Origin of the sequence: Duganella aceris (genome assembly GCF_011090165.1) — a bacterium.
In the GTDB taxonomy this organism is placed as follows: Bacteria; Pseudomonadota; Gammaproteobacteria; order Burkholderiales; family Burkholderiaceae_D; genus Rugamonas; species Rugamonas aceris.
This window is the reverse complement of sequence record NZ_JAADJT010000012.1, coordinates 113173-170843: the sequence shown is the minus strand read 5'-3', so window position 1 is coordinate 170843 and position 57671 is coordinate 113173. Positions and strand designations below refer to the sequence as shown.

Sequence of the window (57671 nt, the reverse complement as noted above, 5' to 3'; positions counted from 1 at the left end):
TCTCGCCCGAGCGCTTGACCTTGTCGGCCAATACCGGCCGCTCCTGCGCCCACGCCGAGTCGGCGGCCTCGCGCGACATCAGCTCGTGATCGAGCTTGCCGATGATCTCGCGCACCGGCATGCCGATCGCCTCGGCCATCCTGGCGTTGACGTAGAGGTAGCGCCGGTGCTGGTCCTTCATGTAGACGTGGGCGTCGACGTTGTTGAGCACCGTGTCGAGCAGCACGCCCTGCTTGATGGCGCGCCGGCGCGACGCGTACAACAAGAACACATAGCTATACAACAGCAGCGTGCCGGCGAAGCCGGTCAGCGCGGCGCCCCACGGGAACACCACGTCGAAGCCGGTCAGCAGGTCGGTCTTGCGAACCTGGAACAGCGCCTTCCACAGGCTGCCGTGGAAATCGATCGGCAGCACCGTCTGGAAATAGTCGGCGCGTTCGGCCGCCGTCAGCGGCGTCAACGCCTCCATCGAGCCGTTGTCGTTGTATAGCAGGCGGTCGGTCTTTTCAATCACCAGGCGGCGCTGCTCGACATCGCTGCTGCCGTCCGAGTACAGCGTCAGATGCACCTGGCGCACCGTCATCTCATCGATCGCACCCTGCACCAGACGGGGAATGCTGAAGCCGGCGCCGACCGAGCCGAGATAGGCGGCGCGGCGCTGCGCGGTGTCCAGGAGCGGCATGCCGCGCCGGTACACCGGCAGCCGCACGCCGAGGCCGAAGTGCGGCGTCGGCAGCTTGACCACGATAGGCTGGCCGGAGGCGCTCACCCGGCCGGTGTCGCGCGACGCCGCCAGCACCTTGTCCATCGCCGGATTGACGGCGAGGTCCGCGCCCACCCTGTCTTCCAGGTCGGTCAACGGCTCCATATAAGTGAGCACCGCATAATGATCGCGGCGCCCCGGCGGCTTGATGTCGAAATGCGGATAGCCTTCGGGGCTCAGGCTGCGGTCGGCGCGCACGGCGGCGACAAAGGCGTCGCGCTGCGCATCCGCCACCAGCGGCGCCCAGCTCAACGCCTCGATGGCGGGAAAATAGCGTGGAATATCCAGGCTGGTCACGTACTGATGGAACTGCAGCCGCGTCACCACGTCGCTGGTCTGGAACAGCGCGGCCAGGCCACGCGTCAAGTCGGCATAGGACTTGATGCGCGCCGAAATGCCGTACTGCGTGCTGCGCGCCAGATTCTCAAACCGCCGGCCGGCATCGTCGTCGATCGTCCTGGCCGCCGCGCCGTACAGGATCGCTCCGACGCCCATGGCCAAGGCGCAGCCCGCACTCCAGAACAGCAAGCGCGAACGTCTGACCGCCTTGATGGTGTTCGCCGATTTGAGCATGCGCCTTCACTTTTAAGTCGTTAAGAAACGATAATTCTTGCATCACAGCAGCATACTATTAATGCCGCTCGGGAACCAGAGAAACAATTGGAGAGAATTCAGAATACATAACTTGTCAATTAAAAGGGAACCTTGTTGCATATAGCGCGCTCTAAATGATGAGCCAGTTTTTCGAGGGTCATCATGGGCGCAGATTTCTTTAAAAAAGCGGTGCTGGCAACGGCTTTGCTAGTGCCGGCGGCAAGTGATGCGATGACTGTTGACCATCAGGAGTTCGACGCCACCCTGCAAGCACCGTTTCGCGCCGACGCCGACGGCGGCCGCGAGCTGACATTGCACTTCGCCCAGCAAGCGGGGCGCGTCCGCTGGCGGTTGGAATTGCTGGCGCCGGCCGGCGACACCGTCCTCCGCCGATGGCGCGGCGAGCATCTGCTCGGTGATGCACTGCCTGTGACCGTCAAACTACGCTGGCAACACAGCGCCCGGACGCCGGCCGGCATCTACCGGCTGCGGCTGCGCGCCAGCCTGGACGGCGCGCAGGATATCGAACAGCTGTGGCCGGGGTGGCCGGCGCCGGCACCGGCCACCCCGGCCACGGCGCCAGCGGCGATCGCGGCGGTCGCGGCGCCGCCGGCGACCGCCCCCTACACCATCTATCTGGGCAACCTGCACAGCCAGACCGGCCACAGCGACGGCGGCGGCGCGCTCGGCCAATGCAGCGGCGCGCAGGCGCCGCAAAGCGCGCCGCTGGGACCGACCGACGCCTATGCCTACGCGCTCGCCCGCCACCTCGACTTCCTGATGACCTCCGAGCACAACCACATGTACGACGGCTCGGACGGCACCATGCCCGACGCCGACCCGGCCGCCGCGCGCGCACTGTTCCACAACGGGCGGCACCAGGCCGACACCTGGAATCTGGCCCACGACAATTTCCTCGCGCTGTACGGCCAGGAATGGGGCGTCATCAGCCACGGCGGCCACCTCAACATCCTCAATGGCGGCGAGCTGCTCGGCTGGGAGCGCAACGCGCAGGGCGCGCTGCTGGCCGATGTCGAGACACCGAAAAATGACTATGCCGCGCTCTATACGCTGATGCGCCGGCGCGGCTGGCTGGGCCAGTTCAACCATCCGCAGCAGGGCCAGTTCGCCGTCGACGGCCAGCCGCTGGCCTGGACACCCGACGGCGATGAAGCGATGCTGCTGTGCGAAGTGGTCAACAGCAACGCCTTTTCCAGCAGCACCGACGAGAGCGAACCCCGTCGCAGCAATTTCGAATCCGGCTGCAACGCCCTGCTGGAGGCCGGCTACCACATCGCCTTCAGCAGCAACCAGGACAACCACTGCGCCAACTGGGGCGCTTCCTACAGCAACCGCACCGGCGTGCTGCTGCCCAGTGGCGCACCGCTGACCACCCCCAACTTCCTGGAGGCGCTCAAGGCGCGCCGCGTCTTCGCCACCATGGACAAGCAGGCGCAACTGATCCTGACCGGCAACGGCCACCTCATGGGCGAGCGCTTCAGCAATCGGGGCAGGCTGACGCTGAAGGCCGGCTATGCCAGCAAAAACGGCCGCAGCGCGACGCTCGTCACCCTCTTCCACGGCGTACCGGGGCGAAACGGCCAGGTCGGCGTCCTCGCCAACAAGGCCGAACTGACCACCACGCCCAAGCCGGGCGAGCATTTTTACTACGCCCGGGTGACGCAGGACGATGGAAAAATGCTCTGGAGCGCACCGATTTGGGTCACGCAAATCCCACACTGAGCCGAGGCCAATCGTGCGCTACGGAAAATTTAATTCCGATAATATTTTTTAATACCGAAAGCTAGGAAAGCTTTTACTTAATAGTTAAAATAAAGCGAACCGCCGACTTGCGGCATTGCACAATCCCACAACCCACCGGCCGCCGTGCAGATTCCAAAAGTTCTTCTCGTCAATGACGATCCAGCCAGCCTGTACGCGCTGGAAAGCCTGCTGCTGGACGCGGCCGACCAGAATTTGTACCAGCTGATCAGCGCCGCCTCGGGCAAAGAGGCGCTGCGCCACGTGCTGACGCACGAATTCGCCGTGATCCTGCTCGACGTCAGCATGCCCGGCATGGATGGTTTCGAGACGGCCGAGGCGATCCACTCCCATCCCCGCTCGGCGGGCGTGCCGATCATCTTCATCACCGCCCACTACGCCGATGAAATCAACCGCCTCAAGGGCTATCAGAAAGGCGCGGCCGATTATCTGTTCACGCCCGTGATCCCGCAAATCCTGCAGGCCAAGGTGGCGGTGTTCGTTGAACTGACCAAGCGGAATATCGAGCTGCGCGCCAAAAGCGAAGAGCTGGCGCGGCTGAACCAGGACTTGCGGGTACAGCGCATGCAGGACCTGGAACGCGCCAACGCCGAGATGGAACTGGAGATCAAGGAACGCAAACTCGCCGAGCAGCGCGCGCACGAACTGTCCACGCGCGACGCGCTGACCAACCTGCTCAACCGGCGCGCGCTGATCCAGCAACTGGAGCACGCGGTCGCCACCTCCGACCGCAGCGGCGTCGGTTTCGCGCTGCTGTTCCTCGACCTGGACAAGTTCAAGCAGATCAACGATAACTATGGCCACGAAGCCGGCGACGAACTGCTGCGCCAGGTGTCGGCGCGGCTGACGGCGGCGGTGCGCGTGGCCGACGTGGTGGCGCGGCTGGGCGGCGACGAATTCGTGGTGCTGATCGAAGGCCGCTCCGCCGCCGCCAACGCCGCGCGCGTCGGCCGCAAGATCGAGCTGGCCTGCGCCCTGCCGTTCGACATCGGCAGCCACCGCCTCAAGTCGGCGGCCAGCATCGGCATCGCCATCTATCCGCAGGACGGCGCCAACGCGCAGTCCCTGATGAAGAACGCCGACACCGCGATGTACCACGCCAAGCAGCAGGCGGCGGCGCCGGTGCAGTTTTTCCACGAAGCGCTCAACGTGCGCGAGCGCGAGCGCGAGGAATGGACGCTGGAACTGCGCAAGGCGCTGGCGGCCAACCAGCTGGAGCTGCGTTACCAGCCGCAGATCGACATCGCCACCGGCCGCACCATCGGCGCCGAGGCGCTGCTGTATTGGCGCCATCCCGCGCACGGGCTGCTGGAGGCGCCGCAGTTCCTGCCGCTGGTGCAGGAACGCACCCTGCTCGACCGCCTCGACGCCTGGACCATTGCGCAGAGCTGCGCCCAGGCCGCGCTGTGGCAAAGCGTCGACGGCCGCACCGCCGATGCGGAGCCACTGTGCCTGTGGCTCAACCTGGCCACGCCGCAGCTGAACGCGGACCTGTTGCAAGTGCTGCTGCCAGCCATGCGCAAGCACCGGCTTGCACCGGGCAGCATCGGCATCGAACTGAATGAAAAGCTGCTGCTGGGCGCGGCCGAACCGCTGTCGCAGTTGCTGGCGCAGTTGCAGGCCTCCGGCGTGCGCGCCGCGCTGGACGATTTCGGCAGCGCGCGCTCATCGCTGGCGGCCTGCAAGCGCTGGCAGCTCAATGTCCTGAAGATCGATCGCGGCTTCGTCCACGCCATCGGCAACGACGCCGGCGGCACCGACATCGTCGCCGCCGTGATCCATCTGGCGCGCGCGCTGGACATGCGCGTGGTCGCGCTGGGCGTCGACGACCGCCTGCAGCTGGAAACGCTGCGCGAACTGGGCTGCGACGCCTGCCAGGGCGAGCTGTTTTATCCGCCGCTGCCGGCGTCCGGCCTGATCGAACATACCGCCATCAACGACATCAACGTGAATACCCTCCCAAGCAATGAGGAACAGATAAGCCATGAATAATATGACCGACATCGGCGAACAGCTCGACGCCAAGATATTGCTCGCCACCCTGATGGCGCTGAAAAAAGGCGACTTCTCGGCGCGCATGCCGTCCGACTGGACCGGCATGGCCGGCAAGATCGCCGACACGCTCAACGACATCATCGAGACCAAGGAAAAGATGGTGCACGTGGTCACCGACGTGAGCCGCGTGGTCGGGCGCGAAGGCCGCCTGACGCAGCGCGCGCAAGTGCCCAACATGGCTGGCGGCTGGGCCACCATCATCAGTGCGGTCAACGCGCTGATCGACGATCTGGTGCGGCCAACCACGGAAATGGCCCGCGTCATCGGCGCGGTGGCGAAAGGCGATCTGTCGCAGACCATGGCGCTGGAGGTCGACGGCCATCCGCTGAAGGGCCAGTACCTGCGCGCGGCCACCACCGCCAACACCATGGTGGAGCAGCTGTCCTCGTTCTCGTCCGAAGTGACGCGCGTGGCGCGCGAGGTCGGCACCGAGGGCAAGCTGGGCGGCCAGGCGCAGGTGAAAGGCGTGGCCGGCACCTGGAAGGATTTGACCGACTCGGTGAACTCGATGGCGGGTAACCTGACATCGCAGGTGCGTAACATCGCCGAGGTGACCACCGCCGTGGCCAACGGCGACTTGTCGAAGAAGATCACGGTCGACGTGCGCGGCGAGATTTTGCAACTGAAGGACACCATCAACGTCATGGTGGACCAGCTGCGCTCCTTCGCCTCCGAAGTGACGCGGGTGGCGCGCGAGGTCGGCACCGAGGGCAAGCTGGGCGGACAGGCGTATGTGCCGGGCGTCGGCGGCACCTGGAAAGATTTGACCGACAACGTCAACTTCATGGCGTCCAACTTGACCGGCCAGGTGCGTAACATCGCGGCGGTGACGACGGCGGTGGCGAACGGCGACTTGTCGAAGAAAATCACGGTGGACGTCAAAGGCGAGATTCTTGAGCTGAAAAACACCATCAACGTGATGGTGGACCAATTGTCCTCCTTCGCATCGGAAGTGACGCGGGTGGCGCGCGAGGTCGGCACCGAAGGGAAGCTGGGCGGCCAGGCGCAGGTGAAGGGCGTCGCCGGCACCTGGAAGGACTTGACCGACTCGGTGAACTCGATGGCGGGTAACTTGACCGGCCAGGTGCGCAACATCGCCGACGTGACCACCGCCGTGGCGAACGGCGACTTGTCGAAGAAGATCACGGTCGACGTGAAGGGCGAGATCCTGGAGCTGAAAAACACCATCAACGTGATGGTCGACCAATTGAACTCCTTCGCCTCCGAGGTGACGCGGGTGGCGCGCGAGGTGGGCACCGAAGGGAAGCTGGGCGGCCAGGCCAACGTGCCCGGCGTCGCGGGCACCTGGAAAGACTTGACCGACGGCGTGAACTCGATGGCGGGTAACCTGACCGGCCAGGTGCGCAACATCGCCGACGTGACCACCGCCGTGGCCAACGGCGACCTGTCGAAGAAGATCACGGTCGACGTGAAAGGCGAGATTCTCGAACTGAAAAACACCATCAACGTGATGGTGGACCAATTGTCCTCCTTCGCCTCCGAGGTGACGCGGGTGGCGCGGGAGGTCGGCACCGAGGGCAAGCTGGGCGGCCAGGCCTATGTGCCCGGCGTCGGCGGCACCTGGAAGGACTTGACCGACAACGTTAACTTCATGGCGTCCAACTTGACGGGCCAGGTGCGTAACATCGCGGCGGTGACCACCGCCGTGGCGCGCGGCGACTTGTCGAAGAAAATCACGGTGGACGTCAAGGGCGAGATCCTGGAACTGAAAGACACCATCAACGTGATGGTGGACCAATTGTCCTCCTTCGCATCCGAGGTCACGCGGGTGGCGCGCGAGGTGGGGACCGAGGGTAAGCTGGGCGGCCAGGCCAACGTGTCCGGCGTGGCCGGCACCTGGAAAGACTTGACCGAAAACGTCAACCAGCTGGCGGCGAACCTGACCAACCAGGTGCGCGCGATCGCCGAGGTGGCGACCGCCGTGACGCGCGGCGACTTGTCTCGTTCGATCCAGGTGGAGGCGCGCGGCGAGGTGTCCTACCTGAAGGACAACATCAACGAGATGATCCGCAACCTCAAGGACACCACGCTCAAGAACGCGCAGCAGGATTGGCTGAAGACCAATCTGGCGCGCTTCACCCGCCTGTTGCAGGGCCAGCGCGACTTGCAGGCCGTGACCAAGCTGATTCTGTCCGAGCTGGCGCCGCTGGTGTCGGCGCACCACGGCGTGTTCTATATGATGGACTCGCAGGAATCCGACGCCCGCCTGCGCATGATCGCCAGCTACGGCTACCGTTCCAGCCGCAAGCTGCCGACCTCCTTCCTGCCGGGCGAAGGCCTGGTCGGACAGTGCGCGCTGGAGAAGAACCGCATCTGGCTGACCGACGTGCCGCGCGATTACATCGTGGTCTCGTCCGGCCTGGGCGCGGCGCCGCCGACCAACATTGTGGTACTGCCGATCCTGTTCGAGCAGCAGGTCAAGGCGGTGATCGAAATCGCGTCGCTGGACCGTTTCACCGAGACCCACCTGTCCTTCCTCGATCAGCTGATGGAATCGATCGGCGTGGTGCTGAACACCATCGAGGCGAACAGCCGCACCGAGTCGCTGCTGACGCAATCGCAGTCGCTGGCGCAGGAACTGCAACAGACCAACCAGGAGCTGGCCGAAAAAGCCCGCCTGCTGTCCGAGCAGAATATCGAGGTGGAACGAAAGAACCGCGAAGTGGAGCAGGCCAAGCTGGCGCTGGAAGAGAAAGCCACCCAGCTGGCGCTGTCGTCCAAGTACAAATCCGAATTCCTGGCGAATATGTCGCACGAGCTGCGCACGCCGTTGAATTCGCTGCTGATCCTGGCGCAGCAGCTGGGCGACAACCCGGACGGCAACCTGTCCGGCAAGCAGGTGGAATTCGCCAAGACCATCCACGGCTCCGGCTCCGACTTGCTGACGCTGATTAACGACATCCTGGACCTGTCGAAGATCGAATCCGGCACCGTCACGCTGGACGTGTCCGAGTACCGTTTCCAGAACATGCGCAACTACGTGGACCGTACCTTCCGCCACATGGCCGAAGCCAAGCATCTGGGCTTCTCGGTGGATCTGACGGAAAACCTGCCGGTGGCGATGATGACCGACACCACGCGCCTGCAGCAGGTGCTGAAAAACCTGCTGTCGAACGCGTTCAAGTTCACCACCCACGGCCAGGTGTCGCTGGTCATCAGCCTGGTCACCACCGGCTTCTCCAGCGACCACCCCAACCTGCTGCATGCCGATGCGGTGCTGTCGTTCGCCGTCAGCGACACCGGCGTCGGCATCGCGGCCGACAAGCTGCAACTGATCTTCGAAGCGTTCCAGCAGGCCGACGGCTCGACCGCCCGCAAATACGGCGGCACCGGCCTTGGCCTGTCGATCTCGCGCGAGCTGGCGCGTCTGCTGGGCGGCGAAATTCGCGTCGAATCGGTGGTCGGCAACGGCTCCACCTTCACGCTGTTCCTGCCGTATAACCGCACCGGCTTCGTCAACTACGACATGGGCCGTCAGCCGCAGGTGCGGCTGCCGTCGCCGACGCCGCAGGTGCTGTACACGCCGCCGCTGATCGACCACGACACCGTCAGCAGCACGCTCAGCGAGCTCGATGCCGAGATCGACGAATACAGCAAGAGCGACGACCGGGGCTTGGTGGCGCCGGGCGATCCGTCGGTGCTGATCATCGAGGACGACGAGCGCTTCGCGAAAATCGTGCTGGGCTTCGCGCGCGAGAAGAATTTCAAGGGCATCGTCACCATGCAGGGCGATTCGGCCCTGAGCCTGGCGCGCGACTACCTGCCGTCGGCGATCCTGCTCGACCTCGACCTGCCCGACATCGACGGCTTCACGGTGCTGGACCGTCTGAAACGCGATCCGAGCACGCGCCATATTCCGGTGCACGTGATGTCCAGCCTGCGCGAACGTGAGCGCGCGCTGCGCCTGGGCGCGATCTCCTACCTGAACAAGCCGGTCAACAAGGACGCGCTGCAGGAGGAATTCACACGCATCCAGAAATTCCTGTTGGGCGGCAAACGCAGCCTGCTCGTGGTGGACGACGAACCGGCGCAGCGCGACTCGATCGTGGCGTTGATCGGCGACGCCGACCTGCACATCGTCGCCGTCGACACCGGCCAGGCCGCGCTGGACGCGCTGCGCGAACATCGCTTCGACTGCATGGTGCTGGACCTGACGCTGCCCGACATCAGCGGCTTCGACCTGCTCGACATCATCGGCAAGGACGAATCGCTGCGCGACCTGCCGATCGTGATCAACACCGCCAAGGACTTGAACCGCAAGGAAGTGGCGAAGCTGAAGCGCTACGCCAAGACCATCGTTATCAAGGACGCGCGCTCGCCGGAGCGGCTGCTGGACGAGACGGCGCTGTTCCTGCATCGTTCGCAGGCCAGCCTGCCGGCGGCGCAGCGGCGCATGCTGGAGGAGATCCACGCGGCGGACGGCGGCCTCGCCGGCCGCAAGGTGCTGATCGTCGATGACGACTTGCGCAACATCTTCGCGCTGTCGTCGCTGCTGGAGCGCCAGCAGATGCAGGTCTCGTTCGCCGAGAACGGCCGCGACGGCATCGAGGTGCTGGAGCGCGATCCGACCATCGAGATCGTCCTGATGGACATCATGATGCCGGAGATGGACGGCTACGACACCATGCGCGCGATCCGCCGCATCCCCAAGTTCAAGTCGCTGCCGATCATCACGCTGACGGCCAAGGCGATGAAGGGCGACCGCGACAAATGTATCGCGGCCGGCGCGTCGGACTACATCACCAAGCCGGTGGACGTGGCGCAGCTGCTGTCGCTGATGCGCGTCTGGCTGCATTGATGCCGGCCCCGATGACATCCCTGCTCGCCTCGATCAAGGCGGCGCTGCTCGGTCCGGACAGCGGCGCGGCGACGACCGCGCAGAATGCGTCCGCCGCGACCGGCGCGCAGTCGGAATCGGCCATGTCCGCCGCATCATCCGCGTCGCCGGCTTCAGCATCGGCGGCCGCCGCCAACGGCCGCCGCCACTCGCCGTCGACGGTCGAGGAGCTGGAACTGGAGCTGCTGCTGGAAGCCATCTTCCAATGCCACGGCTACGACTATCGCGGCTACCAGCGCGAGCTGGTCGCACGCCACGTGCGCGCCACCATGCGGCGGCTCGACACACCGACCATCTCGGCGCTGCAAGCGAGCGTGCTGCATGACGCCGAGGCCTGGGACGTGCTGCATCGCGCGCTCTACGTCGACCCGGCGCTGATGTTCGACGACGCCTCGGAAGTGACGCTGTTGCGGATGTCGCTGGGCGCCTGCCTGCACGGCGCCGCGCTGCCGCGCATCTGGCTGGCCGATTGCGCCGGCGCACAGCAAGCCTGGACCCTGGCCATCCTGCTGGACCAGGAACAGCTGATCGCACGCACCGAGATTTACGCCACGCTGGCCAGCGACAGCCTGCTGGCCGAAGCGCGGCAAGCCAGCCTGCCGATGGCGCGTATGACCGAACTGCAGGCGTTCTACGTGCGCAGCGGCGGCATCGGCCAGTTGCTCGATTATTTCGATGTCAGCGCCGACGGCACGCGGGCGGTGCTGGCGCCGCGCCTGAGCGAGCGCATCACCTGGGCGCAGTACAACCTGGTGACCGACGCCTCGTTCAATGAATTCCACATGATCCTCGGCCAGCGCGCGCTGCCGGCGTTCGGCATGGCGTTGCGCCAGCGCGTGCTGCGGCTGTTCGACGACAGCCTGGCGCCGTTCGGCGTGTTGGCGCTGGACCGCGAGCTGGAACCGACGGATCGCGTCGGCTCCCACTACCGTGCGCTGGCCTCGCACCTGCCCTGGTACCAGCGACGCGCCTGACGCGCCCACAGCTGTCAGCGCGCCGGCAGCCCCGCGAAATACTTCTTGCGCAGCGCGGCCACCGTGCCGCCGTCGCGCAGCGCGTCCATCGCGCTGGTGAGCGCATCGGCCACCGCGTCGTCCGTGACTCTTGACGACAAATACAAGCGCACGTAAAGATGGCCGATAGGCATGGGCGTGCCGAGTTGCGCGCGTGGCCGTCCCATCGCGCGCAGCGCGTACAGCAGCGATTCGCGCGACCCGATCGCCGCGTCGACGCGCCGCTCCAGCAGCATCTTGAGCGACTGCTCGATGCTGGTGGTCTCGTGTTTGCGTATTTGCTGGTCCGCCTCGAACGCGGCGTTGTATTCGACGCCGCGAATGTGCGCCACCACCTTGCCGCGCAAATCGGCCAGGCTGGCAAAATGGCTTCCGGCCCGTCCCACCGCCACCACGTCCCCTTCGAACACCAGCGCCACCGGGCGTGCGATCGACACCAGCCGGCTATTGGCGATGGACATCAGCAGATCCGCCTCGCCGGACTGCATCATCGCCATCGCGCGCGGATACGGCACCACCACATTGTCGATCGGGATGCCGCTGCGCGCGGCCAGCGCCTCGGTCAATTCGACCAGCAATCCGCTGGCGCCGCCTTCCGGGGTACGTATGCCATACGGCGCGACGCCGATGGTGACCGCCTTCAACCGCCGTTGCGGCGCCGACGCGGCATGGCCCATGCAGGCCGCCGCCGCGAGCGGCAACCATGTCAGCACCCGCCGCCGATGCATCATCGCAGTCTCCAGGTCAGATGGCCGGCAACGCCGGACCGGATGTCCAGCATAAACCAATCCACCGCCGCTGGAAAGCAGGCTTTAGTCCACCTTTAGGCTAATAAACGACAGCGGCGCTGGGCCGCTCGGCGATGCGGTCGCGCCAGGCCTGGAGGTGGGTCATGCCCTCGGCGCCGGGCCGGAACTTCATCAGCCCGCGCCCGAATTCCAGCGCGCAGAAGGCGGTGATGTCGGCGATGGTGAAGCGCTGGCCGGCGACGAACGGCTGGGTGGCCAGCGTCGCGTCGAGCCAGCGCGCCGTTTCGCGCATCTTCTCGCCCTGCACCACGCCATAGTCGGCGAACTGCGGCTGCTCCAGCGCCGCCAGGCCGGGATGGGTATGTCGCACGCAATTGGCGATGCCAAGGAACAGGTGCAGCTCGACGCGGCGGTCGGCCATCTCGATGAAGGCGCGTTCATCGTAGTCCATGCCCATCAGGTTGTTTTGCGGCGCATGGCCGTCCAGCCAGGTGCAGATGGCGCGCGTCTCGCACAGGATGCGGCCGTCGTCCAGTTCCAGCGCCGGCACCCGGCCGAACGGATTCTTGGCCAGATACTCGGCGCTGCGGTGCTGGCAGGCGCCGATGTCGATCTGCACCTGCTCGATGCCTTCCAGGCCCTTCTCGGCGATAAACATCGCGACCCGGCGCGGGTTGGGCGCGCGGGTGGAGGTATAAAACTTCATGTTTGTCTCCTTGGTCGTTATGCGGAGATGATACCCGCCTATCCGGATTTGACATAGCCAGCCGTTCCCCGTAGATTGCTCGCTGGCTCATGAGGCCTCACAATTAAAAGGATAAAGCATGCAACGCAGCCTGATTTCGTTAGCCGTCCTGGCACTGCTGGGTATTTCGTCCGGCGCCCCGTCGCTGGCCCTGGCCGCGCCCGCGCCCGCCCGCAAGGTGGCGCAGGTCACCACCCAGCTTCCGCGCGACGCCGTGCCGACGCATTACGCGGTGTCGTTGACGCCGGATGCCGCCAACCGCAGCTTCAGCGCCAGCGTCACCATCGCGCTCGACGTCAAGCGCGGCACCAACAGCCTGACGCTGCATGCCGCCGATTTGAAATTCAGCGCCGCCGCCATCGGCGCCGGCCCGGGCAAGCCGGCGCTGGCCGCCAGCAAGATCGACGTCGATGCCGACAAGCAGACCGCGACCTTCCACTTCGCCGAAACCCTGAAGCCGGGCAGCTACCAGCTCAAGCTCGATTACACCGGCGTGATCGGCACCCAGGCCAGCGGCCTGTTCTCGCTCGATTATGAAAACGGCGGCGCCAAGAAGCGCGCGCTGTACACCCAGTTCGAAAACTCCGACGCGCGCCGCGTGATCCCATCGTGGGACGAGCCGTTCTACAAGGCCACCTTCGCGCTGGAAGCCACCGTGCCGGCCGGCGAGATGGCGGTATCGAACATGCCGGTGGTATCGACCACCAAGCTGGCCGACGGCCGCGACCTGGTGCGCTTCGCCACCTCGCCGAAGATGTCGACCTACCTGATGTTCTTCGGCCTGGGCGAATTCGACCGCGCCACCGCGATGGAAGCCGGCGTCGAGCTGGGCGTCATCACGCAAAAAGGCGCGCTGGACCAGGCCCAGTTCGCGCTCGATTCGTCGCGCGCCGTGCTGAAGGAGTACAACGACTACTTCGGCGTCAAGTACCCGCTGCCGAAGCTGGACAACATCGCCGCACCGGGCCAGAGCCAGTTCTTCAGCGCGATGGAAAACTGGGGCGCGATCTTCACCTTCGAATACTCGATCCTGCTCGATCCGCGCACCGCCACGCAATCGAACAAGGAAACCGCCTTCCTGGTGGCGGCGCACGAAATCGCGCACCAGTGGTTCGGCGACCTGGTGACGATGGCGTGGTGGAACGACCTGTGGCTCAACGAAGGCTTCGCCTCGTGGATGGAATCGCGCACCACCACCCGCCTGCACCCGGAATGGAACTGGGAGCTGCGCGCGGTCGGCGTGCGCGAAGGCGCGATGGAGCGCGACGCGCTGATCACCACCCATCCGGTGGTGCAGCAGATCGCCACCGTCGAACAGGCCAGCCAGGCCTTCGACAACATCACCTACAACAAGGGCGAAGCGGTGATCCGCATGCTGGAGAACTATGTCGGCGAGGACGCGTGGCGCAACGGCGTGCGCAGCTACATCGCCAAGCATGCCTATGGCAACACGGTGTCCGACGACCTGTGGCGCGAAGTGGAAAAGACCGCCCACAAGCCAGTCACCGCGATCGCCCACGACTTCACGCTGAAACCGGGCGTGCCGCTGATCCGCGTCGCCGACGCGGTCTGCAAAAACGGCAAGACCACCATCCAGCTGACACAGGGCGAATACAGCAAGGACCAGGAAAACAAGAAACCGTTGAGCTGGCGCGTGCCGGTGATCGCGCAGACCGTCGGCGGCGCCACCGTGCGCACCGTGGTCAATGGCGGCAAGGCCAGCATGACGCTGCCGGGATGCGGCGCGGTGCTGGTCAACGCCGGCCAGAGCGGCTACTACCGCACGCTGTACGCGCCGAAAGCCTTCGCCGCGCTGGCCGATCGCTTCGCCACGATCCCGGCGCTGGACCAACTGGGCCTGCTGTCGGACAGCTGGGCGCTGGGCCTGGCCGGTCACATGCCGGCATCGAGCTTCCTCGACCTGGCCGACCACGCACCGCTGGACGCCGCGCCGCAGGTGTGGGGGCAGATCGCGTCGGTGCTGAGCGGACTGCATGCCAGCTACGAACCGAAGCCGGAACAGCAAGCGGCGCTGGACCGCTACGCGCGCAAGCGCCTGGCGCCGGTGCTGGCGCGCATCGGCTGGAGCGCCGCCAAGGATGAAGCGGCGCCGGTCGCCAACCTGCGCGAAACGCTGATCCGCGCGCTGGGCACGGTCGGCGACGAGGGCGTGGTGGCCGAAGCGCGCCGCCGTTACGCGGCCGCCGCCACCGATCCGTCCGCGATGCCGGCCGCGCTGCGCCGCCCCATCCTGGGCGTGATCGCCGCCAACGCCGATGCCGCCGCATGGGATCAGCTGCGGACCGCCGCGCAGGCCGAGAAGACCAGCATGATCAAGAGCGAGCTGTATGACCTGCTGGCGTCGGCCAAGGACAAGGCGCTGGCGCAACGCGCGCTCGACCTGGCGTTGACCGACGAACCGGGCATCACCTCCAGCGCGTCGATGATCAGCCACGTCGCTGGGCATCACCCGGATCTGGCGTTCGACTTCGCCGTCGCGCACCAGGAGCAGATGGACAAGCGGGTCGACGTCGCTTCGCGCAGCCGCTACTTCCCTGGCCTCGGCGCGCGTTCGGCCGATCCGGCGATGGTCGGCAAGCTGCGCGCCTACGCCAAGCAGTATCTGGCGGCCGACGCGCAGGGCGACACCAAGACCGCGATCGCCTCGATCGAATACCGCGTCAAGGTGCGCACCAAGCGCCTGCCGGAGATCGACGCCTGGCTGGCCAAGCACGACTGAGCCAACGGCGACGGGCAAAAAAAAACCAGTGTCATCGTGAGATGATACTGGTTGCAAAACGCTCGAAAGCGTGGGGATGTCCGGGTCCGGCGGCGATGGTGCCGCCTGGACGAATTCTGTGCCGGGCTTTGAGTCCGGCAACTGGGCGCCCGGCTGAACCGCGCGCTACAGGTGTTACTTTGCCAGCTATCGCGTCGCGTAGGCTTAGAACTTCATTAAGGAAGGAAAATCAGGGCGGGAAGATGGATGGTGCCGGTGTTTCAGGCCACCGGCGAGCCTGCTGAGTCATGCTTTGTGAAATCACGCGCCGGCTTGGGCACGGGACCAACTGGAGCACGCTGGTATCAGCGAACTGCATCTTAAACGGACTATATGACGGCCAAATGACCCACCACTATTTAACTTGTCGCCGCCTGCTGGGCGGCGCTCTGCTGTGCGCACTGGCCGCCTGCTCGCAACTGCCGCCGCCCGCCACCCACTCCGCCGCCGCAGCGCTGCCCGCGGCGCCGGCCGCCCCGGCGATCGGCCCTCAGTTACGCATCGACAGCGCGCAATCGCTGATCGCCGTGACGGTGCGGCGTGGCGGCGTGCTGGCGCGCCTCGGGCACGACCACGTGGTCGCCAGCCACCAGATCACCGGCACGGTGTCGCCGGCCCAAAACCGCGCCGACGTCCAATTCCGCCTCGATGAGATGAAAATCGACGAAGCCGGCCTGCGCCGGATCGCCGGCCTGGAAAAGCAGCCTTCCGCCGACGCCATCGAAGGCACGCGCCACAACATGCTGACCAAGGTGCTGGACGCCGACCGCTACCCGGTGGTGAGCATCCACGCCGAACGCGCCGCCAAAGGCCAGCCGCTGCAGGTCAGCATCACGCTGCACGGCATCACCCTTACCATGGCGGTCCCGGTCGAGCTGCGCGAAGAGAACGGCAACATCAACATCAGAGGCACATTCACCCTCAAACAGACCGACTTCGGCCTGACACCCTTCTCGGTGATGGGCGGCGCGATGGCGGTGCAAGACCAGATGGAACTACGCTTCGACCTGACCGCCAGATAAAAAAAAAGCCCGCAGCACAACAGGCGCGGGCCAAAGGTTCCAAATCGGGAGAGACTTGAAAGAGCAAAGCCAGTATGTCAGCCGCGCATGACGCGCTGATGACATCCGCCGCGCCGAACATACTTTTTTTTACGGCGAGACGATCAGCTTCAGCCCCAGACCGATGAAGATCACGCCCGCGACCCGGTCCATCCACATGCCGGCGCCCGGGTGGCGGTTGATCCAGCCGCCCACCGCGCCGGAAAAATACCCCAACAACCCGAACAGCACCACGCCCTGCGCCGTGAACAGCAGGCCCAGTTGCGCCGTCTGCCAACTAACGTCGCCCCGCTCCGCCACCACGAACTGCGGCAGGAACGACAGGAAGAACAGCACCACCTTCGGATTGACCGCGTTGGCGACCAATCCCTTGGCGAATAAACGGCCCAGGCTTTCATCCGGCAAGCCCGCGCCGTCGCCGGCCCGCGCGCCGCCACGACTGCGCACCGCGCCGAAACCCAGCCAGATCAGATACGCGCCGCCCAGCAGTTTCAAGCCGCCGAAAGCCAGCGGCGACGCCTTGATCAAGGCGCTCACCCCCAGCGTCGCCAGCAGCGTGTGGCTGAGGCAGCCCAGCGCGCAGCCCAGGCCGAAGGCCATGCCCTGGCGCCGTCCGCGCGACATGCCGACGCTGAGCACCATCAGGTTGTCCGGACCGGGCGACAGCGTGATCAACAGCGCCGCGCTGAGGAAGCCGATGAATTGTTCGGGTGAAATTAGCAAGATCGTTCCTTACGCGCAAAGCCGCCATGATAACCGCCTGGGCGTATTTTGTATAAATCGATAAGTTCTCGTTTACAATGTAGAAAACAACCATGCCCTACCCAGATGCCACTGCTGCTACTCCGCTTGCTGCCTTTGTTGACGCTCGTCCTGGCGCTATGCGGCCAGGCGGCTCAGGCCGCGCCCATCGGCTTGAACAACGCCGGAATCGACCTCGCCACCACCGGCACGCTGTACAAGGATGAAGGCCAGCCCTACCCGGTCAACGCCGCCGGCCTGCCCGCGCTGCTGGCCAGCCTGAAGCCCGCCGCCAAGGTCGACTTGCTGGGTGGTAGCTACTGGCTGCACGCCGAGCTGCGCAACGACGGCCACCAGCCGGCCTGGGTGATCGATCCGAACGACACGCTGATCGACATGGTCGACATCCAGGTCTACGGTCAGGACGGAACGATCCGCCAGATGCTGACCGGCTACCGCCAGCCGCATTCCTACCTGCTGCACTACGGCAAAGACATCGACCTGCAACCGGGCCAGCGCTACCAGGTGTTGATCCGCTTCTCCAGTCCCTATTACGCGCGCACGCCGGTGTTCACGGTGCTGCCGCGCAGCGCCTACCAGCAACTGGTGGCGAAGGAGAATGTGCTGATCATCGGCTCCATCGGCGCGCTGCTGGCGCTGACCGTGTTCAATTTCTTCATCTACTCGATCACCCGCGACCGTTCGTCGCTGTACTACTCGCTGTATGTGCTGTGCTACGCCGTGGCCTGGGGCATGACCTTCCACATGACGGCCGACCTGTTCTCATGGCACAACCTGCATTGGCACTACGTGCCCTTCTTCCTGCTGCCGGTCCTGAGCACGCTGTTCTACACCAGCTTCCTGCGGCTCAAGGACAACGCACCGCTGCTGTATAAACTCAGCCGCATCAACATCGTGCTGCCGCTGGTGACGCTGCCGAGCTGCTTCCTGCTCCTCAGCTACGCGCACACCATCGCCACCATCGTCATCACCATCTGGATGACGATGGCGCTCACCACCGGCATCGTGGTCTGGGTGCGCGGCTACCATCCGGCGCGCTTCTTCGTGTTCGGCTTCATCGCGCTGATGGTGCCCGGCCTGTTCATCCTGCCGGCCAACGTCGGCCTGATTCCGGCGCTGGTCGCCAACGCCCAGTTGTTCACGCTGTTGGGCGGCACCCTGGACGGCGTGCTGCTGGCGTTCGCGCTGGCCGACCAGATCCGCCTGTTGCGCAACACGCTGGAACAGCGCGTGCAGGACCGCACCGCGCAGCTGACCGAAGCCAAGGAACACGCCGAAATCGTCAGCCGCCACCGCATCGACTTCCTGTCGGCGATGAGTCACGACATCCGCACTCCGCTGGCCGGCGTGATCGGCATGATCAAGTTCGCCATGCGCGACCAATCGGTGCGCGGCCGCACCGAGGAATACCTTCGCATCGGCCTGCAGAACAGCGAATCGCTGCTGGCCATCCTCAACGACATCCTCGACTTCTCCAAGATCGACGCCGGCCGCCTGTCGATCGAGACGGTGGACTTCGACCTGATCGCGCTGATCGACGACGCCATCGGCATCCTGCAAGGCCAGGCCGACGCCAAGAGCCTGCTGCTGCGCTGCGACCTGGCGCTCGACCTGCCGCGCTACGTGCGCGGCGACCCGACCAGGCTGCGCCAGATCCTGCTGAATTTACTCGGCAACGCCATCAAGTTCACCGACCGCGGCGAGGTGCGGCTGGACGCCACCGCGCTGGCGGACGCGGACGGCCACACCAGCGTCAGCTTCGACATCGCGGACACCGGTCCCGGCATCCCGGCCGACACGTTGCCGCGCCTGTTCATGAAGTTCGAGCAGGCCGACCACTCCACCACCCGCCGCTACGGCGGCACCGGCCTGGGTCTGGCGATCTGCAAGGAGCTGGTGGAGCTGATGGGCGGTACGATCGCGGCCGAGAGCCGGGTCGGCGCCGGCTCCACCTTCAGCTTCACGCTGCCGCTGGAGGTGGGCGCCGCGCCGGCGGTCGATACGTCGGCGCCGCCGCGCAAGGAGCATCACGCCTACCGGCTGCGCGTCCTGTGCGCCGAAGACGTGCGCACCAACCAGATCATCGTCAGCACGCTGCTGGAGAACATGGGTCACGACATCCGCATCGTCGAAAACGGCCTGCAGGCGCTGCACGCGCTGAGCACCGCCGCCTACGACCTGGTGCTGATGGACGGACGCATGCCGATGATGGACGGCGAACAGGCCGCGCGCCTGATCCGCGCCGGCGGCAGCGAAGACTATTGCGTGCTCGATCCCGCCATCCCGATCATCGCGCTGACCGCCAACGCCAGCGACCATGACCGCGCACGCTACCTCGCGGTCGGCATGGACGGTTTCCTCAGCAAGCCGGTGGACGAACGCCTGCTGTACGACTTGATCGAAAAGACCATCGCCCAGCACCTGAGCCGTGGCCGGCCGCTGCGTCCGACCGACGCGGCGCGCCTGGCGACCGAGCGCACCGAATCGCTGGACGAGCAATTCGGCGTCGCACCGGAAGCCGACGTCGGAACGGCGGGCGGCCCGCCGTGCGATCCGTCGACGGTGCAGATCATGCCGCTGGCCGGTTTGTCGCGCACGCACATGCAGCGCATCACGCAAGCCTTCCTGGACGAAGCCCCGCGCCGGCTGGAGACCGCGCGCGCCGCCGTCGTCGCCGGCAATGCCAGCGCGGCGGCGGCGGCGATCCACGCACTCAAGGGCAGCGCCGGCTATCTGAGTTCAGCGCATCTGCACACGCTGTGCCACGAGATGGAAGCAGCGGCGGTGGCCGGCGACCTGGTCGAAGTGATCGACATGCTGCCGGAGGTCGAAGCGGCGCTGGACAAGGCGTGCCTCGACCTGCGCAACGCCGCCGAAGCCACCAGCCACAGTGGAGCCGCCGCATGAAACTGCTGCTCACCTCCGCCGGCATCAGCAACCCGAGCATCCACGCCGCGCTGGTGGAGCTGCTGGGGAAACCGGTGGCCGAAGCGAACGCGCTGTTCATCCCCACAGCGATCTACGCCCTGCCGAACGGCGGCGACCTGGCGCGACGCGTGATCACCGGCGCGCTGGGCGACCCGTTCTGCGACATGGGCTGGAAATCGCTGGGCCTGTTGGAGCTGACCGCCCTGCCCAGCATCCAGCGCGAGTTGTGGGTACCGCTGCTGGAACAGACCGACGCACTGCTGGTCGGCGGCGGCGACTGTCAGTATCTGTGTCACTGGATGCGGCAAACCGGACTGGCGGACCTGCTGCCAACGCTGCTGCGCAAGACGGTCTACGTCGGCCTGAGCGCCGGCAGCATGGTGCTGACCAGCTGGGGAACCACCTACGGCCGCCACGGGCTGCCCGTCGGCGGCGACAAGTCGCTGGGACTACTCGATTTCGCCATCCATCCGCATCTGGACCACGAATGGTTTCCGGACAATTCGCTGGCCAACCTCGAACAACTGGCCGCCACGCTGCCCATGCCCTCCTACCTGATCGACGACCAGACCGCGATCAAAGTGAGCGACGGCGCCGTCGACGTGGTCTCAGAAGGTCACTGGAAGAAGTTCATACCATCTCATCGGTTTATCCCTTCTCCACCATGACGAGAAGGCGTTGCAGTTCCGCGCGCTCGTCGCCCTCCTTTGCGGATGACACCAGCTTGCGCAGGATGGCGACATGCGCCGCCTGCAGCGCCTGCGCTGCGGGCACAGCGACGTCCGGTTTCACGCCGACGTGCTCCCAGTTGGTGTTGGTGACGAAATTGGTCATGCGCGCCGTCGGGATCGAGACCGCGATGTCGTGTCCCAAGCTGTACCAGCTAATGGGATTGGAAGCGCCGATGGTGGTTTCGCCGACCAGGGTGCCACGCTCCAGCACCTGGAAGTCATAGGCGCAGTCTTCGGCGGCGGAACCTGTCCGGGCCGAGATCAGCACATATACGGGCTTGTCGTAACGCTGCGTGAACATCGGCACGGTCCAGATCTGCCGCGTCGTGTCGGTCGGGCGATCATAGATGTCTATCAGGCGGTGCGCCTTGCCCGCCGAGAGGAAATGACTCATCAGGTAAGCCACCCCGGCCGGGTCGCCGCCGCCGTTGCGGCGCAGGTCGAGGATCAGCGCATCGGTGCCCGCCAGGAGCGACATCGCCGCCGTGTACGCCGCGCCGACGAATTCCACGCCGGCGAAGCGGCGCAATTCGATGTAGCCGACGTTGCCGGCAAGGCGTTCGATCTTCTCGATGTCATAGCCGCGCCGCGCGGCCGCGTTACGCCTTTCGTCTATCATGGCGCGGCTCGGCGGCTCCTCGGTGGCGCCGGGCTCAGTGAAGCCCTCGTAGCGCCCGGCGCTGAAATGCATGTCGCCGCTGATTTCGCGCAGGTCCTTCTTCAGCGCCGCACTGAACGCCGTCGCGCTGGCGGCGGCCGCATAGCCTCCTTCGGCATGTTTCCTGATGATCGCACCGCCGACCTGTTCGCCCCGCGCTGGATCGATGTAATTCGCGTTGATTTTCGCCGCCAGCGTCCGCACGATCTCAGCGCGATCGGACGCGCTCAAAACGGTGTCCACCGCCGCCACGGCCGGCAACGACCACAGCGCGCCCAACACGACCGCTGAAACAAGCTTCTTGCGACCTAACATACGTTCCTCCAGGTTGGCTCGGCGTCGACGATCACGACCCGGATGTTCATGCCGCCTGCATATCGCGCAGAGGCATGGAGATGCGCACGTGGAAGCGGCCATCCGCGTTCCAACCTGCGGCCACTTCTTGCTTCTCGCCGTACAGGTGGCGCAGGCGTTCCTTTACGTTGGCCAGGCCGATGCCGCTTCCCGCGTGGGCGCGCTGTTGGCCGTCGTTCCGCACGTCGATGAGCAGGCGCTCCCCGGCGCGCTCGACGAGAATATCAAGCCGCCCGGGCGCGGACAGCGGCGCGATGCCGTGGCGGATCGCATTCTCGACCAGCGGCTGCAGCATGAGGTAAGGCACGACGCTGCCCAGCAGGTCGGGGCCGACCTTCATCGTCATGCGCAGGCGCTCGCCGAGGCGCGCCTTTTCGATGGCCAGGTAGGCGTCGAGCAGGGCCAGTTCATCGGCCAGCGAATGCTCGTGGCGGCCGTCGTGCGCCAGGGTGGCGCGCAGGAAGTCGGCGACGCACGCAAGCATGCGGTTGGCTTCACGGTTGGACTGGGCCGACACCAGCGCGGAGATCGCGTTCAGGGAGTTGAACAGGAAGTGTGGATTGACCTGCAGCCGCAGCGCGCGTAGTTCGGCGTCGCGGGCCGCGCTTTGCGCCTGCGCCAGATGCAGCCGCACCTGTTGCAGCGACAGGTAATAGGCCGCCACAGCATGGACCGCGCAGAACGCGACCAGCGCCAGCCAGCAGCTATCCAGGCCCCGTGCCAGATATCTCCATTGGTAGCCCGTCTCGCGTCCGATCGCGATCCCAAAGCTCTGTCCCAGAAAGGCGTTCGTAATCGCCATGGCATAGGTGGTCGCCAGCAGTATCGATCCCATGCGCAGCCAGGACCAATCGCGACGCCACATGGCCCGCTGAAGCAGCGTCAGCGGAATAAGCCATAGCAGGCAGGCGACCAGGAACAGCGTACGAAAGGCTACGATATAGTGATCACTGACAGCGGGTAGGCCTAGAATGACCATGCAGGCTGATACCGGCACTGCGGCCAGCACGGGAACGAGCAAAGGGGTTTCGACTTTCACACGAGGTTTCCAGAAATACAATTCTGCAATTGTAGCGTTTCAATCAGCCAACCAATAAAAAGCGACATTAGGTGATGCCCCGGCAGCAGTCGAGACAATTGCGGCGACCCGTGCCTATATTGCGGCGAGTCGGTTCGAGATTGAAGCAAGGGACACGTGAGCCAATGCAACTTTTAGTTCAGGCTTGTACCAGGAATGTCGGCGGCGTTTTCTTCGTCACGCGTATGCTGGTGTCCAATTTGCCGCCGGCGGAGGAGCCGATGACGCCGACTTTACCGTCCCCCTTGGACGCATGCACCGTCATGGTCGGTTGGCTGACATCATTGACGCGGACCCAGCCGCCATGGCCATCGGCATGATCCGCCGATTCGGCTTTTGGCGCCGGTATCGCATCAGGGACCGCGCCGGGTACCCAGGCCCAGGGCGACTCCGATACGCAATGGCTTTTCCTTAAAGTTGTGGCGTTATTGGACGCGTTCAAGCACACGCTCGGCGCGTACGGTGCGCCCGCCCTCTTCGTAGCTCTCCGAGATGCGCAGCCGGTCGCCGGACAGTTCAAACGATCTGGTTTGATTCGTGCCCACGTAAGACGGGATGTTTCCGCCCTCGACGCGAGCGATCCATTGCCTTCCGCTTTCCGCCAGCCGGTACGTGCCGAAATACGAACAATACCAAGCCGGTATGCAGGCGTCCGGATCGATGTCGACCGTGGCCGTCTCCGGCGCGGGCGGATTGCGCATGATGTTGATCGAGAAGCTGCCCTCGGGCGTGAAAATGAACTGGCCGACCGGGTGTTCGCCGAAAGCATAGATGGGCTGCGCGTTGTCCGGCGTATCGACATAGCGCACCAATCGCCATACGCCGGTCAGCTGCGGTCCCGCGTTGGGCGCGGCGGCGGCCGGCAGCACCGCGACGGAACCCGCCCAGACCGCGCCGCAAACCACCCCGGCAAGGCGGCGCCGCGCAGTAGACAGATGCAGATTTTTCATGCCAGGCTTTCGAAACGTTGCAATGAATCGAGTGTGTCACCTTTGGCAAGCTTTTACAACCCGCGCCAGCGGCCAAGCCTCCGCCAGCAAAGTTCCGCGTTTTCCGCGACAATGATGGGCTTAGTACATCAGCATCGGATCTCTCATGTCATCAACCCTCAACGCCGACGCCGCCCTGGCCGAGCGTGACGGCCTGCCGCCCGATGCGCGGCGCCTGGCCATGATCTCGGTCGCGATCGGCGTCGGCATGGCCTCGCTGGACACGGCCATCGCCAACACCGCCCTGCCCGCGATCGCCGAACAACTCAACACCACCCCCGCCGCCTCGGTCTGGATCGTCAACGTCTACCAGCTGGCGATGGTCGCCACGCTGCTGCCGTTCGCCGCGCTGGGCGAAGTGGTGGGATACCGGCGCGTCTGCATCTTCGGCATCGGCCTGTTCACCCTCGCCTCGCTGGCCTGCGCGCTGGCATGGTCGCTGCCGTCGCTGGTGGTGGCGCGGCTGTTCCAGGGCATCGGCGGCGCCGCCATGATGGGCGTGAACACCGCGCTGCTGCGCGCCATCTATCCGTCGCACCTGCAAGGGCGCGGCTTCGGCTTCAACTCGCTGGTGGTGGCGGTCGGCTTCGCGGTCGGGCCGACCATGGCGTCGCTGATCCTGGCGACCGCCTCGTGGCCCTGGCTGTTTGCCATCAACGTGCCGCTGGGCGTGGTGGCGGTGCTGCTGGCGCGCCGCGCGCTGCCGGTCACGTCGCGCGCCGCACACAAGATCGATGCCATGACGGCCATCCTCAACGTGTTCGCCTTCGGCCTGCTGATCCTCACCTTCGGCGACGCCGCGCACCAGGAAGGCTGGCACAAGCTGCTGCCGGAGGTGATCGCCACCGTGATCTTCTTCGCGCTGCTGCTGCGCCGCCAGTCCGGCCACGCGGCGCCGATGCTGCCGGTCGATCTGTTCAAGCGGCCGCTGTTCACGCTGTCCGCGCTGACTGCGGTCTGCACCTTCGCCGCGCAGGGCCTGGCCTTCGTCTCGCTGCCGTTTTATTTTGAAGTCACCCTGGGCCGCTCGCCGATCGAGACCGGCTTCCTGATGACGCCCTGGGCGGCGCTGGTGGCGGTGATGGCGCCGATCGCCGGCCGCCTCAGCGACCGCTATTCCCCCGGTGCCCTCGGTGGCATCGGCTTGGCCCTGCTGTCGTCCGGACTGGTGGCGATGCTGATGTTGCCGGCCAATCCATCGGCGCTGGACATCGGCTGGCGCATGGCGTGGTGCGGCGTCGGCTTCGGCTTCTTCCAGGCGCCCAACTTGAAAGCCATCATGGGCAGCGCGCCGAAGGAACGCGCCGGCGGCGCCAGCGGCATCGTCGCCACCGCGCGTCTGATCGGCCAGGCCACCGGCGCCGCGCTGGTGGCCTACTGCTTCACGCTGTCGGCCACTCGCGGCACGTCGTATGCGCTGGTGCTGGCCGCCGCCTTCGCCGGCGTGGCCAGCGTCGCCAGCTTCTCGCGCATCGTGGTGGGCGCGCGGCAGGCGTGAGCCGCGCGGCGCCGGTCGCTGGTACACTGGTCGCACCAGACCAAAGGAGAACGCGGCATGTCGAATCGCACACTCACTCTTACCGATGCGCTGTATGACTACGTGCTGGCGCATTCGCTGCGCGAGCATCCGGCGCAGACCGCCTTGCGCGAAGCAACCCGTGGGCACGAGCGCGCCAGCATGCAGATCTCGCCGGAACAGGGCCAGTTCATGGCGCTGCTGGTCAAGCTGATGGGCGCGCGCAACACGATTGAAATCGGTGTGTTCACCGGGTACAGCGCGTTGTCGGTGGCGTTAGCCTTGCCGCCCGGCGGGCGTGTGCTGGCTTGCGATATCAGCGATGAGTACACCCGCGTCGGCAAACCGTTCTGGCAGCAGGCCGGCGTGGCCGACAAGATCGATCTGGTGCTCGGCCCCGCGCTCGATACGCTCGACGCGCGCCTCAAGGATGGCGAGGCGGGACTGTACGATTTCGCCTTCATCGATGCCGACAAGGTGGGCTACGATGGCTACTACGAGCGCTGCCTGCAACTGGTGCGCGTCGGCGGGCTGCTGGTGTTCGACAACACGCTGCGCAACGGCGAGGTCGTGGAACGCGCGCTCAACGACGATACCGCCGCGCTACAGGCGCTCAATATCAAGCTGCACCACGACCCGCGCATCGATATCTCGTTCCTGCCGATCAGCGACGGCTTGACGCTGGCGCTCAAGCGCTAGCGCTAGCGCCTCTCCGCCGCTATTTCGGCCGCGCCGGCTTGATCGCCGCATCTGGCTTGGTCAGCCGGCCGGCGCGCAGTTCGCGCACCGCCGCCGCCACCGACGCCGCGACATTGCGCACCTCCTGCTGGAACTTCTCGTCGTGATCCAGTACCTTGTGGCTTTCCGCATAGGACTCGTAATAGCCGACATAGCGGTCCAACGCCGACTGCTTGCCGGCGTCGATCAACCCCATCCAGTCCAGCCACTCGCCCAGGTTGCGCCGCAGGCTCTCGATGCCGGCCACATCGCCGTGCACCACCAGTCCATACGCGCGTCCGGCCAGATGCTTGGGATAGTCCCAACCCGCCAGCTCCAGCGCCTTGGCCTCGGCGGCCTTCTTGCCGTGGGTGGTGGTCGGATCGGGATTGCCGCCGTCGGCGCACACCAGCCGGTCGATCATCAGCTTCAGCACCGCCGGCGCCTGATACCAATAGGTCGGCGTCAGGATGATGACGCCGTGCGCCGCCACCCACTTTTCGTAGATCTCCGCCATCCAGTCGTTGGTCTGGCGCTCACCGTGGTTCGGATAGCAGCTGCACGGCCAATGGCACAGCGGCATGGCGGTCGAGACGCAGCCCTTGCACGGGTGGATGTGCAGATCGTAGCTTGAGGTCAGCAGGCTCAGATCCAGCACATCGGTCTCGATCTCCGCCTCGGCCAGCACCTGCCGCGCCCATTGCGTCATGCGGTAGGACTTGGATTCCTCGCCGGGACAGCTGCCATCGTTGCGCGCGGAGCCGATGATCAGCAGCACCCGCGAACGGGTTTGTGGATCTTTCTGCCTGCCCTCGGCGGCCAGCAGCGCGTCGCGGGTGGCCTTCCATTCGACCGACATATCGTAATCGGGATCGGCGAACTCGCTTCCCGCCTTTTGCGTCACCGGCGCCTTGCGGCTGTCGCGATAATTGGTCCAGGCCACCTCCTCCACCTGAGCCAGCGCGCTTTGCACCGGGCCGAAATCCGGATCCTGGAATGAGCGCATGAACTGTAATTTAAATTCGTCGCGGCCCAGCTTTGCGGGCGCTTGCCCGGTACGTACCTCATCGGTCATAAATCCTCCCTAGACATGCAGCTTGCCACAAGGGATTGTCCGCTTCCGTACGCTGCCCAACGGAACTCCGGGACGCATAGGGCTAGCATGAAGGTCCGCTCACAATGAAATACAAAGGAGACACATCATGACCACTTCCAACAAAGACAAGGAAAAAGGTATGAAACCCGGCGCCAACATGCCGGCGGGCGGTTACGATCCCGCCCGTGAAGGCATGAGCGAGAGCGGCAACCACGCCACCGGCAACGCGGCCAACGACGCCGTCGGCAATCAGCAGAGCGGCCGCCAGCCGGCGCGCTCCGAAGCGACACTGCGCCAGGACAATCAGAGCCGCACCGATCTGCACAACAAGCAGAGCGCCTCGGCCGCCGCCACCGAAGCCACGCACCGCGACCGCAACGCCGGCGCGCGCGGCGACGATTCGACCCATACCAGCAACAAGAGCGGCAGCGACAGCTGACCACCCAGTCGTATGGACCGGCTAGTCGTCCTCGGTGCGTCGGCCGGCGCCGTCGACGCCCTGCACACCATCTTCACCGCGTTGCCGCCGGATTTCCCGGCGGCGATGCTGGTGGTGCGTCATATCGGGCCGCGCAATTGCGGCCTGCCCGCCGTGCTGGCCCGCTCCAGCCGCCTGCCGGTGCGTCACGCGACGGACGGCGAAACCGTGGTGCGACCGGCGATCCTGGTCGCACCGCCGGACCATCACCTGATGGTCCGCACCCGCGCCCCGCTGCAGGTGGCGCTGACCCACGGCCCGACCGAAAACTACACCCGCCCCGCCATCGATCCGCTGTTCCGCTCCGCCGCCGAGATCTTCGGTCCGCTGGTCACCGGCGTGCTGCTGACCGGCTATCTGGACGACGGCTCGGTGGGCCTGAAGGCGATCAAGGCCTGCGGCGGCACGACCGTGGTGCAGGATCCGCACGACGCCTACGCGCCGGACATGCCGGCCAACGCGCTGCACAACGTCGCCATCGACTATGCGCTGCCGCTGGACGGCATCGGACCGTTGCTGGCGCGGCTGGCGATGCTGCCCGCCGATCCGCTGGAGACCGTGCCGCCGCCGGTGCCGGAATGGGTCAGGCTGGAGAACCGTTACGCTTATGGAGACGCGGCCATGCAGGAACTCGAACAACTCGGATCGCCGTCGACCTTCACCTGCCCCGAGTGCAGCGGCACGCTGTGGCAGCTCAGCGACGGCCCGCCGCTGCGCTACCGCTGCCATACCGGCCACAGTTTTACCGCCACCGTGCTGGCCGAGCTGCAATCGAAGGTGGCGGAAGACGCGATGTGGGCGGCGCTGCGCGCCCTGCAGGAAAAGGAAAGGATGGCGCGCAGCCTGGCCGCCAAGGCGGCGCAGCACGGCCTGGACGGCGCCGCGCGCGAACATCTGCAACGAGCGGATCAAGCGCTGGCCGACGCCAAGGTGCTGCGCCTGATGCTGACCCGTTAGCGCTACAATAAGCGCTCCAACAAAGGGAGGAGCGATGAGCGGCGAAGGAATCGACAATGTGAACGTGCGGCGCGTCGCCGCCGCGGAAGCCGGCGCGCAAGCCGGGCAGCTGGCGTCCGCGCTGGCCGATGTGCTGATCGATTGCGTCGAAGGCGGCGCCTCGGTCAGCTTCATGCTGCCGCTGGCGCGCGAGAAAGCGCTGGCCTTCTGGCGCGGCGTGCTCGATGGCGCCGCGCGCGGCGAACGCGTGCTGCTGGTGGCGGAGACCGATGCCGGCCGCGTGGTCGGCACGGTGCAACTGATCACCGCGCTGCCGGACAACCAGCCGCACCGCGCCGACGTCGCCAAGATGCTGGTGCACCGCGATGTACGTCGGCGCGGCGTGGCGGCGCAGTTGATGACGGCCGTCGACCAGGCCGCGCGCGATGAAAACAGAACGGTGCTGGTGCTCGACACCGTCACCGGCGGCGACGCCGAGCGCCTGTACCAGCGCGCCGGCTGGCGGAGCGTCGGCAGCGTCCCCAATTACGCGCTGATGCCGGACGGCGCCTACTGCGCCACCACCTTCTTCTACAAAGAGATCACACCACATGGCGCGTGACCAACCTCCAATGCGGGCCTGGGTGCGCATGCCGTCGGAGCGCCGGCTGGACCTGCTCGACCCCACGCCGTTCGACTGGGAAGACAGCGACCTCGCACTGGGCCTGGCCCGCACCTATCGTTGGGGAGGACACACGGCATGGACGCTGCCGCTGTCGGTGGCGCAGCACTCGCTGACGGTGATGCATCTGCGCGCCGCCGCCTGCAAGGCGGCCGGCACCGAACTGGCGCCGCTGGCAGCATTGCGCGAACTGCTGCACGACGCCGAAGAAGGCCTGTTGGGCTTTGACTGCATCTCACCGCTGAAACCATTCCTGGGTGACGCCTTCAAGGCCTTGACGGTGCGCCTGGAAGCGGCCGTCTTCCTGCGCTACGGCCTGCCGCAATGGACGCCGAAAGAATACGCCGCGCACAAACTCGCCGACCGCCAGGCGGCCGCCAGCGAAGCGGTGCACGTGGCGGGATGGTCGGCGAAGGAAGTGCTCCACACGCTGAAGATCACGGTGCCGCCGCTGCACGAAGATCCGCTGCAAGCCGTCTACGGCGGCACCGCGTGGGAACCGTGGCCGCCCGCCCTGGCCGGCGAACGCTTCCTGACCGAACTGCACCGCCTCACGGCCCTGAGCGACGACGGAGCGCGCTAGCCGGCGTGCGGCGCCGTGCGCAATTGCGTCAGGATCTCGACGGCCGATTTTTCGGCTTCCGCCTCGGCGGCGGCTTCGGTCGCCAACGCGACGTCGGCGGCGACGCGCTGTTTGGGGTAGACATTGTTCATGTGCATGGGATTGTCGGACGGCATGAAGATCGCGACGTAGGCGCCCCACTGGTCGCAACCCTCCAGCGGCTCGGCCGTGTATTCGATTTCGTAGCCGTCTACGGTTTTGGTTGGCATGGCCCAGGCTCCCTTTGAAAGTGCGGACCAAGAATGTAGCACAGGGCGTCCACGCGGCGGCGCGGGCTAGGACAAGCCCAGCGACCGCAACGGCCCCGGGTCGAGCCAGTCCGAGACGTCGAAATCGCGCTGAACGAACTCCCACTCCAGCAGGTAGCGCTTGAACTGCTCCAGCGCCGTCACCGCGTCGTCGTCCAGGTTGACGCCCAGCTTCTCATGCAGCTTGTCGCCGTAGGCGAAGCGCACCCACGATTCGCTCCAGTTGGTCTCGCGCGCGATGTGGGTCAGCGCCTGGCCCGGATTGCGCCGCGCCCAGCTGTCGACCGAAGCGATGCTGCCGAGGAAACGCCGCACCAGGTCCGGATGCTGCTGCAAGGTCAAGGCGTTCACCGTCAGCGGGCGCGGCGTGCAGTTGTTGACGCGCACCCAGCGGTCGGGATGGAAGCCGAGGTCGATCACCACCCGCGCGTCGAGCAAATGCGCCACCTCGGCGCCGCGCACGTCCTTGACGTAGATCGCGTCCACCTGCCCTTTCAGCAGCGCGTGCACCAGCGCCGTGTAGCGGTGCGGACTGCCGCGTCGCACCGGCGTGTCCGGCTCGGTCACCGCGCCGGCGCCGCGCGCGTGGACGTCGATCCATTCCGCGTCCTTGTAGCCCAGGCCGGCCGTCTCCAGGGCCACCAGCAGGCCGCGCAGCGCTTCGGCGCGGTTGACGTCGACCCCGTCGGCGGCGGCCGGCTGACGCGGCAGGCCCAGCCGCCTGCCCTTGAGCGCGGCCGGAGCGTCGATGCCGGATTCGGGCAGGGCCAGGATCACCTGGTATTCGTCGATCCACGAAATGCCGATCACGCGCGTGTCGCGGCCCTTGGCGCGGGCCCAGATCGGCTGCACCGCGCCGCCCAGCCGGAACGAATCCGGCAGGTTGTGCTCGAAATGCGAGGCCAGTTCGGCCGGGTTGTCCGATTCCTGCAGCGACTTGATGGTGATGCCGTCGGCGCCGAATTCGCGGTCGTACAGCCCGAGCTGGGCGCTCAGGCCCAGCGGCGTCGGCACCGATCCGCGCGAATACCAGATCGTCGCCGGCTTGCGCTCTTCGCTCATGGCTGTTTCTCCTGTGTCCAATAGTTGCTCAAGCCCAGTTCCTTCAGTCCGGCATCGACAAAGCGCGGCTCCAGCAGTTCCTCGGCCGTCAGCTGCTTGCGCACCAGTTTTTGCTGGCGCGCGAACGCCAGCACTTCGCGATAATGCCAATAGACCAATCCATCGTACAGCGGCGAGAAGCGGTCCTTCCACGCCAGTTGCGGATCGTCGTAGGCGCGCCGCACCACCCGCTCGGGGATGCCGGCGCGGGTGCCGTCGCGGATGAAGGCTTCGCGGTTGGCGTCCAGCGACGCCCAGTGCTGGGCGCGCAGCCAGGCGGTCACCACCAGTTGCGTCAAGGCAGGGCTGGCCTGGGTGAAGTCGCGCCGTCCCCATAGCTCGGCGCGCATCTTGCGCTCGGGCTTGCCCTTGCTGCTCCAGATGATGCGTCCGGCGCCGCGATCCTCCAGTGCGTCGCCGCCCAGCACGAACAGCGCGTCGACCTTGCCGGTGGCCAGCGCCGCCGCGCCCGGCTTGATGTCCATGTTAACCAGCGTGAAATCGCCGACCGACAGGCCGTTGTCCTCGATCAGGTGGCGCAGACCCAGCTCCCACGGCCGGCCGCGGTGCACGCTGATGCGCTTGCCCTTCAGGTCGCGGATGCTGCGCGCGGTCGAGCCCGGCGTCACCAGCAGGAACACGTCGCTGCCGCGTCCGGCCGGCACCACCACCTGGGTGCGCACGCCGCCGGCGTTCAGGATCACCGATGGCAGGTCGCCATAGGCGGCGAAATCGATGCGCTTGCCGGCGAAGGCTTCGTTCATCGTGGCGCCGGTGTCGCCGGCGACCGGCAACCATTCCAGCCGCACGCCACGCTGTTGCAGCTGCGCCGCCAGCCAGCCCTCCTGCTGCACGCGGAACGCGACGCCGCCGATCGCCGCCTTGCCGTTCTCGGTGAAGGCGGTGGTCGCGATGCGCACCGCCTCCGGCTCGGCGCCGCTGGCGGCGGTCAGCGGCAAGGCGCACGCCAGCACCATCGGCAGCAGCCGGCGCAGCGCGCCGAGCAGTCCGCCGCGCGCCGGCCCGGGCTGACGCGCGCGCATTACGCGGCCTGCTGGCGTTGTTCCAGCGCCGCCTCGAACGGCCGCGCGTCGATCCAGTCGCGCACGTTCACGGCCGCCGGCAGGAAATGCCAGCGATGCAGGAAATCGGCGAAATCCTGCAAGCCGGCGATCGAACTGTCGGACAAATCGGTGCGCAAGCGCAGATGCGCGTCCTCGCCGTAAGCCTTGGCGACGTAATATTCGCTGCTGTTGGTCTCGCGCGCCAGGAAGCGCCGCGTCTCGTCCGGATTGGCGTGCGCCCAAGCCTCGGCCTGCAACACCTGCTCGACGATGGTGACCGCCGCACCGAAGTGCCGCTCCAGCAAATTGGCGTCCACACTCAAGGTGCGCGGCGTGCCGTTGTTGGCGCGGATCAGGGGATCGGGATGCACGCCGGTGTCGATCACCGTGCGCAGGCCGAACTGCTGCGCCACCTGCACCGCGTGCGCGCCCTTGAGGAAGATCGCGTCGACCTCGCCCCGCAGCAATCCCAACAGCTCCGGATTCTGGCCGCGCCCGCCGCCGAACACATTGGTATTGGCCAGCCGCGCCGCCGCCTGGTCGCTCTGCCCCGCCTCGACCACGAAGTCGACCAGCGTCACATCATGCACATACAAGCCGTCCAGCTTGAGCGCATTCTCCAGGCCGCGCAACGCCTGGGCACGGGCGAAATCGATCTGCGCCTTGCGCCACAGCGGCAAGCCGAAGCGGCGCCCCTTCAGGTCGCGCACGGTCTTGATGTCGCTGTCGGGCAGCACCAGGATGCGTTGCGTCTCGTCGGCCCAGGACAGGCCCAGCACCCGGGTGTCGCGGCCGTCGGCGCGCGCCCACAACGCCGGGATATTGCCGCCGTGGCGCACCGAATTTTGCAGCGTATGGTCGAAGTGCGATTCGCGCACCGCCTGGTCGTTCGATTCGCGCAGCGAACGAATGGCGGTCGATTGCGCCTGGAAGGCCTGCTCCAGCCAGCCTTTTTGCAACGCGATGCCGAGGCCGGTCGGGACCGGGCAACGGGTGTACCACAGGGTGTCGAGGGGATTGCTCATGAGATTCTCCTTGGGTGAATGAAAGTTCGTTACAGGGCCAGACGGCGCGCCCATTCCTCGGCGCCCCACTGGCTTTCGGGCGGACGCGGCGCCTCCGGGGTGGGCGGCGTGTCGCGCAGGTCGCCGAAATCGGCATGCAGGCCGTCGCGGATGGCGACGAACTCCGCCTGCCCGCGCTGGCGCGGATGCGGCAGCGGCACCGGCTGGATGCGGCGCACGCGTCCGGGGCGCGCCTCCAGCACCACGATGCGGTCGGCCAGATAGGTCGCCTCCTCGATGTCATGGGTGACCATCACCATGGTGATGCCCTCGTCCTGCCACAAGCGGCGCAACTCCTGTTGCAGCCGGACGCGGGTCAGCGCGTCGAGCGCGCCCAGCGGCTCGTCCAGCAGCAGCACGTCCGGCCGACCGACCAGCGCGCGGGCGATCGCGGCACGCTGCGACATGCCGCCCGACAGCTGATGCGGATAGGCGTCGGCGAAGCCGTCCAGCCCGACCCGGGTGATCTCGGCCGCCACCCGCGCGCGCTGTTCGTCGGCCGGGACGTCGGTGTTGGTGAAGCTGAGCGCCACGTTCTGCTCCACCGTCAGCCACGGGAACAGCCGGTGGTCCTGGAACACCAGCCCGCGTTGCAGGCCGGTGCCGAGGATGGGCCGGCCGTCGTGCAGCAGTTCGCCGTCGTAATCGGTGTCCAGCCCGGCCAGCAGCCGCAGCAGGGTCGACTTGCCGCAGCCGGAACCGCCGACGATGGCGACGAACTCGCCCGGCCGCACGTCCAGCGAGATATCGTCCAGCACCAGCAACGGTCCGCTCTTGAGCTGGAACGATTTGCTGACATGCTCGATCCGCAAGCCGCCGGCGCGCGCGGCTTGCGGCAACTGGGCCGCTGTGAAAGTGATCGGGGCGTTCATGCTGACATTTCTCCTTTGGGTAAAACGGGCGTAGGCTTGCGCAGGTGATAGAAGCACCATGCGGCCAGCCAGGGCAACAGCCACAGCAGAAACACATGCTGCAAGCCGATGCTGTCGGCCAGGCGGCCGGCGGCCAGTGCGCCGCCGGTGCCGCCGACCATGCCGAACAGCGTCAGGTGCGACGAGACGCGCGCCTTGTCCACCGGCGCGCGGCCGATGCGGTCGGTGTTGACCAGCGCGTTCACGCCCAGGCCGAGGCCCAGCAGCACCGAGGCGAACAGGTAGGCGGCGGTGTTCGGCAAGGTGCCGAGCAGCAGCAGCGCCAGCGTGATGGCGAGGTGGGCGCCGCCATAGATCCGTTCGCGATGCGGGCTGCCGAGCACCAGCTTGCCCAGCCCGAGCAGCACCAGCACGAAGCTCAGGCCCTGCACCGCCATCAGCCAGACGGCATGCTGGTGCGGCCAGTGCAGCACGCGGATCGCCAGCAGCAGCGAGAACACGCCGACGCTGGAGGCGGTGAAGCTGGCCAGGATCTCGAACAGATAGGTGGTGCGCACCGCCGGCAGGCGCCACAGCGCGCGCCAGCTGGCGGCGGCGTCGCCGGCGTTGGCGCCGGGCTTGCGGCCGGACGATTCCGGCAGCACCCGCCAGCCCAGCACCGCCAGCAGCGCGAACATGCCGGCCGAGACCAGGAAGCCCGCCTTCAGGCCGAGGTGGGCGATGGCGTAGTTGCCGGTCAGCGGGCCGGCGAACTGCATGCCCAGCGTCAGCGTGCCCTTGTACCAGCCGGCGCGGGCCTGGCCGATTTCCGGCAGGCGCACCAGGAACACCGTGCTCATGGCGACGATGCGCAGCGAGATGCACAGGCCGACCAGGAACATCAGCAGCGCCACCCATTCCCAGCCCGGCAGCCAGGGCAAGGCGCAGAACGCGGCCGACAGGGTCAGGCTGACCGCCGCGTACAGGTATTTCGGATTGCCGCGCGCCAGAATATAGCCGGCCGGGATCGTGCCCAGGGCCATGGCGAAGGTTTCGGCGCTGCTGATCACCGCCAGTTGCAGGTTGCTGACGCCGAGGTGCAGACCCAGCAGCGTGCTAAGCACCTTGTTCATGCCGATGGTCATGCCGGACAACAGCGTCAGCCCGACGAAGCCGATCAGGAAGCGGCGCACGTCCGCGCCCGCCGGCGCGGCGACGGCCGCACTCGGCAGCGCGAGCTGGTTCAATGGCGCGCTCATAGCGTGCTGCGTCCGCGCACCAGCAGGCCGGCGGCGCGCTGGAACAGGAAGTTCATCGCTTGCGCCAGCAAGGCGATGGCCAGCACGGCGATCAGCACCACGTCCATGCGGCCGCCCTGCTCGGCGTTGACCAGCAGCGAGCCGATGCCCGGCCCGGCCGCGAACAGCAGTTCTCCGCCCACACAGGCCAGCCACGAAAACGCCTGCGCGTGGGTGACGCCGGTGACGATGGCCGGCAGCGCGGCCGGCAGCAGCAGGCGGCGGAAGGTCTGGCCGCGTGTCAACGTCAACATCCTGCCGACCTCGCGATAGGATGGGTCGACGCGGCGCATGCCTTCGCTGGTGTTGAGCACGGTCGGATAAAACGCGGCGATGACGATCACCAGCAGCTTGGCGGCATCCCCACTGCCGACCCATAGCCCGAGCAAGGGCACCAGGCCCAGCAACGGCACCTGGCGGATGCTGTGGAACAGCGGCCCGATCAGGCGGTCGGCGACGCGCGACTGCGCCATCAAGGTGCCGACCGCGATGCCGAGCAGGCCGCCGATCAGCAGTCCTTCCAGCGTGCGCGTCAGGCTGGCGCGCAGATGCAGCCACAGCTCGCCGGAGCGCAGCAATTCGGCCACGCCCTGCGCCAGCTGCTCCACCGGCACGAACACATAGGCCGCGCCGCTGCCCTGGCGCGAAGCCCATTCCCACAACAGCAATGCGGCCAGCGGCAGCAGCAGGCCCTTGAAGACGCCCAGCGCGCCGGCGGCGCCGAGGTTGCCGGCCTTGAGTAGATTCTGTTTCATGCATTGTCCTTGTTGTCGCGCTGCCAGCGCATCAGGTGCGATTCCAGCCAGCGCAATCCGCGGTCGAGCGCGTAGCCGATGCCGCCGGTCAGCACCACGCCGACCATGACGATGTCGAGCCGGAACATCTGGCGCGCCATTTCCATCATCTGGCCGAGGCCGCTATCGGCCGCCAGCAGTTCGGCGCCGACCAGCACCATCCAGGAGCGGCTCAGCGCGATGCGCACGCCGGTCAGCGTGGCGGGCACGATGCCGGGCAAGACCACGCGGCGCACGATCTGCCAGCGGGTGAAGCCGTACACGCGCGCCACTTCGATGTAGCGCTGCGACAGGCCGGCGACGGCGTCATGCACGGCCAGCGCGACGATGAAGAAGGTGGCCTTGACCACGATGAAGATCTTGAAGCTTTCGCCGATGCCGAACAGCAGTATGAACAGCGGGATCAGCGCCACCGAAGGCAGCTGCCGCAGCACGTTGAAGGTGGGCGCGGTGTAGGCGCGCAGTCCCGGCGACAGGCCGAGCAGCAGGCCGAAGCCGATGCCGGCGCTGGCGCCGATGGCGAAGCCGCCGGCCAGGCGCAGCACGCTGATTTCCAGGTGCTGGCGCAGTTCGCCGCTGTCGATCAGTTCCCAGGTGGTGCGCAGCACTTGCAGCGGCGAGACCAGGATTTGCTCCGGCGCCCAGCCCAGGGCGGTGGCGGCGGACCACAGCGCCAGCAGCAACAGCGGCGAGGTCCAGCCCGACCAGCGCCAGGCCAGCCAGCGCGCCACCACGCCGGGCCGCGCGGCGGCGGGCCGGGGCGATACGGTCGCGGGCGACTTGGCGGGCGGCTGCGGCGCGGCGGGCACCTTCACGGCGATGACGGAGTTGGTACTCATCGCGGATCAGGGCGCCCAGTACTGCTGCAGCTTGAGCTGGACCAGCGCCTGTTCAACGAACTGCGGCACATACAGCGTATTGGTGTCCAGCGGCTTGGCGATCAGCCCGGACTGCCTGGCGTACAACGCCTCGGCCGCATAGTGGGCCTTGACCTCCGGCGTCAACAGCGGCGACCAGCGCGCCTTCCAGGCCCGGGTGTCGCCGTCAAGCTCGCGCCGCACCACGCTTTCCGGTTGGCCGGCCGCCGCCTCGGCGCGTATATACTCCTCCCGCCCGCTGTCGACGCTGGCGATCTGATGCGCGCGCACATAAGCGGTGGCCACCAACTGCGCCAGCTGCGGATATTTGCCCAGGAACTCGGCGCTGCCCCACAACTCGGCGCGCATCTTCCAGTCCTGCGGCGGCGTCTTGCTGGCCCAGATCACCCGCCCGACCTTCTTATCCTCCAACAGGAAAGCATCGCTGAGCGTGAAGAAGGCATCCGCGCTGCCGCTGGCCAGGGCCGCCGCACCCGCCTGCGGATTCAGGTTCAGCAGCTTGACGTCGCTGGTCTTCAAACCATTCGCCGCCAACAGACGCGAAAACGGATACTCCCAGGGCCGGCCGCGATGCAGGGCGATCTTCTTGCCCTTCAGATCGTTGATCGAACGCGCCGTCGAGTTGTACGGCACCACCAGATAAGTGTTGTTCAAACTGCCGCCCGGCACCACCAGCCGCGTCTGCAAACCGGACGCGTTGGCGATGATGGATGGCAGGTCGCCATACTGCGCGAAGTCGATCGACTTGTTGGCGAACGCCTCGTTGACCTGCACCGCCACCGAATTGGTGGTGACCGGCAACCACTCCAGCTTGACGCCCAGCTTGCCCAGCTCGGCCGCCAGCCAGCCCTGGCTGGCCACCAGCGCCGACGAGCCGGCGAACAAGGCCTTGCCGCCATTGGCGTTGCGCGCCACGGCGGCGATCCGCACCGACTCCGGCAGGCCGGCCGCCGGCGACGCCGGCACAGGCGCCAGTCCCGCCCACGCCAGCACTGCCAGCCCCAAGCACGCCAACGCGCCGCGCCGCTTCACCACAAACGAATCGAACATCGTGCTCATCCCCTGATTACAGATCGGTGGCCGGCAGCAGCGACAGCTCGCGCGCCTTCTCGTACAACGGACTCATCTTCCATTGCTGGCGCAGCACGCCCGGACCGAAGTCGCGCGAACCGCCGATGGCTTCGGCCTGGATCTGGATCTTGGCGCCCTCCTCCAGCAGCAGGATGAATTCGGCGGTCTTCAGCAAGCCCTGCTTGCCCCAGACGGTGGAACCGCCGTTGGCTTCCAGGATGGCCGTGTGATACGGGTTCTTCTCGATCTGGTCGAGGATGTAGTCGACTTCCGGCTGGCGGCGGTCGATATAGATCGGGATCTCGCGGATCAGCTGGAAGCGCTGCACCGGCACATAGCGGATCGGCAGCGTGCGATGGGTCTGCGCCCAGGCGCCCAGCGCCGGCGAATGCACGTGCGAGATGGTGGTGATGTCGGCATGGGTACGGAACAGCTTCAGGTAACGGGTGCCGCCGCCACCGCCGTTGCCGGTGTGTACGGTGCCGTCCAGGCCGAGGATCGACGCCACCAGCGGCTCGCCCTTGCGGAACGGTCCCGGGTCGTTGACGATGACCACCAGTTCCTCGCCGGGCACGCGCTCGACGAAGCCGACGGTGCCGAAGGCGGTCAGGCTGCCGGTGTCGCGCAGCGCGTCGAACGCCAGTTGCGCCTGCTTGCGGGTTTGTTCGGCGAAGGCCAGGACCTGTTCGCTGAGACGGTGTTCGGTTGCGGTTTCTGCCATGAGATTCTCCTTGGGTTGAGGGTGCCCTTCCATTAGTGCAAGCGCTGTGCCAAGCGATTCATGGCAAAAAGGCGTTTAGTCAGCAGCATTCCGGCAGCAACTGCTGCTGGCGCAACAGCAGACGCGACATCAACTGTTGCGCCAGCAGCAGCGTGCCCCGTCCAGCGCGGGCATGTTTTCTGCTCAACACAGCCCAGCGGCGCGCGTGGCGTGGCCGTTTCGATCAATCACCAAGGAACTACATGAGCACACCCACCACAGCCGTCGACACCATCTGGTTTACCCGTTGTCCGGTCCCCACCGCCACCGGCCTGGCCTACAAGCTGGGCTGGCTGGATCAGGAATTCGCCGCCGACGGCATCGCCATCAAGACCTTGCAGGAAGCCGGCGGCGAGCTGGCGCGTCACCACTACGACCACCAGCTCGATACGCTGATCCGCGAAGGCGGCAACCTGCTGGCCCTGCCCGCCCGCGCCCAAGGCGCGCCGACCCGCCTGATCGGCCTGACCTGGATCGACGAATGGCAATCGATCCTGGTCCGTCCCGGTTCCGGCATCAGCCAGCCGGCGGATTTGAGGGGCAAGCGCCTGGCGCTGCCGCGCTTCCGCGAGGAAGACCTGGCCAACAACCGGCGCGGCAACAGCATCGCGCGCGGCATGAGCCTGGCCGGCTACAAGGGCGTGCTGGCCGCCGCCGGCCTGACGCTGGATGATGCGCAACTGGTGGAACTGGCGACCGAGGAATTGCGCCGCCGCGAGCCGGGCGACTGGACCCGCAACACCGACCTGGGCGGCGGCCTGTGGCAAGGCATCGCGGCGCTGCAACGCGGCGAAGTGGACGCGGTCTACGTCAAGGGCGCGTCGGCGGCGCAGGCGGCGCAGGCGGCCGGGCTGGTGGTCGGCATCGATATCGACGCGCTGCCGGAGAAGCGCTTCCGCGTCAACAACGGCACGCCGCGTCCGATCACCGTGCATGAGGATTTCCTCGCCAACCATCGCGAACTGCTGGTGCGTTTCCTGACCCAGACCCTGCGCGCGGCCGAATGGGCCAAGCACAACCTGCCCGAACTGCGCCGCATCCTGCAGGACGAGACGCGCGGCTCGGCCGCCAGCGTGGAGCAAGCCTACCGCGACGGCTTCCATCTCGACCTGGCGCCGGACTTGTCCGAAGAGCGGGTGGCGCTGTTCGCGCGGCAAAAGAACTTCCAGCTGACCCACGGCCTGCTGGACCGCGACGTCGATCTCGACGCCTGGATCGATCCCGGCCCGCTGGAGGAAGCCCGCCTGCGCCTGCAAGACGAACTGCGCGCGGCGGCGTGACGTAAAAAAACCCGGCACCGCATCGCTGCGGCGCCGGGCTGGTCGAAGGTGGCGGTTAGAAGTAGTAGGTGTACGAACCGCCGACAGTACGCCGCTGGCCCCAGTACACGGTATCGCCATTGGCGGTTCCCGGCACGAAGGTGGTCAGCGTATGGTTCTTGTAGACCTTGTCCCCCAGGTTGTTGCCGTACAGCGAGAACAGATGGTTGCCGCCCGGCGCCGTGTACGAGATGCGCGCGGTCAGCAGCGAATAGCCCGGCTGGTTCAACAACCAGCGCGCATCGCTTTGCGGATCGACATAGTAGAACTGCCTGGCGGTGTAGCGCACATCGCCGGCCAGCACGATCTTGCCGCCGTTGGCCAGCGGGATGCGGTAGTCGGCCGCGAACAGCGCCGTCAGGTGCGGCGAGCGCACGAACTCGTTGCCGCTGCGGTTGCCGCCGCCGTTCTGGATCGCGAAATCGTCGAACTCGGTGCGCAGGATGCCGATGTTGGCGTTCAGGTGCAACTGGTCGATCGGCAGCGCTTCCACTTCGAACTCGGCGCCGTTGACGTGGGCCTTGGCGACGTTCTGCAGATAAGCCACGCTCTGGGTCGGGTCGCCGTTGTAGACGCCGGTGATATTGACCTGCACGTTCTTGTAGTTGTAGTGGAACACATTGGCGTTGAAGTTCAAGCGCCGGTCGAACCACTCCGATTTCAAGCCCAGTTCGAACGAATCCAGCTTCTCCGGCGCCACCGTGTTCAGCGCGCGCACATCGCTGGCGCCGGTGTTGTAGCCGCCCGACTTGATACCGTGGGCATACTTGAAGTAGCCGCGCGCCTGCTCGGTGAACTTGTATTCCGGCGTGAAGTCGTAGGTCCAGGCGCGCCAGGTGGTCGACGGATTCGAACTGAAGTTGTTGTTCGCCACCGAGGCCGCCGTATAGTTGCCGCCTTTGACCGTGTTCCACCAGTCGGCCGCGCCGCCGAAAGTCACCGTGCCGGATGCGGCCTGGATGCGGCGCAGGTCGAGGTCCTTGGTCTCGGTGGTCCAGCGCAAGCCGGCCGTGGCCAACAGGCGGTCGGTGAAGTTGACGGTGCTGCTGCCGAACAGCGCGAAGCTGCGGGTCTTGTGCTCGAAGCTGGTGGCGTTGTAGCCGACCGGCTGGGTGCTGCCGGCCAGCGCGCCGGCGATGTCGTTCGGCAGGCGCGCGGTGGCGGCGTCGGAATCGATCTTCTCGTTGAAATAATGCAGGCCGCCGACCCAGCTCACTTTTTCATCCTTGGCCGACGCCAGCCGCAACTCCTGCGAGAACTGGTGGCTCTTGGCCTTGGACCAGCCACGGCTGATCTCCAGCGGCGTGTTGTCGCTGTCGCCCAGGGTATCGGTCTTGAAGTCCTCGTAGCCGGTGATCGAGCTCAGCGTGTAGCGTCCCAGGTCGTACTGGATGTTGAGGTTGGCGCCGCCCTGCTTGATCACGCTCAGCGTCGGCGCGTTGGTGCTGACGTCCTCGCTGTCGTTGCTCGGCACATAACCGTTGCGGTAGACGCCGTTGGCGGCGTAGCTGGCGGTGGTGGTGATGGCGCCGGTGGACTTGTAGTCGCGGTAGTGCAGGTTCAGGTTGGCGCTCAGGTCGCGGCTGAACCTGGCCTGCAACTGGCCGCGCACGGCGTTGTCGCGCAGCGCGCCGTCTTTCTTGCCGGTGTACAGATTGTTGAACGGACCTTCGCCCTGGTCTTCCGAGTGGAACGACAGGCGGCCGTTGAGCACGTCCTCCTTCAGCGCGCCGCCGATCGCGCCTTCCAGCAGCCGGGTTTCATGGCTGCTGTAGTCGGCCTTCAGATAGCCGTCCAGATAGTCGCTGGGCTTGCGCGAAATGACGTTGATCGCGCCGCCGGTGGTGTTCTTGCCCCACAGCGTGCCTTGCGGGCCGCGCAACACTTCCACCCGGTCGAGGTCGAACAGCGGGAAGCCGGTGGCGCTGGCGTTGCTGATGTAGACGTCGTCCAGGTAGAAGCCGACCGGGTTCGGGAAGTCGATCTGCTGCTGGCCGGCGCCGACGCCGCGTATCCACCAGCGCGGCCGGCCGTGCTGCTGGGTGCCGGCCGAAGCGTTCGGCACATAGTTCAGGATCTCGCTGGCCGAGCGGCCGACGCCGTTGTCCAGCAACTGCGCGCCGCTCAGCACCGTGATCGCGCTCGGCACCTCCTGCAACTTGCCTTCGCGCTTCTGCGCGGTGACGGTGACGGTCTGCAGCGAGGCGGCCGCGCCCGCGCCACTTGCTTCGGTGCCGTCCGTGCCGTCCGCGGCACGCGCCGCACCGTCGGCAACCACGGCCGCCGGCACATCGCTGGCGTTGGCCAGGCCCGCCGCCAGCAACGCGCCGCCGCCCATCGCGACGGCGAACGCGGCGTGCATCTCGCGCAGCAGCAGTCTCAGTGTGGGACGGGACGGCCGCGCGGGCCGGGGCGGAAAGGGAACGACGTTGGAACTACGCATTATGCATCCTTATAAAATGAAAATCGGTATCAGCCCACTGCGCGCAGCAGCTTCGAATTGCCATGCCCGCGCACCAGCGGCAGTACTTCCTCGCCGACGCGGTAGGCTTCCTCCAGGTGGGGCGTACTGGCCAGGATGAAGGCGTCGGCGCCCAGCTGCACCAGGTCGTCCAGCCGTTCGGCGACTTGCTGGTAACTGCCGACGATGCCCTGGGTCTGGCCGCCACGGAACAGGTTGAAGCCGGACCACACGTTCGGCTCGGTGATCAGGTCCTTGTAGCTGTTGATGGTGGTCGGCCGGTTGCCGCGCTGGCGCGCCGCGCCCACCGAATCGCTGCCGTCCTGGCCGAGGAACTGCCGCAGCGTGGCCGGATCGACGTTGTCGAAGCCCTTGCGCACCTCCTCCCACGCCTCCTCCTCGGTGGCACGGGCGATGATGTCGACCCGCACCGCGCACTTGATCTTGCGGCCCAGCAGATCGGTCTTTTCCTTGACGCGGCGGAATTTCTCGCGCAGTTGCGCGAACGGCTCCAGCCAGGTCAGGTAGTAATCGGCGTGCCTGGAGGCCGACGACAGCGCCGCGTCCGACGAGCCGGAGAAGTAGATCTCGGGGAATTCTTCCTCCGACAGCGGATGCGCCAGGCCGGCGTTCTCCACCTGGTAGAACTTGCCCTGGTACGAGAACGGGCCGCCGCGCCAGACGCCGCGCACCACGTCGAGGAATTCGGTGGTGCGGGTGTAGCGGTCGTCGTGGTCGGCCGAATCGCCCCACCATAGCTGCGCCGGTCCGCCGCCGCCGGTGATCACGTTGTACAGCGCGCGGCCGCCGGTGGCGCGTTGCAGGCTGGCCGTCATGCGCGCCGCCACCACCGGATTCAGGAAGCCCGGCTGGAACGGAATCATGAAGCGGAAGTTGCTGGTCTCGCGCGCCAGCAGCGAGGAAATCACCCACGGCTCGTCGGTCATCGGGAAAGACGGAATCAGGCCGCCCTGGAAGCCCGAGATTTCGGCCGCGTGCGCGATCTCGGCGATGTAGTCGAGGTAGTTGAAGCCGTCGGCGCCGCCGCCGCCGAGGCCGGCCTTGCGCAGGTTGTCGTTGCCGGGGAACCAGTCGCCGCGGAACGGCGTGCGGGCGCGGTGCGAGCTTGGTTCGCCGTGGGTGGGAATGCGCCAGAAGATATCGATGGTCATAATCAGTGTCCTGTCAAATGTGGGGAACGTGGCAAGCGTCAGGCGGCCTGACGGTCGTCCGGCGCAAGTCGCGCGCGCAGCGCCGGCAGCACGTATTCGCCGATGCGGTAGGCTTCTTCGAGATGCGGCGAGGCGCCCAGCACGAAACTGCCGACGCCGGCGTCGGCATACGCGGCCAGCGCGTCGATCACCTGCGCGTAGCTGCCGACCAGCGCGGCGCGCACGCCGGACTGCGACTGCTCGCGGGCGGCGTCGCGCTCGGCCTCTTCTTCGGTCTCGCGCGCCAGCACGTCAAGGCGCAGGCCGGCGACGACGCCGCGCCCCTGCGCGGCGGCCAGGGCCCGCAACGACGCCAGCGCCGGCTTCAGTTCGGCCAGCGGCGCGGCGTCGAACAGATGCACGTCGGCCTGGCGCGCCGACAGGGCCAGCGCGGCCTCGCCGTCGCCCGACAGATAAATGGCCGGCAGCGGATTGCCGGCCAGCGGGCCACGGAAGCCGCCGTCCTGCACTTCGAAGTAGCGCCCCTTGAAGCTGAACGGCGCCGTGGTCTGCACGCCGCGCGCGACGGTGATGAACTCGTCGATGCGCGCCAGCACCTCGTCCTGCGGCAACTGGTCGCCATGGCGGCTGCGGCTGGCCTCGTCGGCGCCCTGCGCCAGTTGCCAGGCGAAGCGGCCGTTGGTGGCGCGCTGAAAGCTGACCGCGTTCTTCGCGGCGTAGACCGACGAGCCCCACGAGGCTTCGAACTCGGTCAGCAGCTTGATATGGCGGGTGCCGCGCGCCAGGTAGCCGGCCACGATCCAGCTGTCGTCGCCGTCGAAGTCGTGGCCGATGCGCAGGCCGTCGAAGCCGGAGATGTCGGCGGCGCGCGCCACCTGGTGCAGATAGTCGAAGTAGTTGAAGCGCTTGCCGCGCGGGTCGCTGACGCCGTCGGTGAATGGCGCGCGTTGCTTGTCATTGCGCTCGCCGCGCCGCAGCCGGGCGGCTTCGGCGTAGCGGCCGTCGCCGGCGGTCGGCAGTTGCCAGATGAATTCGGTGGTCATGCATGTTCTCCTGTGGATGTTGGCCCTCCACCACAGGTCGCATTAAACATGCCAGCCTAAAACGCGGTCGCGGCGGCCTTTTGATGCTGGTTGCACAGCATTCGCCGCCCTCTCTGTTGATTGCGCAACAGCGGCTGTTGCGCCAGCTACAGCGGCGGGTCTTATGCCAAATACACATATGCTAGCGTGGCATGATTCGTTCCCGTCGCGCCGCCGGGCGGGCTATATTCACTGGCATGGAACTTCTCGCACACAATTTCTCGGCCGAGTTTGCACGCAGCGCCAACCTCGCCAAAGGCGACCAGGACGCGGCCAAACCGTTGATCGCTTTCCGCGACGCCGAGCAATTGAGCCTGATGATCCGGGCCACCGCGTTCGTCTTCGCCGACCCGCACAGCCGCGCGCTGCATGATGTGATTGAGCGGGTCGCGCCCAGCGAGGCGACGGTGCTGATCACCGGCGAGACCGGCACCGGCAAGGAGTTGGTGGCGCGCCACGTGCACGGCCTGAGCCAGCGCCGCGACAAGGGCTTCATCGCCATCAACTGCGGCGCGTTTTCCGAGACGCTGATCGAGAGCGAGTTGTTCGGCTACGAGCGCGGCGCTTACACCGGCGCGCTGCAAGGCAAGGCCGGCTGGTTCGAGACCGCCAACGGCGGCACCTTGTTCCTCGACGAGATCGGGGATTTGCCGTTGGCGATGCAGGTCAAGCTGCTGCGCGTGCTGCAGGAACGCGAGGTGGTGCGGCTGGGCGCGCGCAAGCCGGTGCCGATCGATGTGCGCTTGATCGCCGCCACCAACATCGATTTGTCGGCGGCGGTGCGGGCCGGGCGCTTCCGCGAGGATCTTTACTACCGTCTGCAAGTGATCGCGTTGCCGGTGATGCCGTTGCGGGAACGCAGCGGCGATGTGCTGCCGTTGGCGCATCACTTCCTCGCCACCTACGCGCGCCGCTTGCAGGTCGACGATGCGCGCCTGACGCCGGACGCGGAACGCGCGCTGCTGTCGTATCCATGGCCGGGCAATATCCGCGAGCTGGAAAACGTCATGCACCGCGCCGTGCTGCTGTCCTGCGCCGGCCTGGTGACGCCGGCGGAGCTGAGCCTGTCGGGCTGGCATAGCGCGCCGCCTTCGCCCGACACGGCGGCGGCGCCGGCTCCGGCTCCGGCCGCACCCGCGCAGACCGTGGCGACGATCGCGCCGCCCGCCGTCGCCGATGCCGCCGCCGCCTTCCACGCCGCCTGGCAAGCGCTGCTCGCCTCCGGCCAGACCATCGAATTCGAGGCGCTGCAACAGGAGCTGGTGCTGGCCGCGTGGGAAAGCTGCCAGCGCAACCAGGTCCGCGCCGCCAAGCACCTGAACATCAGCCGCAACATCCTGCGCACCTACCTGAAGAAGGCGGAAGCCATCGTCTGAGCGGGGCGCACAACCATCCCAACCCGCATGAAGGAGTAAGCCTTGTCGACCACCCTCAACGACGCCGCGCTGGACCAGCTGTTCCGCAACGCCCGCACCTACAACCGCTTCCTGCCGCAAGCCGTCGACGACGCCACCATCGCCACGCTGTACGACCTGCTGAAGTGGGGTCCGACCGCGTTCAACGCGCAACCGGCCCGCTACATCGTGCTGCGCACGCCGGAAGCCAGGCAGCGGCTGGCGCCGGCGCTCTCCTCCAACAACCGCGAGAAGACCATCGCCGCGCCGGTCACCGTCATCGTCGCGCACGACAAGCGCTTCTTCGACCAGCTGCCGCAGCAGTTCCCCGCCTATGACGCCAAGCCGCTGTTCGAAGCCAACCCGGCGCTGGTGGAAACCACCGCCGCGCGCAACAGCGCGCTGCAAGGCGCCTACCTGATCCTGGCCGCGCGCGCGCTCGGTCTGGACGCCGGCCCGATGTCGGGCTTCGACGCCGCCACCGTCAACCAGGAATTCTTCCCGGACGAACGGCACGCGGTCAACTTCATCGTCAACCTCGGCTACGGCGACCCGGCCACGCTGTTCGCGCGCAGCCCGCGCCTGTCGTTCGACCAGGCGGTCACCCTGTTGTAATCCGCTGCGCGCTGCGCAACAGCAAACCGCCCCGCTGCTGCGCAACGCACAGGCGGCGCGGCATTTGTGTCGCCGCCGCAGCAGAACCCGTGTTTTTCTCCCGGCATGCATGTTGCTGAAACATATCTGCTTCATACAACACACAGGAAGAAGAACAATGCACAAGCAACCCAGAATCAAGAATCGCCAACTGCTGTCGGCGCTGAGCGCCATCGGCTTCGCCTGCTACGGCCAGGTGCACGCCGCCGACGCGATCGACAACGCCGAAAATCCGGCCGCGCTGCAAACCGTCACCGTCACCGCGCAGAAACGCGCCGAGCTCGCGCGCGACGTGCCGGCGGCCGTGTCCGCGTTCAGCGGCAAGGACTTGCGCGAAGGTGGCGGCAACCTGTCGGCGGGCGCCGTGATGGACCTGGTGCCCAACGCCTCCGGCCCGACCAACGACGGCCACGTCCGCACCCGCTGGTGGATACGCGGCATCGGCAGCGGCGATCAGTCGAGCAACCTGGTGTCGCCGGTCAGCTTCTACATCGACGAGGTGTACCTGAACTCGCCGCTGCTGAGCGGCGTGCCGCCGTTCGACGTGCGCCAGGTCGAAGTGCTGCGCGGCCCGCAAGGCACGCTGTGGGGCAAGAACACCACCGGCGGCGCGGTCAGCTTCACCACCAACAAGCCCAGCTTCAAGCCGGAAGGCTATCTGAAGGCCGAAGTCGGCAACCATGATTCGCACATCGTCGAAGCGGCCGCCGGCGGCGCGCTCAAGGAAGACGTGCTGGCCGGCCGCATCTCGCTGTACAGCGACAGCAGCAACGGCTACGCCCGCAACACCTTCCAGAACAAGGCGGTGGGCAAGAAGGAGGAGGACAATCTGCTGCGGCTGCAACTGCTGGCCAATCTCGGCCCCGACCTGCAAGCGCTGCTCAGCTTCCACGCCCGCGACTACCACGGCAGCGGCGACGCGCTGCAAGGCCTGGGCCTGGGCGCCGGCGGCACCAACCTGTACGGCTACGTGCTGCCGCCGCTGGGCACCGCCGACATCGCCACCAACGCGCCCGGCAACGATCGGCTGCGCAACCAGGGCGCGGCGTTGACGCTGCGCTGGAGCCTGGGCCGCAACGAACTGACCTCGATCAGTTCCTTCGAGCGGGTGGAACGCCTCATCAACAGCGACGGCGACGCCACGCCGCTGGAAATCAGCCGCAGCCACGCCGAGATCACGGCGCGCCAGGCGGCGCAGGAGCTGCGGCTGGCGTCGCCGCGCAGCGACCAGCTGAACTGGATCGCCGGCCTGCACTATTTCAAGGAGACGCTGGACAACGACAGCGCCGCCGGCGCCCTGCCCGGCGCGCAAACCATCAAGACGCCGACCGGCACCATCCCGTTCACCTACAACAATACGCGGCTGCACCAGGACACCAGCAGCTACGCGCTGTTCGGCAGCGCCACCTACAACTTCAGCGAGCGCTTCAACCTGACCGGCGGCCTGCGCTGGACTTCGGAGACCAAGGAGATCGCGCTGGACCGTGTCGCCAACAGCGGCGCGGCGGCCTACCGCAACACCGCCAGCTGGTGGCAGCGTTCGTCGGTGTCGTCGGCGCTTGCCACCACCGCCGCGCAGAACGACGAGCACACCTGGAAGGCCGCGACCTGGGACCTGACGCCGCAATACAAGTTCAACCAGGACGTCTCGGCCTACCTGCGCGCGGCCAAGGGCTTCCGGGGCGGCGGTTATAACGGCGGCGTCACCACCCAGTCCACCGTGGCCGTGGTCAGCCCGGAATACCTGACTTCCGGCGAGGCCGGCCTGCGCACCGCCTGGCTCGACAACCGCGTGACCGCCGACGTCACCGCCTTCTATTACGACTACAAGAACGTGCAGCTGAACCAGGTGGTCAGCACGCCGACCGGGCCGGTCTCGCGCCTGACCAACAGCGCCAAGGCCAAGGCGCACGGCGCCGAGTTCGAACTGGCGGCGCAATTGACGCAGGGCCTGCGCCTGAACGCGGCGGTCGGCCTGCTGCGCAGCGAATACACCGACTACGGCGCCTTCACCGGCAACGAATTCGGCCGCGCGCCGCACGTCAACGCGCTGCTCGGCGCGGAGTACCGCCAGGCGCTGGCCAACGGCGGCGAGGCACTGCTGTCGAGCAACTGGAACTACCGCAGCCGCTACTTCTTCGCCACCAACAACGAGACCGATCCCAACCAGCAGCAGCCCGCCTACACGGTCGGCAACCTGAAGCTGTCGTATCTGCCGCCGGGCAAGAAGGTGACGCTGACCGTCTATGTCAACAACCTCACCGACCGCTTCTACAAGACCAACGCCATCCCGTACGGCAACAACGTCATCGGCTATTCCAACAGCGATCCCCGCACCTTCGGCCTCAGCGCCGTCTACCGCTGGTAAGCCGGCAAAGGAACTCCACATGAAAATCAAACTCATCGCCGCCGCCTGCGCCCTGCTGGCGTTGCCGCCCGTCGCAAGCGCCGCATCGCCCGAGATCGAGCGCCTGATCGCGGCCGCCACGCCGGGCCTGATCGCCATCCGCCACGACATCCACCAGCATCCCGAGCTGGGCAACCGCGAAACCCGCACTTCGGCGCTGGTGGCCGAGCGCTTGCGCAAACTGGGGCTGGAGGTGCGCACCGGCATCGCCCGCACCGGCGTGGTCGCGGTGCTCAAGGGCGGCCTGCCCGGTCCGGTGATCGGCCTGCGCTCCGAGCTCGACGCCTTGCCCGTGACCGAACTGAGCGGCCTACCCTACGCCTCCACCGTCAAGACCGAGTACGACGGCAAGCAGGTCGGCGTCGGCCACGTTTGCGGGCACGACATCCACATCGCCATCCTGCTCGGCGTGGCCGAGGTGCTGGCGGCCGACCGCGGGCATCTGCGCGGCACGGTCAAGTTCATCTTCCAGCCGGCCGAGGAAGGCGCGCCGGAGGGCGAGGAAGGCGGCGCCGCGCTGATGATCAAGGAAGGAGTGCTGCAGGCGCCGACCCCGGAAGTGTTCTTCTCCACCCACGTCGGCGCCGGCAAGGCGGGCGCGATCTCGGTCAGCCGCGACCGCACCACGGCGGCGGCGGACGTGTTCGTCGCGCGCGTGATCGGCAAATCCACCCATGCCGCGATGCCGTGGCGCGGCGTCGATCCGGTGCCGCCGACGGCGCTGGCGATCCTGGCGCTGCAGACCATCCCGAGCCGCCAGTCCGATTTGTCGTTGCCGCCGCCGGTGATCTCGATCGGCAAGATCGAAGGCGGTGTGCGGCAGAACATCATCCCGGGCGAAGTCCGGCTGGAGGGCACCATCCGCAGCGTGACCAAGGCGCAGCGCGACGATGTGGTGGCGCGGCTGGAGCGCACCTTCAAGGACACGGCGGAAAGCGCCGGCGCCAGCGCCGACTTCAAGCTGGTCGGCGCCGGCTATCCGGCCGGCTTCAACAACGCGGCGCTGGTGGACCGGCTGCTGCCGGTGCTGCGCGCGGCGTCCACCAGCGGCGAGGTGCGGATCGCGTCGGGCGTGTACGCGGCGGACGACATGGCGGAATTCAGCACCCGCATCCCGAGCGTGGGCTTCGGCCTGGGCGCCACGCCGGACGGCGTCGATCCGCGCACGGCGGCGTCCAACCACTCGCCGTATTTCGTGGCCGACGACAGCGTCATCGCGGTCGGGGTGCGCGCCTTCACCGAGCTGATCGCCGCCTACGGCGAGCCAGTCCGGACATAGGCGACCCGGCGACCGCGCCGCACCGCATCGGCCAGGCAGCAACAATTCACACCGATTCGCGGCGATTTACTCGCCGGCGCGGCGCCGGCCGCCGATCATGGCGCGTTCACCTTCGTCACCCACCAGGAGCGTTCCATGTCAGCACAAATTCACGTCGCGGTCATCTACCACAGCGGCTACGGCCACACCGCCAAGCAGGCCGAAGCGGTAGCGGCCGGCGCCGCCTCCGCGCCCAACACCGTCAGCACGCTGATCGCGGTGGCCGACATCGACCAGCACTGGGAGGCGCTGGAAGGCTACGACGCCATCATCTTCGGCGCGCCGACCTACATGGGCAGCGCCTCGGCGCAGTTCAAGGCCTTCATGGACGCCACCTCGCGCACCGTGTTCGCCAAGGGCTCGGTATGGAAGGACAAGATCGCGGCCGGCTTCACCAATTCCGCCTCGCGCTCCGGCGACAAGCTCAACACCCTGCAGCAGATGGCGATCTTCGCGGCCCAGCACGGCATGCACTGGGTCAACCTGGGCCTGCCGCCCGGCCACAACGCCTCGACCACCACCGAAGACGCGCTGAATCGCCACACCTACTTCCTCGGCGCCGGCGCCCAGAGCGACGCCGACACCGGCCCCGACCAGGGCGCCACCGAATCCGACCTGAAGACCTCGGCCCACCTCGGCCGGCGCGTGGCCACGGTGGCGCTGGAACTGTCCACCGGCCGTCAGGCGCTGCGATCCAGGGACTGAATTTGTCCGCAGGTCGTGTTACGGCTTTGATATAGAATGATAAAAACAACAAAAGTTCTCCACCATGGCGGTAACACGGCTCGGCAAGCGCGATATTTTCCGATGGCAGACGTGCCGGCTGCTGCTTTCGTGCCTGGTGTTTCTGGCGCCGGCCGCGCGCGCCGCCACGCCCATCGACCGCCACCACGCCGCATGGACCGCGCGCGACGGCGCGCCGACGATGGTCATGACCATGGCGCAAACCAGCGACGGCTGGCTGTGGCTGGGCGGCCCCAACGGCCTGTTCCGCTTCGACGGCGCGCGCTTCGAACGCTACGCCGATCCGGCCGCCCCGCTGCCGGCCAACAGCGTCAGCATCCTCAGCGCCCAGGCCGACGGCGATCTATGGATAGGCTACCGCTTCGGCGGCGCCAGCAGGCTGACGCATGGCCGGCTGCGCAACTACGATGAGCGCGACGGCCTGCCGAAAAACACCGGCCTGTGGGGCATCCAGCCGGACGCCGGCGGCCGCATGTGGGCCGCCACCGCGATCGGCATGTACCAGCTCGACGGCGAGCGCTGGCATGCCGCCGGCGCCGCCTGGTCGCTGCCCGCCGGAAAATACGAGACGCTGATGCGCGACCGCCATGGCGTGCTGTGGGCGCAGGGCGAGTCGGGGGTCTACACGCTGGCCCCGGGCGCCGCGCGCTTCGCCAGATTGCCGGTGGATAGCGGCGTCGGCGTGCCGATCCAGGTGGTCGACGGCAGCGTCTGGAGCTGGGACGCGCTGCACAACCGCCTGAACCGCCTGAGCGCGCCGGAGCACGGCGTCCGGCCGCGCGCGTGGAAGCTGCACGGCGAAGTCAACACGCTGCTGTTCGACCGCGCCGGCGAGCTGTGGGTCGGCCGCCGCGACGGCGTCGAATACCACACCGCGCAGGGCGTGGCCCGCACCGGGCCGCCGCAAGGCTTGAGCGGCGGCGCGGTCGGCGCGCTGCTGGAAGACCGCGAGGGCGATATCTGGGCCAGCACCGCCACCGGCATCGACCGCTTCCGCCGCCAGCGCGTCTCCAAGGTGTCGATGCCGGACAATCCCGGCGAACAGACCCTGGTCGCCGACGACGACGGCGGGGTCTGGGCCGGACGCTTCCACGTGTCCCGTCCCGGCCATGGCGCGCCGCCGCTGAAGGCGCTGTGGCCGCGCTCGCCGGTGGCGTTGGACAATCCGGTCAACTACGCCTACCGCGACCGCGCCGGCGTGTTGTGGAGCGGCGCCTACAACGGCCTGTGGCGCACCGATGGCGCCGGCAGCGCGCGGGTGCCGCTGCCGGACGGCGTCGGCGGCGGCACCCAGTTCAACGCCATCGTGATGGACCGCGCCGGCGGGCTGTGGGCAAGCATCGCCTCGCGCGGCCTGTTCCGGCTGGGACCGGACGGCGCGTGGCAGAAACAGGACGGCCGGGGCGGCCTGCCGGACGAGGCCGCGCGCAGCATGGCGGTGTCGGACGGGCAGGAACTGTGGATCGGTTATCAGCGCGGCCGCCTGATGCGGCAAAGCGCCGACGGCTGGCGCGGCTACGGGCCGGCCGAAGGGGTGCGGCTCGGCGTGGTGATGGCGCTGCTGCCCGCCGGCGGCCGGGTCTGGGCCGGCGGCGAGAACGGCCTGGCGCTGCTGCGCGGCGAGCGCTTCAGCGCCGTCACCGGCGGCGACGGCCAGGCCTTCGAGGGCATCACCAGCATCGTCGAACTGGACAACGGCGATTTGTGGCTGAACGCGGTCTCCGGCCTGTTCCGCATCGCCGCCGCCGAAGTCGCCAAACTGACGGCGGCGGCCGACTACCGGGTGCGCTACGAGCGCCTCGACGGCCTGGACGGTCTGGACGGCACGGCGCCGCTGCTGCTGCCGGCGCCGTCGCTGGCGCGCGCCGCCGACGGCCAGTTGTGGGTCACCACCACCACCGGCGTGTTCCGCTTCGATCCGGCGGCGCGCAACGCGCCGCAGCCGGCGCCGCCGGTGCAGATCCGCAAGATCGGCCCGCCCGGGCAAGCCCGGCCGGCGCTGGCCGGCATGCGGCTGGCGCCCGGCACCACCACGCTGCAACTGGACTACACCGCCGTCGCGCTGGCGATGCCGGAGCGGATCCGCTTCCGCTACCGCCTCGACGGCGTCGATGCGCAATGGCAGGAGGCGGGACGGCGCCGCGCCGCCTACTACAACAACCTGGGCGCGGGCGACTACCGTTTCCGCGTACAAGCCTCCAACGAGGATGGCGACTGGCCCGCCGAAGCCGGCACGCTGGACTTCAGCATCGCCCCCACCGTGGTCCAGACCTGGTGGTTCAGGGGCGTGTGCGCGCTGGCGGCGCTGGCGATCTGCTGGGCCGCCTACCGGCTGCGGCTGCGGCGGCTGATCGCGCAGCTGGCCGGGCGGATGGAGGAACGCGTCAACGAGCGCGAACGCATCGCGCGCGAGCTGCACGACACGCTGCTGCAATCGATCCAGGGCTTGATTCTGCGCGTGCACGCCGCCGCGACCCGGCTGCCCGAGCCGGAACCGGCGCGGGCGCTGATCGAACAGGCCCTGGAGCACGCCGACGACGTGCTGCATGAAGGCCGCGACCGCGTGCGCGGCCTGCGCAACCACGACGCCGACGAGCAGACCCTGGCCGCGGCGCTGACCGAAGCGGCGGCCCACCTGCGCGCCACGGCGGAGGCGCCGCTGCTGTCCCTGGTAGTGGCCGGCCCCGTGCATGCGCTGCATCCGGCGATCCAGCAGGAGATCCTGTCCATCGCCTGCGAGGCCATCGCCAACGCCTACCGGCACGCCGGCGCCAGCGCGATCAATGCGCAGCTGCGCTATGGCGCGCGCGAGCTGCGCGTGATCATCCGCGACAACGGGGTCGGCATTCCGCCGGCGGTGCTGGCCACCGGCGGCCGCCGCGACCACTGGGGCATGCCGGGCATGCGCGAGCGGGCACGGCGCATCAAGGCCAAGCTGACCGTGTGCGGCGCGGCGGGCGGCGGCACCGAATGGCTGCTGGTGCTGCCTGGCGCGATCGCCTATCGGGCGGGGCCGCGCCGGTCCTGGCTGCGGCGGGCGGCGCCGGCCTGACGCGGCGGTTCGTACCAACTTTCCAGCGCAACCCTTCGATGGATTCGCACGAGTTTGCGCGCCCGGCACGGGGCCACGGGCGTGGCCGCTTTCCGATGATGCAATGTTGTCGCTTTCGCCCGAATTCCGGCCGAGGGGGCGTGCTAGCCTGATCTCACTGTCTGCCCACTAAACCTGAGGAGAATGAGATGTCGATACTGAATAAGCTGAACATTGGAAAACGTTTGCTGCTGGGTTTCGCGCTGATTCTGCTGTGCGCGCTGATCGCGGTCGGCGCTTCGCTGTCGCGTCTCGGCGCCGTGGCGGACGCCAGCCGCGAACTGCTTGAGGAGCCGCTGGCCACCGAACGCCTGGTCAGCGACTGGTATCGCGTCATCTATGCCGGCATCCGCCGCAACCTGGCCATCATCAAGAACAGCGACGGCACGCTGGCCGAATTCTTCGCCGAGGAGGTCGCCGCCTCGACGCGCGAATCGCAGGCGCTGCAAAAGCAGATCGAGCAGCACATCGATACGCCGCGTGAAAAAGTCTTGTGGCAGGAATTGCTGGAAATGCGCAAGAACTATGTCGGCGTGCGCGACCAGGCCATCCTGCTCAAGCGCCAGGGCAAGACCGAAGAATCTGCGGCCTTGTTCGACGCGCGCTTCGCGCCGCTCGCCCTCGCCTACGGCAACAAGCTGCAGGAGCTGCAACAGGAGGAGCGCGACCACATCACCGAGATGGCGGCCGGCATCCAGCAGATCTACGCCAGCAGCCGCCAGCTGATGGCGCTGCTGACCGGCTTGATGGTGACCTTCGTCATCGTTTGCGCCTGGCTGATCTCGGTTTCGATCACCCGTCCATTGAGCCAGGCGGTGCAGCTGGCGCGGCGCGTCGCCGAGGGCGATCTGAGCGCGGTGATCCGCAGCGAGCACCGCGACGAGACCGGCCAGTTGCTCAGCGCGCTCGGCGACATGAACGCCAAGCTGGCGGCGCTGGTCAGCGGCGTGCGCACCAGTTCCGATTCGATCGGCGTCGCCTCGCGCGAGATCGCCAGCGGCAATGCGGATCTGTCGGCGCGTACCGAAAGCCAGGCCAGCGCGCTGGAGCAGACCGCCAGTTCGATGGAGGAGCTGACCAGCACCGTGCGGCAGAATGCGGAGCATGCGCGTCAGGCCAATGCGCTGGTGCTGGCGGCCAGCGACGTCGCCGGTCGCAGCGGCGCGGCGGTGCAGGATGTGGTGCAGCGCATGAGCGGGATCCTGGGCAGTTCGCACAAAATTGAAGAGATCATCGGGGTTATCGATGCCATCGCTTTCCAGACCAATATCCTGGCCTTGAACGCGGCGGTGGAGGCGGCGCGGGCCGGCGAGCAGGGGCGCGGGTTCGCGGTGGTCGCGACCGAGGTGCGCAACCTGGCGCACCGCAGCGCGGCGGCGGCCAAGGAGATCAAGGGGCTGATCACCGAGTCGGTGGCGCAGGTGGAGCAAGGCAGCAGGCTCGCCGACCGCGCCGGCCTGACCATGCGGGAGGTGGTCGACAGCGTGCAGCAGGTGACGCTGATCATGAACGACATCGCCGCGGCCAGCCGCGAGCAAAGCGATGGCATCGACCAGATCAACACGGCGGTGCTGGAGATGGACCATATGACCCAGCAGAACGCGGCGCTGGTCGAGGAAGCGGCGGCGGCGGCCGAGAGCATGAAGGATCAGGCGATGTCGCTGGTGGCGGCGGTCAGCATCTTCAAGCTGGCGCCCGCCGCGCCGGCATCGCCCGCGTCGCGCCGCGCTCCGGCGGCCGCGCCCCGCCAAGCGGCCCAGACCTTCCACGCGGTGCGCGACGTGCCGGCGGCGGCGGCGCACCGGCTGCCTGGCGTGCAACACGGCGTCGCAGCGGCCTGATGCCATGCGCCCCCCACGCATCCCGCTGGCCGCGCTCGCCCTGGCCACCCTCGCCGGCGCGACAACCGATGGAGCCCCCGCCGGCGCAGCCATCGCCCCCCTCGCCGCGGCAAGCGCCACGGTGGCGGCTGGCCGCGCCGCCTGGGCCGTTGCGGCGCCGCGCCACGTGACAAGCGCCACGGTGACGGCGGCTGGCGACGGCGCCTGGGCCGTTGCGGCGCCGCGCCACGTGACAAGCGCCACAGTGACGGCGGCTGGCCGCGACGCCTGGGCCGTTGCGGCGCCGCGCCACGTGGCAAGCGCCTCGGTGACGGCGGCTGGCGGCGGCGCCTGGGCTGCGGCGGCGCCGCGCCACGTCTACGTGCACAACGTGGCGCCGTTCGCCTTCAACGAAGATGGCGCGTACCGGGGCCTGTTGTACGACATGCTGACCGAACTCGGCCGGCGCACCGGCAACGCCGGCGCGGTCAATCCGGTGCCGCTGCGCCGCGCCCAAGCGATGCTGCAAAGCGAACCCGGCGCGATGGCCACCCTCGCCCGCTTCCCCAAAATCGAACACGACTACCGCTGGCTGTGCAAGCTGGCCGACGACAAAGTCCTGCTGCTGGCCCGCACCGGCAGCGGCGTCGACATCTCGTCGGCCGAGGCGGCCCGGAACCTGCGCGTCGGCGTCCTGCTGGGCGGCCCCGGCGAAGCGCTGGCGCGGCGCCTCGGCTTCACCCGCATCGAAACGGTCAGCCTGTCGCAGAACAACGCCCGCAAGCTGGCCGCCGGCCGCATCGACGCCTGGCTCACCACCTGGAACATCGGCCGCTTCGAACAGCTGCGCACCGGCGGCCGGCTGGACGCGCTGCGCAGCGGCGCGGTGCTGAAGACGGCGGAACAATACCTGGCCGCGCCGCTCGGCATGGACGACCGCACCGCCGCACGCTGGCAGGCCGCCTGCGCGGCGATGCGCCAGGACGGCACCCACGAACGCATCGCCCGCCGCTACGGCCTCGCCAATTCAGTCGATCACACAGACGTCGCGGCCGTCAAGCAGCGCCGACGCCAGCTTCCCGTCGCGCAGACGCTCAAGCCACCAGCTCAACGCGCGCCCCTCGCGGTCGCCGC

General features: G+C 67.2%; 45 protein-coding genes (2 of these 45 only partly in view). 22 read left to right on the top strand and 23 right to left on the bottom strand.

Annotated features, from left to right (window positions below):
* On the bottom strand, positions 1 to 1336 hold the 5' portion of the coding sequence (locus tag GW587_RS24365; protein ID WP_166107479.1) for a CHASE domain-containing protein. The gene continues 1799 nt to the left of window position 1, outside the view; 1336 of the gene's 3135 nt are visible here — the first part of the coding sequence; it begins with the start codon at positions 1334 to 1336; its stop codon lies beyond the left edge, outside the window.
* A 252-nt stretch (positions 1337 to 1588) separates the two neighbouring features.
* Between GW587_RS24365 and GW587_RS24360 the strand changes: the two genes are divergently transcribed.
* The 4 genes from GW587_RS24360 to GW587_RS24345 all read left to right on the top strand — a co-directional run bounded on the left by GW587_RS24360 (position 1589) and on the right by GW587_RS24345 (position 11026).
* Complete coding sequence (locus GW587_RS24360; protein ID WP_229259631.1) at positions 1589 to 3100, top strand: CehA/McbA family metallohydrolase; 1512 nt, start codon at positions 1589 to 1591, stop codon at positions 3098 to 3100.
* Between the two features lie 144 nt (positions 3101 to 3244).
* A complete protein-coding gene (locus GW587_RS24355; RefSeq protein ID WP_166107477.1) occupies positions 3245 to 5131 on the top strand; it encodes a putative bifunctional diguanylate cyclase/phosphodiesterase in 1887 nt (628 codons plus the stop codon).
* Entirely contained in the window at positions 5124 to 10013 is a 4890-nt protein-coding gene (locus GW587_RS24350; protein ID WP_166107475.1) for a hybrid sensor histidine kinase/response regulator, read from the top strand. The genes GW587_RS24355 and GW587_RS24350 overlap by 8 nt, the downstream gene beginning before the upstream one ends.
* Positions 10014 to 10024: 11 nt before the next feature.
* On the top strand, positions 10025 to 11026 hold the full coding sequence (locus tag GW587_RS24345) for a CheR family methyltransferase (RefSeq protein WP_229259630.1): 1002 nt from the start codon (positions 10025 to 10027) through the stop codon (positions 11024 to 11026).
* A 14-nt stretch (positions 11027 to 11040) separates the two neighbouring features.
* Here GW587_RS24345 and GW587_RS24340 read toward each other — a convergent pair whose 3' ends face one another.
* Both GW587_RS24340 and GW587_RS24335 read right to left on the bottom strand, forming a co-directional pair.
* Positions 11041 to 11796 (bottom strand): substrate-binding periplasmic protein, encoded by a 756-nt coding sequence (locus tag GW587_RS24340; RefSeq protein WP_166107473.1) that lies wholly within the window; start codon positions 11794 to 11796, stop codon positions 11041 to 11043.
* Positions 11797 to 11893: 97 nt separating this feature from the next.
* On the bottom strand, positions 11894 to 12520 hold the full coding sequence (locus GW587_RS24335) for a glutathione S-transferase family protein (RefSeq protein WP_166107471.1): 627 nt from the start codon (positions 12518 to 12520) through the stop codon (positions 11894 to 11896).
* Positions 12521 to 12638: 118 nt separating this feature from the next.
* Between GW587_RS24335 and GW587_RS24330 the strand changes: the two genes are divergently transcribed.
* Both GW587_RS24330 and GW587_RS24325 read left to right on the top strand, forming a co-directional pair.
* Positions 12639 to 15299, top strand: a complete 2661-nt coding sequence (locus tag GW587_RS24330; RefSeq protein WP_166107470.1) for a M1 family metallopeptidase — start codon at positions 12639 to 12641, stop codon at positions 15297 to 15299.
* Positions 15300 to 15682: 383 nt separating this feature from the next.
* Complete coding sequence (locus GW587_RS24325) at positions 15683 to 16360, top strand: YceI family protein (protein ID WP_166107468.1); 678 nt, start codon at positions 15683 to 15685, stop codon at positions 16358 to 16360.
* Between the two features lie 129 nt (positions 16361 to 16489).
* On the opposite strand, the gene GW587_RS24320 is transcribed toward GW587_RS24325, so the two are convergent.
* Positions 16490 to 17122 carry a LysE family translocator gene (locus GW587_RS24320; RefSeq protein ID WP_166107467.1) on the bottom strand — a complete coding sequence of 211 codons (633 nt, stop codon included), beginning with the start codon at positions 17120 to 17122 and terminating at the stop codon, positions 16490 to 16492.
* A 138-nt stretch (positions 17123 to 17260) separates the two neighbouring features.
* Here GW587_RS24320 and GW587_RS24315 point away from each other — a divergent pair, with 138 nt between their 5' ends.
* Positions 17261 to 20068: a hybrid sensor histidine kinase/response regulator gene (locus GW587_RS24315; RefSeq protein WP_229259629.1), complete on the top strand. Its 2808-nt coding sequence runs from the start codon at positions 17261 to 17263 to the stop codon at positions 20066 to 20068.
* The gene (locus GW587_RS24310; RefSeq protein ID WP_166107463.1) at positions 20065 to 20757 is read left to right on the top strand and encodes a Type 1 glutamine amidotransferase-like domain-containing protein; all 693 of its coding nucleotides are present in this window, start codon (positions 20065 to 20067) and stop codon (positions 20755 to 20757) included. Before GW587_RS24315 ends, GW587_RS24310 begins: the two co-directional genes overlap by 4 nt.
* Here the strand turns inward: GW587_RS24310 and GW587_RS24305 are convergent.
* The 4 genes from GW587_RS24305 to GW587_RS24290 all read right to left on the bottom strand — a co-directional run bounded on the left by GW587_RS24305 (position 20738) and on the right by GW587_RS24290 (position 23860).
* On the bottom strand, positions 20738 to 21793 hold the full coding sequence (locus tag GW587_RS24305; protein ID WP_166107462.1) for a S41 family peptidase: 1056 nt from the start codon (positions 21791 to 21793) through the stop codon (positions 20738 to 20740). The genes GW587_RS24310 and GW587_RS24305 overlap by 20 nt on opposite strands.
* Positions 21794 to 21839: 46 nt before the next feature.
* Positions 21840 to 22871 carry a sensor histidine kinase gene (locus GW587_RS24300; protein WP_371875648.1) on the bottom strand — a complete coding sequence of 344 codons (1032 nt, stop codon included), beginning with the start codon at positions 22869 to 22871 and terminating at the stop codon, positions 21840 to 21842.
* 178 nt (positions 22872 to 23049) lie between these two features.
* On the bottom strand, positions 23050 to 23352 hold the full coding sequence (locus GW587_RS24295) for a hypothetical protein (RefSeq protein WP_166107460.1): 303 nt from the start codon (positions 23350 to 23352) through the stop codon (positions 23050 to 23052).
* Positions 23336 to 23860, bottom strand: coding sequence for a lipocalin-like domain-containing protein (locus GW587_RS24290; protein WP_166107458.1), 525 nt, complete (start codon positions 23858 to 23860; stop codon positions 23336 to 23338). The genes GW587_RS24295 and GW587_RS24290 overlap by 17 nt, the downstream gene beginning before the upstream one ends.
* Positions 23861 to 24005: 145 nt before the next feature.
* Here GW587_RS24290 and GW587_RS24285 point away from each other — a divergent pair, with 145 nt between their 5' ends.
* Together GW587_RS24285 and GW587_RS24280 are read left to right on the top strand one after the other, a co-directional pair.
* Positions 24006 to 25397 carry an MFS transporter gene (locus tag GW587_RS24285; protein ID WP_166107456.1) on the top strand — a complete coding sequence of 464 codons (1392 nt, stop codon included), beginning with the start codon at positions 24006 to 24008 and terminating at the stop codon, positions 25395 to 25397.
* 57 nt (positions 25398 to 25454) lie between these two features.
* Positions 25455 to 26114, top strand: a complete 660-nt coding sequence (locus tag GW587_RS24280) for a class I SAM-dependent methyltransferase (protein ID WP_166107455.1) — start codon at positions 25455 to 25457, stop codon at positions 26112 to 26114.
* A gap of 19 nt (positions 26115 to 26133) precedes the next feature.
* Here GW587_RS24280 and GW587_RS24275 read toward each other — a convergent pair whose 3' ends face one another.
* On the bottom strand, positions 26134 to 27207 hold the full coding sequence (locus GW587_RS24275) for a flavodoxin family protein (RefSeq protein ID WP_166107453.1): 1074 nt from the start codon (positions 27205 to 27207) through the stop codon (positions 26134 to 26136).
* A gap of 127 nt (positions 27208 to 27334) precedes the next feature.
* On the opposite strand from GW587_RS24275, the gene GW587_RS24270 reads away from it, so the two are divergent.
* Genes GW587_RS24270 through GW587_RS24255 form a run of 4 tightly spaced genes read left to right on the top strand, consistent with a single transcriptional unit; the run spans position 27335 to position 29907 of the window.
* Positions 27335 to 27667 carry a hypothetical protein gene (locus GW587_RS24270; protein WP_166107452.1) on the top strand — a complete coding sequence of 111 codons (333 nt, stop codon included), beginning with the start codon at positions 27335 to 27337 and terminating at the stop codon, positions 27665 to 27667.
* Positions 27668 to 27679: 12 nt separating this feature from the next.
* Positions 27680 to 28663, top strand: coding sequence for a chemotaxis protein CheB (locus GW587_RS24265; RefSeq protein WP_166107450.1), 984 nt, complete (start codon positions 27680 to 27682; stop codon positions 28661 to 28663).
* A 34-nt stretch (positions 28664 to 28697) separates the two neighbouring features.
* Complete coding sequence (locus GW587_RS24260; protein ID WP_166107448.1) at positions 28698 to 29264, top strand: GNAT family N-acetyltransferase; 567 nt, start codon at positions 28698 to 28700, stop codon at positions 29262 to 29264.
* Positions 29254 to 29907: a phosphohydrolase gene (locus GW587_RS24255; RefSeq protein WP_229259628.1), complete on the top strand. Its 654-nt coding sequence runs from the start codon at positions 29254 to 29256 to the stop codon at positions 29905 to 29907. Before GW587_RS24260 ends, GW587_RS24255 begins: the two co-directional genes overlap by 11 nt.
* Here GW587_RS24255 and GW587_RS24250 read toward each other — a convergent pair.
* The 10 genes from GW587_RS24250 to GW587_RS24205 form a co-directional block, all read right to left on the bottom strand.
* Positions 29904 to 30155, bottom strand: coding sequence for a hypothetical protein (locus tag GW587_RS24250; RefSeq protein WP_166107446.1), 252 nt, complete (start codon positions 30153 to 30155; stop codon positions 29904 to 29906). The genes GW587_RS24255 and GW587_RS24250 overlap by 4 nt on opposite strands.
* A gap of 66 nt (positions 30156 to 30221) precedes the next feature.
* Positions 30222 to 31256, bottom strand: a complete 1035-nt coding sequence (locus GW587_RS24245; RefSeq protein WP_166107444.1) for an ABC transporter substrate-binding protein — start codon at positions 31254 to 31256, stop codon at positions 30222 to 30224.
* Positions 31253 to 32338: an ABC transporter substrate-binding protein gene (locus GW587_RS24240; protein ID WP_166107442.1), complete on the bottom strand. Its 1086-nt coding sequence runs from the start codon at positions 32336 to 32338 to the stop codon at positions 31253 to 31255. The genes GW587_RS24245 and GW587_RS24240 overlap by 4 nt, the downstream gene beginning before the upstream one ends.
* Positions 32338 to 33384, bottom strand: a complete 1047-nt coding sequence (locus GW587_RS24235; protein WP_166107440.1) for an ABC transporter substrate-binding protein — start codon at positions 33382 to 33384, stop codon at positions 32338 to 32340. The genes GW587_RS24240 and GW587_RS24235 overlap by 1 nt, the downstream gene beginning before the upstream one ends.
* Positions 33385 to 33413: 29 nt before the next feature.
* Positions 33414 to 34295: an ABC transporter ATP-binding protein gene (locus tag GW587_RS24230; protein WP_166107438.1), complete on the bottom strand. Its 882-nt coding sequence runs from the start codon at positions 34293 to 34295 to the stop codon at positions 33414 to 33416.
* Positions 34292 to 35533 (bottom strand): MFS transporter, encoded by a 1242-nt coding sequence (locus GW587_RS24225; RefSeq protein ID WP_166107436.1) that lies wholly within the window; start codon positions 35531 to 35533, stop codon positions 34292 to 34294. Before GW587_RS24225 ends, GW587_RS24230 begins: the two co-directional genes overlap by 4 nt.
* Entirely contained in the window at positions 35530 to 36327 is a 798-nt protein-coding gene (locus tag GW587_RS24220; RefSeq protein WP_166107434.1) for an ABC transporter permease, read from the bottom strand. The genes GW587_RS24225 and GW587_RS24220 overlap by 4 nt, the downstream gene beginning before the upstream one ends.
* The gene (locus GW587_RS24215) at positions 36324 to 37205 is read right to left on the bottom strand and encodes an ABC transporter permease (RefSeq protein ID WP_166107432.1); all 882 of its coding nucleotides are present in this window, start codon (positions 37203 to 37205) and stop codon (positions 36324 to 36326) included. Before GW587_RS24215 ends, GW587_RS24220 begins: the two co-directional genes overlap by 4 nt.
* Before the next feature lie 6 nt (positions 37206 to 37211).
* Positions 37212 to 38294, bottom strand: a complete 1083-nt coding sequence (locus GW587_RS24210) for an ABC transporter substrate-binding protein (protein WP_166107431.1) — start codon at positions 38292 to 38294, stop codon at positions 37212 to 37214.
* Positions 38295 to 38310: 16 nt separating this feature from the next.
* On the bottom strand, positions 38311 to 39036 hold the full coding sequence (locus tag GW587_RS24205) for a class II aldolase/adducin family protein (protein ID WP_166107429.1): 726 nt from the start codon (positions 39034 to 39036) through the stop codon (positions 38311 to 38313).
* A 242-nt stretch (positions 39037 to 39278) separates the two neighbouring features.
* On the opposite strand from GW587_RS24205, the gene GW587_RS24200 reads away from it, so the two are divergent.
* Complete coding sequence (locus GW587_RS24200) at positions 39279 to 40355, top strand: ABC transporter substrate-binding protein (protein ID WP_166107428.1); 1077 nt, start codon at positions 39279 to 39281, stop codon at positions 40353 to 40355.
* A 55-nt stretch (positions 40356 to 40410) separates the two neighbouring features.
* On the opposite strand, the gene GW587_RS24195 is transcribed toward GW587_RS24200, so the two are convergent.
* From GW587_RS24195 to GW587_RS24185, 3 genes are read right to left on the bottom strand one after another with little or no spacing between them, the layout of a single operon-like run.
* Positions 40411 to 42837, bottom strand: a complete 2427-nt coding sequence (locus GW587_RS24195) for a TonB-dependent receptor (RefSeq protein ID WP_166107426.1) — start codon at positions 42835 to 42837, stop codon at positions 40411 to 40413.
* Positions 42838 to 42866: 29 nt separating this feature from the next.
* Positions 42867 to 44027 (bottom strand): LLM class flavin-dependent oxidoreductase, encoded by a 1161-nt coding sequence (locus tag GW587_RS24190; RefSeq protein WP_166107425.1) that lies wholly within the window; start codon positions 44025 to 44027, stop codon positions 42867 to 42869.
* A gap of 38 nt (positions 44028 to 44065) precedes the next feature.
* Positions 44066 to 45070, bottom strand: coding sequence for an LLM class flavin-dependent oxidoreductase (locus tag GW587_RS24185; RefSeq protein ID WP_166107423.1), 1005 nt, complete (start codon positions 45068 to 45070; stop codon positions 44066 to 44068).
* A gap of 236 nt (positions 45071 to 45306) precedes the next feature.
* On the opposite strand from GW587_RS24185, the gene GW587_RS24180 reads away from it, so the two are divergent.
* From GW587_RS24180 to GW587_RS24150, 7 genes are all read left to right on the top strand, one after another.
* Positions 45307 to 46485, top strand: a complete 1179-nt coding sequence (locus GW587_RS24180; RefSeq protein WP_166107421.1) for a sigma-54 interaction domain-containing protein — start codon at positions 45307 to 45309, stop codon at positions 46483 to 46485.
* Positions 46486 to 46527: 42 nt separating this feature from the next.
* The gene (locus GW587_RS24175; RefSeq protein ID WP_166107419.1) at positions 46528 to 47118 is read left to right on the top strand and encodes a malonic semialdehyde reductase; all 591 of its coding nucleotides are present in this window, start codon (positions 46528 to 46530) and stop codon (positions 47116 to 47118) included.
* Positions 47119 to 47275: 157 nt separating this feature from the next.
* Positions 47276 to 49525, top strand: coding sequence for a TonB-dependent receptor (locus GW587_RS24170; RefSeq protein ID WP_166107417.1), 2250 nt, complete (start codon positions 47276 to 47278; stop codon positions 49523 to 49525).
* A gap of 19 nt (positions 49526 to 49544) precedes the next feature.
* A complete protein-coding gene (locus tag GW587_RS24165; RefSeq protein WP_166107415.1) occupies positions 49545 to 50843 on the top strand; it encodes an amidohydrolase in 1299 nt (432 codons plus the stop codon).
* A 135-nt stretch (positions 50844 to 50978) separates the two neighbouring features.
* Positions 50979 to 51587 carry a flavodoxin family protein gene (locus GW587_RS24160; protein ID WP_166107413.1) on the top strand — a complete coding sequence of 203 codons (609 nt, stop codon included), beginning with the start codon at positions 50979 to 50981 and terminating at the stop codon, positions 51585 to 51587.
* A 64-nt stretch (positions 51588 to 51651) separates the two neighbouring features.
* A complete protein-coding gene (locus GW587_RS24155; protein ID WP_166107411.1) occupies positions 51652 to 54678 on the top strand; it encodes a sensor histidine kinase in 3027 nt (1008 codons plus the stop codon).
* A gap of 188 nt (positions 54679 to 54866) precedes the next feature.
* Positions 54867 to 56558 (top strand): methyl-accepting chemotaxis protein, encoded by a 1692-nt coding sequence (locus GW587_RS24150; protein WP_166107409.1) that lies wholly within the window; start codon positions 54867 to 54869, stop codon positions 56556 to 56558.
* A gap of 1006 nt (positions 56559 to 57564) precedes the next feature.
* On the opposite strand, the gene GW587_RS24140 is transcribed toward GW587_RS24150, so the two are convergent.
* On the bottom strand, positions 57565 to 57671 hold the 3' portion of the coding sequence (locus GW587_RS24140; protein WP_166107406.1) for a LysR family transcriptional regulator. Its footprint extends 817 nt past the window's final position; the window shows 107 of its 924 coding nt (coding positions 818-924); its start codon lies off the right edge, out of view; its stop codon occupies positions 57565 to 57567.

Coding starts and splice junctions, on each gene's coding strand:
- GW587_RS24360 (WP_229259631.1), top strand. CDS start 1,589: ATGACTGTTGACCATCAGGAGTTCGACGCCACCCTGCAAGCACCGTTT.
- GW587_RS24350 (WP_166107475.1), top strand. CDS start 5,124: ATGAATAATATGACCGACATCGGCGAACAGCTCGACGCCAAGATATTG.
- GW587_RS24345 (WP_229259630.1), top strand. CDS start 10,025: ATGACATCCCTGCTCGCCTCGATCAAGGCGGCGCTGCTCGGTCCGGAC.
- GW587_RS24340 (WP_166107473.1), bottom strand. CDS start 11,796: ATGATGCATCGGCGGCGGGTGCTGACATGGTTGCCGCTCGCGGCGGCG.
- GW587_RS24335 (WP_166107471.1), bottom strand. CDS start 12,520: ATGAAGTTTTATACCTCCACCCGCGCGCCCAACCCGCGCCGGGTCGCG.
- GW587_RS24330 (WP_166107470.1), top strand. CDS start 12,639: ATGCAACGCAGCCTGATTTCGTTAGCCGTCCTGGCACTGCTGGGTATT.
- GW587_RS24325 (WP_166107468.1), top strand. CDS start 15,683: ATGACCCACCACTATTTAACTTGTCGCCGCCTGCTGGGCGGCGCTCTG.
- GW587_RS24310 (WP_166107463.1), top strand. CDS start 20,065: ATGAAACTGCTGCTCACCTCCGCCGGCATCAGCAACCCGAGCATCCAC.
- GW587_RS24305 (WP_166107462.1), bottom strand. CDS start 21,793: ATGTTAGGTCGCAAGAAGCTTGTTTCAGCGGTCGTGTTGGGCGCGCTG.
- GW587_RS24290 (WP_166107458.1), bottom strand. CDS start 23,860: ATGAAAAATCTGCATCTGTCTACTGCGCGGCGCCGCCTTGCCGGGGTG.
- GW587_RS24285 (WP_166107456.1), top strand. CDS start 24,006: ATGTCATCAACCCTCAACGCCGACGCCGCCCTGGCCGAGCGTGACGGC.
- GW587_RS24280 (WP_166107455.1), top strand. CDS start 25,455: ATGTCGAATCGCACACTCACTCTTACCGATGCGCTGTATGACTACGTG.
- GW587_RS24275 (WP_166107453.1), bottom strand. CDS start 27,207: ATGACCGATGAGGTACGTACCGGGCAAGCGCCCGCAAAGCTGGGCCGC.
- GW587_RS24270 (WP_166107452.1), top strand. CDS start 27,335: ATGACCACTTCCAACAAAGACAAGGAAAAAGGTATGAAACCCGGCGCC.
- GW587_RS24265 (WP_166107450.1), top strand. CDS start 27,680: ATGGACCGGCTAGTCGTCCTCGGTGCGTCGGCCGGCGCCGTCGACGCC.
- GW587_RS24260 (WP_166107448.1), top strand. CDS start 28,698: ATGAGCGGCGAAGGAATCGACAATGTGAACGTGCGGCGCGTCGCCGCC.
- GW587_RS24255 (WP_229259628.1), top strand. CDS start 29,254: ATGGCGCGTGACCAACCTCCAATGCGGGCCTGGGTGCGCATGCCGTCG.
- GW587_RS24250 (WP_166107446.1), bottom strand. CDS start 30,155: ATGCCAACCAAAACCGTAGACGGCTACGAAATCGAATACACGGCCGAG.
- GW587_RS24245 (WP_166107444.1), bottom strand. CDS start 31,256: ATGAGCGAAGAGCGCAAGCCGGCGACGATCTGGTATTCGCGCGGATCG.
- GW587_RS24240 (WP_166107442.1), bottom strand. CDS start 32,338: ATGCGCGCGCGTCAGCCCGGGCCGGCGCGCGGCGGACTGCTCGGCGCG.
- GW587_RS24235 (WP_166107440.1), bottom strand. CDS start 33,384: ATGAGCAATCCCCTCGACACCCTGTGGTACACCCGTTGCCCGGTCCCG.
- GW587_RS24230 (WP_166107438.1), bottom strand. CDS start 34,295: ATGAACGCCCCGATCACTTTCACAGCGGCCCAGTTGCCGCAAGCCGCG.
- GW587_RS24225 (WP_166107436.1), bottom strand. CDS start 35,533: ATGAGCGCGCCATTGAACCAGCTCGCGCTGCCGAGTGCGGCCGTCGCC.
- GW587_RS24220 (WP_166107434.1), bottom strand. CDS start 36,327: ATGAAACAGAATCTACTCAAGGCCGGCAACCTCGGCGCCGCCGGCGCG.
- GW587_RS24215 (WP_166107432.1), bottom strand. CDS start 37,205: ATGAGTACCAACTCCGTCATCGCCGTGAAGGTGCCCGCCGCGCCGCAG.
- GW587_RS24210 (WP_166107431.1), bottom strand. CDS start 38,294: ATGTTCGATTCGTTTGTGGTGAAGCGGCGCGGCGCGTTGGCGTGCTTG.
- GW587_RS24205 (WP_166107429.1), bottom strand. CDS start 39,036: ATGGCAGAAACCGCAACCGAACACCGTCTCAGCGAACAGGTCCTGGCC.
- GW587_RS24200 (WP_166107428.1), top strand. CDS start 39,279: ATGAGCACACCCACCACAGCCGTCGACACCATCTGGTTTACCCGTTGT.
- GW587_RS24195 (WP_166107426.1), bottom strand. CDS start 42,837: ATGCGTAGTTCCAACGTCGTTCCCTTTCCGCCCCGGCCCGCGCGGCCG.
- GW587_RS24190 (WP_166107425.1), bottom strand. CDS start 44,027: ATGACCATCGATATCTTCTGGCGCATTCCCACCCACGGCGAACCAAGC.
- GW587_RS24185 (WP_166107423.1), bottom strand. CDS start 45,070: ATGACCACCGAATTCATCTGGCAACTGCCGACCGCCGGCGACGGCCGC.
- GW587_RS24180 (WP_166107421.1), top strand. CDS start 45,307: ATGGAACTTCTCGCACACAATTTCTCGGCCGAGTTTGCACGCAGCGCC.
- GW587_RS24170 (WP_166107417.1), top strand. CDS start 47,276: ATGCACAAGCAACCCAGAATCAAGAATCGCCAACTGCTGTCGGCGCTG.
- GW587_RS24165 (WP_166107415.1), top strand. CDS start 49,545: ATGAAAATCAAACTCATCGCCGCCGCCTGCGCCCTGCTGGCGTTGCCG.
- GW587_RS24160 (WP_166107413.1), top strand. CDS start 50,979: ATGTCAGCACAAATTCACGTCGCGGTCATCTACCACAGCGGCTACGGC.
- GW587_RS24155 (WP_166107411.1), top strand. CDS start 51,652: ATGGCGGTAACACGGCTCGGCAAGCGCGATATTTTCCGATGGCAGACG.
- GW587_RS24150 (WP_166107409.1), top strand. CDS start 54,867: ATGTCGATACTGAATAAGCTGAACATTGGAAAACGTTTGCTGCTGGGT.